Here is a 55741-nt window from a genome sequence, read left to right on the forward strand (position 1 = left end):
CGTCGATGCCCGCTTCAGCCTCGATATCCTGGCGCATCTGGCCAGTCCAGGGCTCGGCGCCGAAAATGCCGATGCGCAGCGAGCTCTGGCGCGGATCCAGGCCCTGGCGGCGCTGTTCTTCAAGGATGTTGCAGAAGTAGGAAGGCGTGACCATGATGATGTCCGGACGGAAATCATTGATCAGCTGCACCTGCTTCTCGGTCTGGCCGCCCGACATGGGGATGACGGTGCAGCCCAGGCGCTCTGCGCCGTAGTGCGCGCCCAGCCCGCCCGTGAACAGGCCGTAGCCATAGGCCACGTGGATGATGTCGCCCGGCTTGCCGCCCGCGGCGCGGATGGAGCGCGCCACCAGGTTGGCCCAGTTGTCCAGGTCGCGCGCGGTATAGCCGACCACGGTGGGCTTGCCGGTCGTGCCGCTGGAGGCATGGACGCGCGATATGCGCTCGCGCGGCACGGCGAACATGCCGAAGGGGTAGTTGTCGCGCAGGTCTTTCTTGCTCGTGAAAGGAAACTTGGCGATGTCGGAGAGCTGCTTGAGATCGTCCGGGTGCACGCCCGCCTCGTCGAAGGCCTTTTTATAGTGCGGCACATTCTGGTAGGCGTGGCTGACAGTCCATTTCAGCCTTTCGAGCTGCAAGGCCTGCAGTTCGTCGCGGCTGGCGTGTTCGATCGGATCCAGCCCCGGCTTGCTGAGGGTAGTGGGCATGGTGTCTCTCTCCTGAATATTCTGCGCGGCCCCGTCGGGCCGCCTTCGCAATTGAAAAACCTCGGGCTCAAGCCTCGGCGTCGCCGACGATCTGCCCTTTTATTCGATAGGAACGGCCGCGGAAAACGGCCACATTGCGTCCTTCCTGGTTGGTCACGGTGATGTCATAGACACCGGTGCGGCCGGCCAGCGAACGCTCCTGCGCCACGGCGGTGAGCACATCGCCCTCATAGCCCGGCGCGAGATAGTCGATGACGCAGCCCGAGGCCACGGTGCTGACGTTGCGCGAATTGCAGGCGAAGGCAAAGGTGCTGTCGGCCAGGGCGAAAATGAAGCCGCCATGGCAGGTCTTGTGGCCGTTGAGCATATCGCCGCGCACCGTCATGGTCAGGCGGGCATAGCCGGGGGCGATCTCCACCACCTTCATGCCCAGGGCCTGGGAGGCGGCATCGCCGGCATACATGGTCGCGCCGACCGCTTCGGCCAGCGCCTGGGGATCGGTGGGCACCGCTGTCTGGAGTGCGCTCATCATTGCCCCTTGAACTGCGGTTCGCGCTTGTCGAGGAAGGCCGCGACCCCCTCGGCATAGTCGGCGCTGCGGCCCAGTTCGCGCATCATGTCGCGCTCCAGGTCGAGCTGGGCGGCCAGGTCATTGGACAGACTGGCCTGCAGGGCGCGCTTGGTGAAGGCCAGCCCCTTGGTCGGCGCGCGCGCGAAGTGGCGCGCCATGCCGTCCAGCGTGTCGTCAAATGCCTCGTCGGCCACGCATTGCCAGATCAGGCCCCATTCCTGCGCCTGGCGCGCCGGAATCTTGTCGCCCAGCATGGCCAGCCCGAAGGCGCGGGCACGGCCCACCAGGCGCGGCAGCGCGAAGGTGCCGCCGGTGTCCGGGATCAGCCCCAGGCGGCAGAACGACTGGATGAAGCTGGCCGATTCCTTGGCGATGACGATGTCGCCGGCCAGCGCCAGATTGGCGCCCGCGCCGGCGGCCACGCCGTTGACGCCCACCAGCACCGGCATGGGCAGCGCCGCCAGGCGGCGCACCAGCGGCGCGTAATACTTCTCGACGGTCTCGCCCAGATCGGGCGGCGCGCCGTCCGGACCTGGACGGCGTTCGGAGAGATCCTGGCCGGCGCAGAAGCCGCGGCCCGCGCCGGTCAGCACCAGCACGCGGGCGCCCTGGGTCTCGACCTGGGTCAGCGCATCGGCCACCTCGCCATGCATGCGGGCGGTGAAGCTGTTGAGTTTGTCGGGGCGGTTCAAGGTCAGCCGGGCGATGCCGTCGGCCAGCGAAAACTGGATGTCCTGGTAGCTCATGGCAGGCTCCTCAAACGTGACGGCGGGTTTGCACCACGCGGAAGCGGTTGGCCACGAAGGCGCTATCCGACAGGGCCGCATTGGCGGCCGGGTTGGCGCCGGTGCCATGGAAATCGCTGAAAGCGGCGGTCTGATTGACGAAGACCGCGCCGGTCAGGTTGAGCGACAACGCCACGCCGGCGACCTCGGCCGCATCCTGGATGCGGGCGGCCACGCCCTCGTCGGTGGTGTAGGCCGACAGGCTGAGCGCGCCATGCTCGCGCACGGTGTCGCGCGCCAGCGCCACGCTGTGCTCGGTCGAATCGGTCGCCACCACGAAGGAGATGGGGCCGAACCATTCCTGGAAAATACGGCTGTCGCCGGCCTCGGCGCGCAGCACCAGGGGCGTGCGCACGCGCGCCTGCTCGAATTGCGGGTGCTGCAGGCTGCGCGAGTCGGCCAGCACCGGCAGGCCCAGGGCGCGGGCGCGCTCGATGCGCTCGGCCGTCGCCTCGCTCTGGATGGCGCCGGTCAGCTCGACCGCGCGGGCCGCGTCGCCGGCCAGCTTTTCGACCGCCGTGGCGATGGCCTGGGCCACCTCGTCGAAACTCAGGCGGCCTTCGGCCGTCTGGATGCCGTCACGCGGCACATAGATATTCTGGGGCGCCGTGCACATCTGGCCGGAATACAGCGCCAGCGAAAACGCCAGGTTGCGCGCCACGCCCTTGATGTCTTCGGCCGAATCGATGATGACCTGGTTGACGCCGGCCTTTTCGGTGTAGACCAGGGCCTGGCGGGCGTTCTGCTCCAGCCAGTCGCCATTGGCCGTGCTGCCGGTGAAGTCGATGATCTTGACGGCGGGATCCAGCGCCAGGCGCTGCGCGGTGTCGTCGCCCGCCTCGTGGACGGCCAGTTGCACCACGTCGGGGTCGAAGCCGGCCTCGGCCAGCACTTCGCGCGCCACCTGAACGGTCAGGGCCAGGGGCAGGATGGCCGCCGGATGCGGCTTGACGATGACGGTATTGCCGGTCGCCAGGCTGGCGAACAGGCCCGGATAGCCGTTCCAGGTGGGGAAGGTCGAGCAGCCGATCACCAGGGCCACGCCGCGCGGCACCACGGTAAAGCGCTTTTCCATCTTGATGGGATCATTCTTGCCTTGGGGCTTTTCCCAGAGCGCGACCTCGGGGATGCGCGACATTTCCTGCCAGGCATAGGCCACGGCCTCCAGGCCGCGGTCCTGGGCATGGGGGCCGCCAGCCTGGAAGGCCATCATGAAACCCTGGCCAGTCGTATGCTGCACGGCATGCGCCATCTCGAAGCTGCGGCGGTTCAGGCGCGCCAGGATCTCCAGCGACACGCCCACCCAGGCGCGGGGGCCGGCGCGGCGCCAGGCCTGGCCGGCCATGCCGGCATTGGCCAGCAGCGTGGCCGGCGCGATGCGCGGATAGGCGATGTTCAGGGCAAAGCCAAAGGGCGAGACTTCGCCGCCCGCCTTGCCTTGGGCGCCAGTCGCCGCCAGCGGGAAATCCTTGCCCAACAGGGCCTCGAAGGCGGCCTGGCCATCCTGGGCCGCCGTCTCGCCATAGTTGCGCGGGCTGGGCGACTCGGCAAACGGGCTCCAGTAGCCGCGTTCGCGGGCGGCCGCCAGGGCCTTTTCCAGCACGGGCTGGTGACGTTCAAAGAAATCTTGGGACACTGCCTACTCTCCGATTATTTTTGTGAATCCGCAATGAGGACCGCGCTCAGGTTTCCTGGTCGAAGTCCAGCACCAGCCGGTCGCTGACCGGGTAGCTCTGGCAGCTCAGGACAAAACCGCGCGCCACTTCGTAATCTTCCAGGGCGAAGTTGGCATCCATGTCCACCTCGCCCTCGACAACCTTGCAACGGCAGGTCGAACAGACGCCGCCCTTGCAGGAATATGGCAATTCAACACCCTGGGCCAGGGCCGCGTCCAGTACGCTGTCCTGGTTCTTGGCGATGGAAAAACTGCGGCTGTGGCCGTCCTGGATGACGGTCACTTCGCACTGGCCCTTGCCCGGCGCCACTGCCGCCTCGCGGCCGGTGCGCAGGCTGCGTGGCCCCTTGGGTGCGCCGAACAGCTCGAACTTGATGCGCGACTTGTCCATGCCGCGCTCGCCCAGGCGCTGCACCACGCTTTCGATCATGGTCTGCGGGCCGCAGACAAAAGCGTAATCCACATCGTCGCCGGCCATCCAGGTGTTCATGAGCTGCTCGACCTTATCGCCGTCCAGGCGGCCGTTGAACAGCTCGATATCCTGCGATTCGCGGCTCATGATGTAGACCAGCGAGAAGCGCTCCATATAGCGGTTCTTCAGGTCTTCGATCTCTTCGCGAAACAGCACCGACGAGGACGCGCGGTTGCCGAAAAACAGCGTGAAGCGGCTGCCGGGTTCGGTCGACAGCGCCGTCTTGACCAGGGAGAACACCGGGGTGATGCCGCTGCCCACCGCGAAAGCGACATAGTGGCGCTGCTGCTCCGGCGAGAAATCGATCGTGAAATTGCCGGCCGGCGCCATCACCTCCAGGTCCTGCCCGGGCTGCAGCTGGCGGTTGGCCCAGCTGGAGAACACGCCTTCGTCGACCTGCTTGATGGCCACCCGCAGGATGCCGTCCTGGGGCGCCGAGCAGATCGAATAGGAGCGGCGCACTTCTTCGCCATTGAGTTCGGTGCGCAGGGTCAGGTATTGGCCGGGGCGGAAGGCAAACGTCTCGCGCAAGGCTGCGGGCAGATCAAAGGTGACCACCACGGCATCGCGCGTGTTGCGCGCCACCGAGGCCACCTTGAGCGTATGGAATTGGGGCTGGCTCATGGAATAAGCGCTCAATGCGTCTTGAAGTAATCAAAGGGCTCGCGGCAATCCGCGCAACGGTACAGGGCCTTGCAGGAGGTAGAGCCGAAATGGCTGACCAGGCGCGTATTGGCCGAGCCGCAGCGCGGACAGGGGATGGCCGGCATGGCCTGCCGGCGGCTGATGCCGGAGATGTCCACGGAGCGCTCGGCGGGGGCGGCAATGCCATAACCCTTGAGCGCGGCGCGGCCGCGCGCCGTCATCCAATCCGTCGTCCACGCCGGCGACAAACGGGTCTGCACGCGGACCTGCGGCAGGCCATGGCTGGCGAGCACGCGGACGATGTCCTCGGTGATCTCGCGCATGGCCGGGCAGCCCGAGTACGTGGGCGTGATGGTGACCACGCAGGTCTCGCCCTCCCAGTCCACGTCGCGCACCACGCCGAGGTCGACCACGGACAGGACCGGGATCTCGGGGTCGGGAACGCCCCCGAGCCAGTCCATCACCTGATCGCGGCCGATGCGGCTGTTCACCAGCGGGCTCCGGGATAGGCGCGCTGCAGATACTGCATCTCGGCCAGCACATAGCCCAGGGCCTCGGTATGGCGGCCCTGCCAGCCGCCCTGGCGCAGGAGGTGGAAGGCCTCGCGCTCGTCGGGCACGGCGAGCGTGGCCTCTTCGAGCACCTCGCGCACATGGGCCAGCCAGGGTTCGCGCAGCGTGGCGCGCTCGACGGCGATGCCGCGCGCGGCCAGGTCACGGTCGACCTCGTCGTCGGCAAAGAGCTCGCCGGCGAAGGTCCAGGCCGCGTCGATGGCGGCCTGCATGCGGCGATGGCTTTCTTCGGTGCCATCGCCCAGGCGCACCACCAGGTCGGAGGAGCGGCGCACATGGTAGGTGACTTCCTTGAGGGCCTTGGCGGCGATGGCCGCCACCCGCTCATCCTTGGACTGCGTCAGCTGCTGGAGCAGGAAATAGTGCCAGACATCGAACAAAAACTGGCGCGCCATGGTGTCGCCATAGTTGCCATTGGGCTGCTCGACCAGCAGGCAGTTGCGGAACTGGTGGGCGTCGCGCAGATAGGCGAGCTGGTCCTCGTCGCGGCCGCCGCCTTCGACCTCGCCGGCCAGGGTCAGCCACATGCGGGCCTGGCCCAGCAGGTCGAGCGCGGTATTGGTCAGCGCGAGATCTTCTTCGAGCACGGGCCCGTGGCCGCACCACTCCCCCAAGCGCTGCGACAGGATGAGGCTGGTGTCGCCCAGGCGCAGCAGGTATTCAAACAGTTGCTTGTCCATGCCGCCGCCTTACATGTGCTTGATTTCTTCGGGCATCGGGAAAAAGGTCGGATGGCGATAGACCTTGTTATTGGCCGGCTCGAACAGCGGCTCCTTGTCGCCGGGGCTGCTGGCCGTGATGTCGCTGGCGCGCACCACCCAGATGCTCAGGCCCTCGTTGCGGCGCGTGTAGACATCGCGCGCATGGTTGATGGCCATTTCGGCGTCGGGCGCGTGCAGGCTGCCCACATGCTTGTGCGCCAGACCGTGCTGGCTGCGGATGAAGACTTCCCAGAGGGGCCATTCTTTGCTCATGATGCGTATCCCCGGCGCGCGCGGCGCGCCTTGTTCGTGCAGAAGTGGAAAAGGTCGGTCCGGCGCGCTCAGGCGGCCTTGCGGCGGGCCTGTTTTTCGGCGTAGGCCGCCAGGCCGTCGCGCACCCAGGCGCCGTCCTCGTGCGCCTTGACGCGGGCCGCCAGCCGTTCGCGGTTGCAGGGACCATTGCCCTTGATGACGGCGTAGAACTCATCCCACTTGATCTCGCCGAAATCGTAGTGGCCGCGCTCGGCGTTCCACTTGAGGTCGGGATCGGGGACGGTCAGGCCCAGGTATTCGGCCTGGGGCACGGTCTGGTCGACCATTTTCTGGCGCAGCTCATCGTTGGAGAACAGCTTGATCTTCCATTGCATGGACTGCGCGCTGTTGGGAGAGTCGGCATCCGAGGGGCCGAACATCATCAGGGCGGGCCACCACCAGCGGTTCAAGGCATCCTGGCACATGGCCTTCTGCTCGGGCGTGCCGTGCAGGCACATCTGGATGAGCAGGTCATAGCCCTGGCGCTGATGGAAGGACTCTTCCTTACAGACACGCACCATGGCGCGCGCATAGGGACCATAGGAACAGCGGCAAAGCGGGATCTGGTTGATGATGGCCGAGCCATCGACCAGCCAGCCGATCATGCCGATGTCGGCCCAGCTCAGCGTGGGGTAATTGAAGATGCTGGAGTACTTGGCCTTGCCCGAATGCAAGTCATCGATCAGCTCGTCGCGCGACACGCCCAGGGTCTCGGCCGCGCTGTAGAGATAGAGGCCGTGGCCGGCTTCGTCCTGCACCTTGGCCAGCAGGATGGCCTTGCGCTTGAGCGTGGGCGCGCGGCTGATCCAGTTGCCCTCCGGGAGCATGCCGACGATCTCGGAATGCGCGTGCTGGGAAATCTGGCGCACCAGGGTTTTGCGATAGGCATCGGGCATCCAATCCTTGGCCTCGATGCGCACGCCCTCGTCCACGCGGCGCTGGAACTCGCGCTCGGGGCCGGACAGTTCGTCCGCCCGGCGCAGCTGCTTGACACCGGTATCGACCAGTTGCGCGTACATAGTTGTCTCCTTCGGCGAAGGGCGGGCGCCAAGCCCCGCCTGATCTGTTTCTTGATGGCTTGATTATTTAATACAAAAATTCCATTGTCAAACTTATTTCTGTATCACGTCAGGTTTATGTATCATGTCGGGCAGACCGATAACATCGCGGCTGACAACCGTCCCTTTTATGGCTAGTTCCGCAACGCCGCCCCTGGACCGCTTTCTGGCCCGCCTGCTCGAACAGGATCCGCCGCGCGCCAAATCGCTGTGCGTCAGCCTGCTGGGCGATGCCTTGGGGCCGCATGGCGGCGCCATCTGGCTGGGCGACCTGATCGAGCTGCTGGCCCCCGTGGGCATCAATGAGCGCCTGCTGCGCACCAGCGTCTTCCGCCTGGTCGCCCAGGATTGGCTGCGGTCCGAGCGCCATGGCCGCCGCAGCCTCTATCTGATGTCCGACACCGGGCGGCGCCTGACGGCGCTGGCCTCGCAACGCATCTATGAGGGGCCGCCGCAGCAGTGGCACGGCGAATGGACGCTGGTGGCGCTGCCGCGCACCGGCGGCAACGGCCTGGCCGAGCGCGCCGAACTGCGCCGCGCGCTGGAATGGGAAGGTTTCGCCCTGGTGGCCCCGGGCCTGTTCGCCCATCCCGCCACCGAGGCGCGCGCCGCGCACGACATCCTCGAACAGCTGGGCATCCCCGACAAGGCGCTGGTGCTGGCCGCGCGCGACCTGGCCGGCGCCGGCGGCCTGCCCATCGCCAGCCTGGTGCCGCAATGCTGGAACCTGGATGCGGTGGCCGAACAATACCGGCTCTTTACCCGCAGCTTCGCGCCCCTGGCGCCGCTGGTGGCCGACGGGCCGCCCCCGCCGCCGCAGGCTTTCGCGCTGCGCGTGCTGCTCTTGCACCACTGGCGCCGCATCGTGCTGCACGACCCGCAGCTGCCCGTGCCCATGCTGCCGGCCGACTGGCCCGGCGGTCCGGCCCGCGAGCTCTGCGGCCAGCTGTATTGGCGGCTTTTCGACGCTTCGGAGCGGCACCTGGACGCCGTGGCCGGCCGCGAGAACGACCGCTACCGCCCCCTGACGGCGGATGTCCTGAGCCGCTTCGGCGGCCGGCCTCAGGCCGCCAGCACGGCCGAGAGCCACTGAGGCTCCAGGCCCAGGCCATCCTCGAAGCATGCCCCCATGGCGGGCGCCCCGCCGGCCAGCCCCGCGGGCGTGCCAATGAAGGACAGGGTCCAGGTCGCCTGGACCGGACGGCCCAGGGGCTGTCCCGTGCGCGCCGACAGGCCGCTGGGCACATCCAGCGCCAATACCGGCACCCGCCAGCGGTTGATGGCGTCGACCAGGCCTTGCCAGGGCTCGCCCAAGGGGCGCGCCAGGCCGATGCCGAACAGGCCATCGATGACCACATCGGGCGCGGACGTGGGCAGGGCGGGATCCTCGACGCCGCCGGCGGCGCGCCAGCGCGCATAGGCCTGGACCGCATCGGCCGGCAGGCGCGCGGGATCGCCCGGCATCACGACCTGCACCGCATAGCCCTGGCGCAGCAGATGCGTGGCCGCGACCAGGGCGTCGCCGCCATTGTTGCCGGGGCCGGCCAGCGCCAGGACATGGCTGGCCGGCTCGTGGCGTTCGGAGATGAATTCGGCCGCCGCGCGGCCGGCACGCGCCATCAGATCCATGCCCGCGCTGCGGGCGTTTGCCTCGATGCGACGCAACTGCTCCAGTGTGTAGACCGCCATGTCAGCGCCTCCCTACTAGCCGGAACCAGTATCGCATAGCCCGGAGATGGGCAAACCGCCCTGACGCCGTCCAGGCTGTCCGGCGCGGCGGGGCCGGCGCCGCCCATGATGAGGGGCTGCCCCCGTAGATCGTCCTATTTTCAGAACGATGCAGGACCTGATTGTGGGCTAGCGGCCTGGCGGACCCCGGCCTAAGATGGGTTCCATGGTCTTCACCCGCGGCAGACGCCGCCAAACCCAGGAGTGCATGATGAGCAAACCCTACGCCAAACTCGACAAGAGCAATGCCGCCGTCCTGATGGTGGACCACCAGGCCGGTCTGCTGTCGCTGGTGCGCGATTTCCAGCCGGATCAATTCAAGAACAATGTGCTCGCGCTGGCCGCCCTGGCCAAGTATTTCAAGCTGCCGACCATTCTGACGACCAGTTTCGAGCTGGGCCCCAACGGCCCGCTGGTGCAGGAGCTCAAGGATAGTTTTCCCGATGCGCCCTATATCGCGCGCCCCGGCCAGATCAACGCCTGGGACAACGAGGATTTCGTCAAGGCGGTCAAGGCCACGGGCAAGAAGCAGCTCATCATCGCCGGCGTGGTCACCGAGGTGTGTGTCGCCTTCCCGGCGCTGTCGGCCCTGGCGGAAGGCTATGAAGTATTTGTCGTGACCGACGCTTCGGGCACTTTCAATCAAATCACCCGCGACGCCGCCTGGGAGCGCATGTCGGCCGCCGGCGCCCAGATGATGAGCTGGTTCGGTGTGGCCTGTGAGCTGCACCGCGACTGGCGCAACGATATCGAAGGCCTGGGCGCGCTGTTCGCCAACTACATCCCCGACTACCGCAACCTCATGGCCAGTTTCAGCGCCGTGCAGGCCGCGGGCAAGAAGTAAGCATGACGGCGGGCGGCCAGGCCGCCCGCCCCGCCGCTAGACCTTCAGGAAGTGCTCGCGGTAGTACTTGAGTTCGTCGATGGACTCGTAGATGTCGGCCAGCGCCTCGTGGCGGCTCTTCTTCTCGAAGCCCTTGTAGACGGCGGGCGCCCAGCGCCGCGCCAATTCCTTCAGGGTGCTGACATCCAGGTTGCGGTAATGGAAAAAACGCTCCAGGTTCGGCATATAGGCGAACATGAAGCGGCGGTCCTGGCTGATGGTATTGCCGCACAGCGGCGACTTGCCGGCCGGCACATGCTGGGCCAGGAAATCGATGAGCTGCTGCTCGGCCTGGGCTTCGGTCAGCGTCGAGGCGCGCACCTTGTCGATCAGGCCGCTTTTGCCATGGGTGGATTTGTTCCAGTTGTCCATGGCGTCCAGCACGCTGTCATCCTGGTGCACGACCAGGACGGGCCCTTCGGCCACGACCGTCAGATCCGGCTCGGTCACCACGACGGCGACTTCGATGATGCGTTCTTTCTCAGGATCCAGCCCCGTCATTTCCATGTCGAGCCAGACCAGGCGATTTTCGTTGGCAGCCATATAATTTGCCTTTAAAACACGCGATTTTCGCACACCCCTGCCCGAGGCGCCCGCCAGTCCATGTTCACCTTGCTGTTCGTTGCCCTGCTGATTGCCGATACCGGCGTGCGCCTGTGGCTGGCCAGCCGCCAGATCCGCCACGTCGCCCAACACCGCGACATGGTGCCCGGCGAGTTTTCCGCCCGCATCGGCCTGACCAGCCACCAGCGCGCCGCGGACTATACCGTCGCCCGCGTGCGCCTGGGCATGTTCGAACGCCTCTACGACGCCATGATACTGGTCGGCCTGACCTTGTTTGGCGGTTTGCAATGGCTGGATACCACCCTGGCCCAGCTGACCCAGGCGGATTTTCTCAGGCAGTTGCTGCTGCTGGTCTGCGTCGCCCTCCTGCTGGGGCTGGCCGGCCTGCCTTTCACGCTATGGCGCCAATTCAAGCTGGAGAGCCGTTTCGGCTTCAACCGCATGACGCCGGGGCTTTTCGTTTCGGACACGCTCAAGGGCCTGGCGCTGGCCTTCTGTCTCGGCCTGCCCCTGGCCTCGGCCATCCTGTGGCTCATGGCGAGCGCCGGTTCGCTGTGGTGGCTGTGGGCCTGGGGCCTGTGGACGGCTTTCAACCTGCTGCTCATTTTCATCGCGCCGACCTATATCGCGCCGCTGTTCAATAAGTTCACGCCCCTGGACGACCCCGAACTCACCGCCCGCATCCGCGGCCTGGCCCAGCGCTGCGGCTTCACGCTCAAGGGCTTGTTCGTGATGGACGGCTCCAAGCGCTCGGCCCACGGCAACGCCTATTTCACGGGCTTTGGCAAAAGCCGGCGCATCGTCTTTTTCGACACCCTGCTGTCGCGCCTGAACGCCGACGAAATCGAAGCCGTGCTGGCCCATGAACTGGGACATTTCAAGCGCCACCACATCCTCAAGCGCATCGGCCTGAGCCTGTTCATGGCCCTGGTCTTCTTCGCCGCGCTGGGATGGCTGGCGCAACAGCCCTGGTTCTACGTGGGCCTGGGCGTGCTGCCGCAGCTGGGCGGGCGCAATGACGCCATGGCGCTCATCCTCTTTTTCCTGGTCATCCCGGTGTTCACCTTCATGTTCACGCCACTGGCCAGTTGGTATTCGCGCCGCGACGAATTCGAGGCCGACCGCTACGCGGCCGCGCAAAGCTCCTCGGGCAACCTGGTCTCCGCGCTGGTCAAGCTCTACGACGACAACGCCGCCACGCTGACGCCGGACCCCGTGCACTCGGCCTTCTACGACAGCCATCCGCCGGCTGCCGTGCGCATCCGTCACCTCCTGACGGGCGCCGCCGCATGAGCGCCGATAACGAAGGCCGCATCATCGCCGCCCATGGGCGCCACTACAGTGTGGAGCTGGCCGACGGCAGCCTGCGCAAATGCTTTCCCCGCGGCAAGAAAACCGGGCCGGCCGTCGGCGACTGGGTACGCATCACGCCGCAAGGCGCCGATGAAGGCGCCATCGACGCCGTGCTGCCGCGGCGCAACCTGCTGTTCCGCTCCGACGAAATGCGGTCCAAGCAATTCGCCGCCAACGTGGACCAGCTGCTCATCGTGGTGGCCGTCGAACCCACCTTTTCCGAAGACCTGCTCGGACGCGCCCTGACCGGCGCCTGGAGCGCGGGCATCGAACCGCTCATCATCCTGAACAAGATCGACATCGCCGCCGGCCTGCCCGCGGCGCGCGAACGCCTCGCCCCGGTCCGCGCGCTGGGCGTGCCGGTCATCGAACTGAGCGCCCCGGACGCCCAGGCCGTGCATCGCGAACTGGCGCCGCGGCTGGCCGGCCGCGTCAACCTGCTGCTGGGGCAAAGCGGCATGGGCAAGTCCACCCTGCTCAACACCCTGGTGCCGGACGCCCAGGCGGCCACGCGCGAGCACTCCACCGCGCTGGACATGGGGCGCCACACCACCACCAGCACCCGCCTCTACCACCTGCCGGCGCCGGGCGGCGATCTGATCGACTCCCCGGGCTTCCAGGCCTTCGGCCTGCAGCACCTGAGCGGCGAAGACATCCTGCGCGGCTTTCCCGAATTCAAACCCTATATCGAGCACTGCCGCTTCTACAACTGCACCCACCGGCATGAGCCGGGTTGCGGCGTGGTGGCCGCGCTGAAACAGGGATTGATCGATCCCGGCCGCTATGCGCTGTACGAACGCATCCTGGCCGAAACCGAGGCCGCGCGCCAGCGCTACTAGGGCCTGCCCGCGGTGACGCGGGCACCGGGCGGCCGGCCTCGGACAGACCCTGGCGCGTAGCGGGCCCTCGCCCCTCACAGCGGCCCGCGAGCACGATACACTGCGGCTTTCAGGGACATGGGAAGCAGACATGCCGCGTTTCGCCGCGAATCTTTCAACGCTCTATCAAGACATTGAAATGCTGGACCGTTGCGCCGCCGCCGCGCGCGATGGGTTCAGGGGGGTCGAAATGCAATTCCCCTACAGCCACCCTACCGCGCAATGGCGCGAGCGGCTGCAACGCCACGATCTCGAACTGATACTGATCAACGCCCCGGCCGGCGATGCCCGCCAGGGCGAGCGCGGCCTGGCCTGCCTGCCCGGCCGCCAGGAGGATTTCCGCGCCGGGCTGGAGCAGGCCCTGGAATACGCCGTCTCGCTGATGTGCCCGCGCGTGCACGTCATGGCGGGCTGCCCGGCCAGCGGCAGCGAGCCGCAGGCCCTGCGCGAGACGTATATCGACAACCTGGCCTATGCCGCCCGCCTGGCCGCCGCCGTCGACGTCGAAATCCTCATCGAACCCATCAATCCGCGCGACATGCCGGGCTATTACCTCAATCACCAGGCCGAGGCCCATGCGGTGGCCCAGGCCACGGGCGCGGCCAATGTCAAAGTGCAGATGGATCTCTATCACTGCCAGATCGTCGAGGGCGACGTCAGCATGCGCCTGCGCCACTACATCCCGCAGGGCCGCGTGGGCCACGTCCAGATCGCCGGCGTGCCCCTGCGCCAGGAACCCGATCAGGGCGAACTCAACTACCCCTATCTGTTCCAGCTGCTCGATGAGCTGGGCTACGCCGGCTGGGTAGGCTGCGAGTACCGTCCGGCGGGCGACACCCGCGCCGGCCTGGGCTGGCTGCACGCCGCGCGGCGCGCCTCCACCCACTGAGCAAGCCGCGTGTTCAGCGCGGCGCGAGGCTCTTGTAGAGGTTGCGCAGCATCCCGGCGGTCGCGCCCCAGATAAAACGCTCCCCCCAGGGGATGGCGTAATAGCGGCGCACCCGGCCGTCGGGCAATCGCGCCTCGTACAGCCGGTGGTTGGATGGGTCCATCAGGAAGTCCAGCGGCACCTCGAAAATATCCGCCACCTCGAAGACATCGGGCGCCGGCGCAAAATCCGGACGCACCAGCGAGACCACCGGCGTGATGGAAAAACCCGTCGACGTCAGGTACTCGGGCATGCTGTTGAGCACTTCCACCCGGTCTTGCGGCAGGCCGGTTTCTTCCTGGGCCTCGCGCAGGGCGGTATCCACCGGCGTCGGGTCGACCAACTCGACCCGCCCTCCCGGGAAGCTGATCTGGCCGGCATGGTCGTGCAAATGGGCGGCGCGCTGCGTCAGCATCACACGGACCCCTTCGGGGCGCATCACCATGGGAATCAGCACGGCGGCCAGCACCGGCGGGCCTTCACGGCCCGGATAGCGGTCTTTTTCCATGCCCAGGGGATCCAGCGTCCACTCGCGGGCGGGCCGCAGCGCGCCGCGCAGGGCATCGGGCGTCAGCAGCTCCGGATTGACCCGCAGCAGCCCGCCATCGGCGACCTGCCAGGGCTGATCCTTGGGATCGAAATTGGGCCGGATGATGGACCGGCGGCGTGCGGGCGTTGAGTCAGACATGAGCCAGGAAACAAGAAAAGTCCCCCCGGCCGCGCACGTCATGCGTGCTTGCTGCTCCCGAAGGAGCGCTGCCTGCCTTGGGGCGGTCCGGCGGCGCAAAGGCCGCGCTGCGCGCGCTACTGCGAAAAACCAAAAAAAAGCACCCTTGCAGGTGCCTTTTTAACTCGGAATGCCGTCCAGGCAACGCCGGCAAGGATGCCGGCGCGGGCTGGACGGTCCGGACAGCTTTCAAGCCGGGGATCAACCCTGGGCGGCTTGCTTGCTGACCAGCTTTTCCTTGATGCGAGCCGACTTGCCCGAGCGGTTGCGCAGGTAGTACAGCTTGGCACGGCGCACGTCGCCGCGGCGCTTGACTTCGATGCTGGCGATCTGCGGCGAGTACAGCTGGAACGTGCGTTCCACGGCTTCACCCGAGGAGATCTTGCGGACGATGAAGGAGGAATTCAGGCCACGGTTGCGCTTGGCAATGACCACGCCCTCGAAGGCCTGGACACGCTTGCGGGTGCCTTCGACCACGTTCACGCTCACGATCACGGTGTCGCCAGGGGCGAACTCCGTCACGGGCTTGTCGCCGGTCAGGCGCTTGATTTCTTCCTGTTCAAGGATAGCGATAAGGTTCATAAGAACTCCAGAGTCATCTTGTCTTTGCAGGCGTTTTTTGCCGGGATAAATTTCAATGCGCCTGGCCTGGCCTGGTTGGCGTGCATCGGGGGTCAGTCATAGACCTGAAGTAAACCCTTCAGGCCATGAACCTTCGGCCATGGACCTCACCCGCCCGCACCCAGCCCGCCTTGCCCCGCGCATATTTGGTATGCCGCAAGCAGAGGATGAGTTGGCAAACCAGCAATTCTACCTCAGTGCCCTTTTTTTAACCAGTCTGGCGCTATGGGCTCCGCCCCCGATTCAGGTACGCTTGCGCCTTTCCCAGGCGCTGCGACTCCATGACTTATACGTCCCTTATTCTTGTCATCCTGGCCGCCATGGCCCATGCGACATGGAACCTGCTGGCCAAGCGCGCCGCCATGGTGGGGCCGGTCTTTGTGTTTGCCTATGGGCTGGCGGCCAGCCTGCTCTACGCCCCCTGGGTGATCTGGGTGCTGGCGCATGAGGGCATGACATGGAGCTGGCCGGTGGTGCTGTGCATCCTGGCCTCGTCGCTGTTGCACCTGGGCTACAGCCTGTGCCTGCAACGCGGCTACCAGGTCGCCGACCTGTCCGTGGTGTATCCGATCGCCCGGGGCACCGGGCCGCTGCTATCGACCGTGGGCGCCTTCACGCTCCTGAACGAACCCGCGACGACAAGCGGCATCCTGGGCATGCTGTGCGTGGTGGGCGGGGTGTTGCTGATCGCCACCCAGGGCCGGCTGGCCATGTTCCGCTCGCCGCAGGCCTGGATAGGCGTGCGCTGGGGGGTGCTGATTGGCCTGTTTATCGCGGCCTATACCGTGGTGGACGCCTATGGCGTGAAGAGCCTGCTCATCATGCCCGTGCTGTTTGACTGGTTTACCTGTGTCACGCGCACCGTCATGATGACGCCCCATGTGATACAGCGACGCGCGCAGTATTTTCCGGCCATGCGCGGATATTGGCACCTGGCCATCGCGGTCGGCCTGCTCTCGCCGCTGGGCTATATCCTGGTGCTTTACGCCCTGCGCATGGGCGCTCCGCTCAGCCTGGTGGCGCCCGCAAGAGAAATGTCCATGATGCTGGGCACGCTGGCAGGCATGTTTTTGCTGCGCGAAAAAGTCGGCCCCGGGCGTCTGGCCGGCTGCGGCGCCATCCTGCTGGGCGTGGTGTTGTTGGGTTCAAGCTGAACCCTCCCCGCCCCTGCTCAGAAACCCGCCGCCGCGCCCAGCCACATCAGCCCGGGGATAAGCGCCCCCCAGGACAGCACCATGACGACGTCCCAGATCATGCGGCGGCGCATTTCCCTGGCCTGGACATCGTCGGCGCTGGGCTCGGCATGCACGGGGACGGGCGCGGCCGGCGCCTGGAAAGGCCAGGCCGGCTTGCGGCTTGCACGCGGCGGCGTGCGCGGACGCTGCGACACCGGGGCCTGGGCAAGCAATACGTCAGCAGGAAGCGAAACCGTCGTCATGATGACTCTCCTTGTAGCGCCTGCCGGGCCAGGCCCGGCAAGACTGTCCACTGGCGGACATTCTGGGAAACCGTGGTGATTCAATCTTCAAACAGGGCCATCTGGCCGGCCTGGCGCGCGGCCTCGCTGGCGCTTGCCCGCGCACGGCGGGCAGCAGGCGCCGGAGGCACGAAGCGATCGATCGCCAACGCCGGCCGCCATCCGGTCAGCCCCAGGTTGCGGGCGGCCACCTGAAAACGCTGCCTCAACAGATCGGCCCAGATGCCCGTGCCGCGCATGCGGGTGTCAAAGCTGCTGTCGTTGCGCTTGCCGCCTCGCATATCCTCGATACGATGCAGCACGCGCTGCGCCCGGTCAGGGAAATGCGTCTGCAGCCAGGTTTCAAAGACGTCTTTGACTTCCCAGGGCAGACGCACGACCGTGTAGCTGGCCGAACAGGCGCCCGCGGCGGCGGCGGCCTCGAGGATCTGCTCCATGGATTCGTCATTGATGAAGGGGATGACGGGCGCCACCAGCACGCCCACGGGCACGCCGGCCTGGGCCAGCTTGCGCACCGTCTCGACCCGGCGCCACGGCGCCGAGGCCCGCGGCTCCAGGGTGCGCGCCATGTCGGCGTCCAGCGTGGTGATGCTGATGAAGACCGTGACCAGGCGCTCTCGCGCCAGCGTGGTCAGCAGGTCCAGGTCGCGCTCGACCAGGGAATTCTTGGTGACCAGGGTCAGGGGATGGCCGGTCTCGACCATGAGCTCAAGCAGGCCGCGCGTCAGCCGCCAGGTACGCTCGATGGGCTGGTAGACATCGGTGGCCGACCCGATATTGATGGGCGACACCTTGTAGCCCGGCCGCGACAGCTCGGCCCGCAGCGCCTGGACGGCATTGGCCTTGGCGACCAGCCGCGTTTCGAAATCCAGGCCGGGTGAATAGCCCAGGTAGGCATGGGTGGGCCGGGCATAGCAATAGACGCAGCCGTGCTCGCAGCCCCGATAGGGATTGACGGCGACATCGAAGGGGATGTCGGGAGAATCGTTGCGCGACAGCAGCTTGCGCGCCTGCTCGGGCTTGACCGTCGTGCGGGGAGCGGCCACCACCGGGATGTAGCGCTGGGTGGCCGCCGCGGGCAGGCCCACCGCCTCGGGCAAGGCGCCGGGCAAGGAAGCGGAATCGGCCGGCGGGACAGCCTCCGCGCCCGCCGGATCTTCCGAGGCGGGCAGGCGCCGGGGCACGTCCTGGATGTCATCAAGGGACAGATCGAACGGGGAAGGCGCGTCGTGGTCGCCGCCAAACCAGCCGTCGTCGAAAGCCTCACGCTCGGTTTGCTCGAAGCGGTGGCGAACATTAGTAACCGCACCCCGACCGCGCGAGGCGGCGGGGGCGGCAGCCGGGGACCCAAAACCGGCGGAAAGCGAATGTTCGGTGCTCATCATGGAAGCACTGTACAAAAACACAGTACTTTTGACAAGCCCCTATGCCCTCGAAAGGACCACGATCCGACTGTACCGCAACTCCCGCCAGGCGTGCGGGGAATTCATTCCACGACTTGGAAAACGCCTGGAAACCCGCGCCAGACAAGGGTTTGGACGAAAAACAACAAGGTTTCCAGGGCTCGGATCAGCGCAGGATGAGCATGCCGGCCGCGGCGGTTTGATGGGTGGCGGCATCGATCAGGATGAAGGCGCCCGTGGCCGGCACATCGCGATAATCGTCGACCGCCAGCGACTCGCGCGTGATGAAGGACACGCGCCCGATGTCGTTCATCTCCAGCCTGTCGCGCGCCTCGCTCACCTCCTGCAGTTCGTGGATATCGCGCCGCGTATGCACGCCGCGTATCTTGGCCGAGGTCAGCCGCGTGCCCTGCTTGAGCAGATACTTGCGCGCCGGATTCAGCGGCTGGTTGTCCAGCCAGCAGACTTCGGCCTCGAACTCGCGCGCCACGGCGGCCGGCGCGGCCGCGTGCGTGATGATGTCGCCGCGCGAGACATCGACATCGCGGTCCAGGACCACGGTGACGGACTCGCCGCTGGCCGCGCGAGGCACGCTGCGGTCGAACACCCGCAGCCCGGCCACGCGCGCCGTCACGCCCGACGGCTGCACCAGGACCTCGTCGCCCACCGACAAGGCGCCGCTGGCCACGCGGCCGGCGTAGCCGCGGAAATCCTCGGCGCGGTCGCCGTCATGGCGCATCACCCACTGCACCGGGAAGCGCAAGGGCAGCGCCGAACCGTCATCGCCCTGCTCCAGGTCTTCCAGCAGCCCAAGCAGCGGCTGGCCCGCATACCAGGGCGTGCGCGGCGAAGCGTGCACGACGTTGTCGCCATTGAGCGCCGACAGCGGCAGGATGTGAAAGTCCGGCAGGCCCAGCTTGCCGGCCAGTTCGCGATACGAGGCGGCGATGCGCTCGAACACGGCGCGATCCCAGTCCACCAGGTCCATTTTGTTGACGGCCACCACGATGTGGCGGATGCCCAGCAGCCGGGCGATGGTGCTGTGCCGCTTGGTCTGCGGCAGCAGCTGGCCGTCGGCCGCCCGCGTGGCGTCGATCAGGATGATGGCCGCGTCGGCCGTGGATGCGCCCGTCACCATGTTGCGGGTGTACTGCTCATGGCCAGGCGCATCGGCCACGATGAACTTGCGCGAGGGGGTGGCGAAGTAGCGGTAGGCCACATCGATCGTGATGCCCTGCTCGCGCTCGGCCTCCAGCCCGTCGGTCAGGAGGGAAAGATCGATGCCGTCGCCGGCCACGCGCTTGTGCTTGGCGCGCGCGATGGCGTCGAGCTGGTCGGCGAACACGCCCTTGCTGTCATACAGCAGGCGGCCGATGAGGGTGGACTTGCCGTCGTCCACCGAACCGGCGGTGATCAGGCGCAGCACGCCGCGGTCGGCGCCGGACAGGAAAGAATCGTTCAGTGCATTCATGATGTCATCCGGTTCAGAAATAGCCTTCGCGCTTGCGCCGCTCCATCGACGCCTCCGAGGTCTGGTCATCCATGCGGGTGGCGCCGCGCTCGGTGATGTCGGTCACCGCGGTCTCGGCGATGATGGCCAGCGGGTCCGCGGCTTCGGAGGCGACCGGGCAGGTGCAGGAGATGTCGCCCACGGTGCGGAAACGCACGGCCAGTGTCTCGACCGTCTCGTCCTCGGCCGGCGGCGTCAGGCGCGTGACCGGCACCAGCAGGCCGCGGCGGCGCACGACCTCGCGCGGGTGGCTGTAATAGATCGACGGCAGGGCCAGGTTCTCGCGGTGGATGTATTGCCAGACGTCCAGCTCGGTCCAGTTCGAGATCGGAAAGACCCGGATGTTCTCGCCCGGATGCACGCGCGTATTGAACAGGTTCCAGAGTTCGGGCCGCTGGGCCTTGGGATCCCATTGGCCGAATTCGTCCCGGAACGAAAAAATGCGCTCCTTGGCGCGCGCCTTTTCCTCATCGCGGCGCGCGCCGCCGATGCAGGCGTCGAAGCCGAACTCTTCGATGGCCTCCAGCAAGGTGACGGCCTGGGCCGCATTGCGCGAATCCGTGGCGCGGCGCAGCACCACGCTGCCGCGCGCGATGGAGTCCTCCACGCCGCGCACGATCAACTGCTCTCCCAGCTGGGCGGCGCGGGCATCGCGAAAGGCAATGACTTCATCGAAGTTATGCCCGGTGTCGATATGCATCAGGGGAAAGGGAAAACGCCCCGGCCGGAAGGCCTTCTCCGCCAGCCGCAGCAGCACCACCGAATCCTTGCCGCCGGAAAACAGCAGCACCGGCCTGGCGCACTCGGCGGCCACCTCGCGCAGAATGAAAATCGCCTCGGATTCCAGCCAATCCAGATGGCTGCGTTGGGCAACTAAAGACATGGTCGTTCCTTTCTCAATTCACGGCTATCGGGATAGGGCGGCGGTTGCCTTCATGCAGACCGCATTCCTTGGAGTCCGAGCTTTCCCACCACCAGCGGCCGGCGCGCAGGTCTTCGCCGGGCCGGATGGCGCGCGTGCAGGGGTCGCAGCCGATGGAGGGATAGCCCTGGTCGTGCAAGGGGTTGTAGGGAATGGCCAAGGCCCGGATCGCATTCCAGACCTCGGCCTCGCTCCAGGCGGCCAAGGGGTTGAACTTGTACAGGCCAAAAACCGCATCGTGCTCCTCGGCCGGCAGCTCGCCGCGCGTGACGGCCTGGGCCCGGCGCTGGCCGGTGATCCAGGCGCTGCGCCCGGCCAGGGCGCGCGACAGCGGTTCGACCTTGCGGATCTGGCAACAGGCTTTGCGCAGCGCCACGCTCTCATAGAAGGCAAACGCGCCGTGCGCGGCCACATGCTCGCGCACGGCCTGTTCCTGCGGCCGCATGACGGTGATCTCGCGCCCATAGCGCTCGCGCACCGTGTCCAGCATGCCCAGCGTCTGCGCATGCAGGCGCCCCGTATCAAGCGTGAAGATCTCCAGCGGCAGTCCGCCGTCATAGATGGCGTGGGTCAGCAGCATGTCCTCGGCGGCCAGCGACGAGGCCAGGGCGGCGTCGGGGTGCCGCCGGGCAATGTCGGCCAGCGTGGCCCGCAGCGCCCGCCAGCGCCCGGCCGTCTCGGGAGTCAGGATGGTATCGCTCATGGTTGCGCGGCAAAGACCCTGGCGCGGCGCGGACGCGCCAGCAGGGCATCGCCCTCCTTCAGATTGAGTTCGCGGAACACATGTTCGGGCACTTCGGCCTCGATCACGCTGGCGGCGTCCTCGCGCCTGAGTTCGAGATAGGCGCTGGGGCCGGCCAGATAGGCATGCGCCAGGCGCACCGGAATGCCCGGCTGCCGCGGCGCATAGGGCAGGACTTCGATCTCGTGCGGCCGCACATAGGCCGTGGCGGCCAGCGCGCCCGGCTGGGCCAGGTCGGGCGCGGGCAGCGCCAGGTCGGCGTGGCGCCAGACCCCGCCGGCCGCCTGCCCGGCCAGCTGGTTCACATCGCCCAGGAAGCCGTAGACAAACGGCGTGGCGGGCGCTTCCCAGACTTCACGCGGGCTGCCGACCTGCTCGATGCGCCCGGCGTTCATCAGCACCACCCGGTCGGAGACCTCCAGCGCCTCTTCCTGGTCATGGGTGACGAACACGCTGGCCACGTGCAGCTCGTCATGCAGGCGGCGCAGCCAGCGGCGCAATTCCTTGCGCACCTTGGCGTCCAGCGCGCCGAAAGGTTCGTCCAGCAGCAGCACGCGCGGCTCGACCGCCAGGGCCCGGGCCAGCGCGATGCGCTGGCGCTGGCCGCCGGAGAGCTGGGCCGGGTAGCGGTCGGCCAGCCAGTCCAGCTGCACCAGCTGCAGAAGCTCGTGGACCTTGGCGCGTATCCGCGCCTCGGCGGGACGTTGCGAACGATGCTTGACCCGCAGACCGAAGGCGACGTTCTCGAACACCGTCATATGCTTGAACAGGGCATAGTGCTGGAACACGAAACCCACCTGCCGCTGCCGCACGTCCACGCCGGTGGCGTCCTCGCCGGAGAACAGCACGCTGCCGCTGTCGGCGCTCTCCAGGCCGGCGATGATGCGCAGCAGCGTCGTCTTGCCGCAGCCCGAGGGCCCCAGCAAGGCGACCAGCTCACCGGTCTCGATATGCAGCGACACATTGTCCAGCGCGCGGAAATCATTGAATCGCTTGGACAGGTTCTTGACTTCGATACTCATGCGTTTCCCCCGGTCAGGCCGCCTGCGGCTGGCGCGCGGACAGCGGCGGCGCCTCCAGCGGCTGCTCGCTTTGCGCCAACAGCCGGTGATTGCGCCACTCGATGAAGTTCTTGGCCACCAGCGTCACCAGGGCCAGCAATGCCAGCAGCGAAGCCACCGCGAAGGAGGCCGCGAACTGGTACTCGTTATAGAGAATCTCCACGTGCAAGGTCATGGTGTTGGTCAGTCCGCGCACCTGCCCGGACACCACCGACACCGCGCCGAACTCGCCCATTGCGCGCGCATTGGCCAGGATGGCGCCATACAGCAGACCCCATTTGATATTGGGCAGGGTGATGCGCCAGAAGATCTGCCAGCCGCTGGCGCCCAGCGTCAGCGCGGCCTGCTCCTCCTCGCTGCCCTGGGCCTGCATGAGCGGTATCAGCTCGCGCGCCACGAAGGGAAAGGTGACGAACAGCGTGGCCAGGATGACGCCCGGCACGGCGTAGACGATCTTCAGGTCATGCGCCTGCAGCCAAGGCCCGAACCAGCCCTGGGAGCCGAACAGCAGGACGAAGATCAACCCCGCCACCACGGGCGAGACCGAGAACGGCAAATCGATCAACGTGATCAGGAACTGCTTGCCGCGGAACTGGAACTTGGTGATCGCCCAGGCGGCCGCCACGCCGAACACCAGGTTGACCGGCAGGGACACCGCCGCCACCAGCAGCGTCAGCCGGATGGCCGACAGGGCATCCGGCTCGGTGATCGCCGCCAGATAGGTCTCCCAGCCCTTGCGCAAGGCTTCGGTGAATACCGCGGCCAGGGGCACGAACAGGAACAAGGTCAGGAAGGCCAGCCCCAGGAACAGCAACAGACCGCGCACCCAGCGGGGTTCGGTGAGATGGTCGGGTCTCATGCCAGTTTGCCTCCGCGGCGCGCCTGCCAGCCCTGCAGGAGGTTGATGATGAACAGGAGCACGAAGGACACGGCCAGCAGGACGGTGGCGATGGCCGCGGCCCCGGCGTAGTCGAACTGCTCCAGCTTGACGATGATGAGCAGCGGCGTGATCTCCGACACCATGGGCATATTGCCCGCGATGAAGACCACCGAGCCGTACTCGCCCACCGCCCGCGCAAACGCCAGCGCAAAGCCGGTCAGCAGCGCCGGCGTCAAGGCCGGCAGCAGCACCCGCCGCAGGGTCTGCCAGCGGCCGGCGCCCAGGCTGGCCGCCGCTTCCTCGATTTCGCGCTCGATGTCCTCCAGCACGGGCTGCACGGTCCGCACCACGAAGGGCACGCCGATGAAGATCAACGCCACCACGATGCCCAGCGGCGTGAACGCCACCTTCAGGCCCAGCCATTGTTCCAGCGGCGCGCCGAGCCAGCCGTTCTTGGAATAAAGCGCGGTCAAGGCGATGCCCGCCACCGCGGTCGGCAGCGCGAAAGGCAGGTCCACCAGGGCATCGACGATTTTCTTGCCCGGAAAGCGATAGCGCACCAGCACCCAGGCCACGATGCTCCCGAACACCAGATTGACCAGGGCCGCCAGCAGCGCCGCGCCAAAGGTCAGTTGGTAGGAAGCCAGCACGCGCGGCGCGGTCACCGCCTCCCAGAAACCGGTCCAGCCCAGTTGCGCGCTCTTGATCGGCAGCGCCGCCAGCGGAATCAGCACCAGCACGCTCAGGTAGAACACGGCATAACCCATGGAAATGCCGAAACCCGGCAGCACGCCGGGCCTTTTGCGGGCGGGGCGGGCCGCCGGGCCCGCCGCCGGATGAAGAATGGCGCTCATCGCGTGCCCGCCTCCTTATTTGGGTTGATAGACCTGATCAAAGGTCCCGCCGTCGCTGAAGTGGTCTTTCTGGGCCTTGCGCCAGCCCCCGAAGATGGGGTCGTCGATGGTCACCAGATTGAGCTTGGGAAAGCGGCTCGCGTACTTGGCGGCCACGGCCTTGTCGATCGGGCGGTAGTAGTTCTTGGCGATGATCTCCTGCGCTTGGGGCGTATAGAGAAACTCCAGATAGGCCTGGGCGGCCGGGCGCGTGCCCTTCTTGTCCACCACTTTGTCCACGATGGCCACCGGCGGTTCGGCCAGGATGGACAGCGAAGGCACGACGATGTCGAACTTGTCCGGACCGAGTTCTTCGAGCGCCAGAAAGGCTTCGTTTTCCCAGGCCAGCAGCACATCGCCCACGCCGCGCTCGACGAAAGTGGTGGTCGAGCCGCGCGCGCCCGTATCCAGGACCGGCACATGCTTGAGCAGGTCGCCCACGAATTGGCGCGCGGAGGCTTCGCTGCCGCCCGGCTGCTTCAGGGCATAGGCCCAGGCGGCCAGGTAGTTCCAGCGCGCGCCGCCCGACGTCTTGGGATTGGGCGTGATCACTTGCAGGCCCGGCTTGATCAGGTCGTCCCAATCCTTGATCTGCTTGGGATTGCCCTTGCGCACCAGAAAGACGATGGTGGAGGTGTAGGGCGAGCTATTCTGCGGCAGGCGCTTTTGCCATTCCTGCGGCAGCAGGCCGCGGTCCGCGATGGCGTCGATGTCGTAGGCCAGGGCCAGCGTCACCACATCGGCATCCAGGCCGTCGATGACGGAGCGGGCCTGGCGGCCGGAACCGCCGTGCGACTGGCGGATCGTCAGTTCGACGCCCGCCTTGTCCTTGTAATGCTTGACGAAGGCATCGTCGACGGCGCGATAGAGTTCGCGCGTCGGGTCATAGGAGACGTTGAGCAGCGTCTGCTTGGTCTGCGCCTGGGCTAGCGGCAGACCGAGAATGAAAGTGGCTGCCAGGGCGATGGCGGCGGTCCAGGATCCTGCGGCACGGGAGGGCATACTCGCTTCCTTTCTTGTTGGAGTGGCAATGGCTGCCAGTGTGCAAGCCCGCCAAACTGAAAGGAACGAATCATTTTTTGATTACTCATCGCCTGAAGACATATAGCCTGCCCCGGCCCCATAAAACAGACGGGCCGCCCGAAGGCGGCCCGCGGCGCGCATGCTGCCCGCTTTACTTGTTGGGCTGGGGCGTGATGCGCAGATAGGGACGCACGGCCTTGTAGCCCTTGGGGAATTTTTCCTTGATGACGGCCTCGTCTTTCAGGGACGGGACGATGATCACGTCGTCGCCATCCTGCCAATTGACCGGCGTGGCCACGCTGTAATTGTCGGTCAGCTGCAGCGAATCGATCACGCGCAAGATTTCATTGAAATTGCGCCCCGTGCTGGCCGGGTAGGTGATGATCAGGCGGATTTTCTTGGCCGGGTCGATGATGAACACCGAACGCACGGTCAGCGTGGCGTTGGCGTTCGGGTGGATCATGTCATAGAGCTCGGAGACCTTGCGGTCCTCGTCGGCCAGGATGGGAAAATTGACGCGGGTCGACTGGGTATCGTTGATGTCGCCGATCCACTTGTTGTGCGATTCTTCGCCATCGACCGACAGGGCCAGCACTTTCACGTTGCGCTTGGCGAACTCGTCGGCCAGCTTGGCGGTGTAGCCCAGTTCGGTCGTGCAGACCGGCGTGAAGTCGGCGGGATGCGAAAACAGCACGCCCCATTTGTCGCCAAGGTAGTCATACAGACGCAGCGTACCGATGGACGATTTCTGTTCAAAGTCGGGCGCGGTGTCGCCGAGACGGAGGTGAGCCATGAATATCTCCTGCTTTAGGTTGGCGGCCATATGATTCTTGCATCAAACCCATATCGGGGGAAATAAGCAAGCCATATAACCTTATGTTGTATTGCAAGGATGGCGCTCAGGCCACCCCGGCCCAATCGGCGGCGGTGTCCGCCACCTGCCCCGCCCTCACCGCCGCCGACAGCGACAGGGCGCGCGGCAGGATGTGGGCGCCGTAAAACAGGGCCGTGCCCAGCTTGTTGCGATAAAAGCTGTCATCGCTGCCTTCGGCCAGCCGGCGGCGGCTGACCAGCGCCGCGCGCACCATCTGCCAGCCGCCATGCGTCACGCCGGCCAGCATCAGATAGGGCACGCTGCCCGCGAACACCGCCCGCACATGGTCGGCGGCATGCTGGAGAATGAAGTCGACCGCATCCTGATAGGCCTGGATGGCCTGGTCGAAGTGGTCGCGCAGCAGGCATAACCCTTCGCGGCTTTCGGCGTCGGCGCGGCTGGCCTCGACCTGAAGCGCCTTGAGGGTGTCGCGCATGGCGGCAATCGAGGCATAGGCGGCGGCGCCGCCGTCACGCAAGGTCTTGCGGCCGACCAGGTCATTGGCCTGGATGGCCGTGGTGCCCTCATAGATGGGCAGGATGCGGGCGTCGCGGTAGTACTGCGCCGCCCCGGTCTCCTCGATAAAGCCCATGCCGCCATGCACCTGCACGCCCAGCGAGGCGACCTCCACGGCCAACTCGGTCGAGAAGCCCTTGACGATGGGCACCAGGTACTCATAGAAGGCGCGGTTGCGGCTGCGCACCTCGGCATCCGGATGGTGGTCGGCCTTGTCATGGGCGGCGGCCGCCACATAGGACACGGCCCGGGACGCCTCGGTCAAGGCGCGCATGGTCAGCAACATGCGCTGCACATCCGGGTGATGCGAAATCGTGACCGGGCCGGCCGAACCCTCGATGGCGCGGCCCTGGACGCGCTCGCGCGCATAGGCCTGGGCATGCTGGTAGGCGCGCTCGGCCAGCGCGATGCCCTGCTGGCCGACCGAATAGCGCGCCGCGTTCATCATGATGAACATATACTCCAGGCCGCGATTGGCCTCGCCCACCAGATAGCCGATGGCGCCCTCGCCCACCTCGCCCTTGCCCGCGCCGTAGAGCAGCACCGCCGTGGGGCTGCCGTGTATGCCCAGCTTGTGCTCCAGCGAGGCGCACCAGACATCATTGCGCTTGCCCAGCGAGCCGTCTTCATTGACCAGGATCTTGGGCACGATGAACAGCGAAATCCCCTTCACGCCCGCGGGCGCGTCCGGCAGGCGGGCCAGCACCAGGTGGATGATGTTCTCGGCCAGGTCATGCTCGCCATAGGTGATGAAAATCTTCTGGCCCGAAAGCCGATAACTGCCATCCGGCTGGGGCACGGCCCGGGTCTTGACCAGGGCCAGATCAGACCCGGCCTGCGGTTCGGTCAGATTCATCGTGCCTGTCCAGCGCCCGCCGATCAGGTTGGGCACATAGGCGCGCCGCTGCGCTTCGGAACCGACCGACAACAACGCCTCGATCACGCCATCGGTCAGCATGGGACAGAGCGAAAACGCCAGACTGGCGGCTTGGATGTTCTCGGCCGCCGGCGCCGCCACCAATTGCGGCAAGCCCTGGCCGCCCCATTGCGCCGGATGCTGCAGGCCCTGCCAGCCGCCGGCCGAGTAATCGGCGAACGCCTGGGCGAAACCGGGCGTCGCCGTGACCACGCCGTCTTTCCAGACCGGGGGCTGGCGATCGCCGGTCACGTTCAAGGGAGCCACCACCTCCTGCACAAAGCGCGCATTCTCATCAAGAATGGCATCGACCAGATCCGGCTCGGCCTCCTCGAAACCGGGCAGCTTGAGGATTTCATCAAGGCCGGCCAGCTCCTTCATGGCAAAGCGGATGTCGCGCAACGGCGTGGTGTAGCTCATGGTGTCTCCGTTCTATAAACAAGCGGGCGGCTTGCGCCGCCCGGTTTTCCCGCTTGGGGCGTCTCAGCCCAGGCGATAGGCCAGCGCCACGATGAGCGGGCCCAGCACGGGCAACAGCACGTTGGCGATGGCATAGGTGACGGTATAGCCCAGGATGGGCACTGAACTTCCTGCCTGGGCGATCACGGCGCTGACCGTGGGCGTGCTCACGTGCTGACCCGCGATCGCGCCCAGCAGCAGCGGCCCCTCGATCTTGAGAAACTTATGCCCGACCCAGAGCGATGCGCAGGCCGGCCCCAGCGATACCGCCAGGCCGATCACGGGTATGACGAGTCCGTGCTCTTTCAAAAGGGTAATCGCCTCCGGGCCCGCCGACAAGCCGACGCAGGCAATAAATATCGCCAGCCCCAGCTCCTTGAGCAGATTCAAGGCCGGGGCCGGTATATGGCCCAGCGACGGGCGCTTGGCGGAAATCCAGCCGCAGACCAGGCCGCTCACCAGCGCCCCGCCGCCGCTGCCCAGCGACAGCGGCAAGCGCGCCACGGTGACGATGAGGCTGCCGATCAACAGGCCCACCAGGATGCCGGCGCACATGAACACCAGATCGGTCGTGCCGTCGCGGCGCAATTCGCTGCCCAGATGGCCGGCCGCCTTGCTCAGATTGGGATCGGTTCCGACCAGCTTGACCACATCGCCATACTGCAGCACGGTCGCGGGCGTCATGGGGATGGTGTGCCCGCTGCGCTCGATGCCTTGCAGGAACACGCCCCGCGCCGCGCGCGCATTCGGCGTCTGGGCCAGTTCGGCCAGGGTGCGGCCATTGACGCCCTTGCGATTGATGACGACCTGCATTTCCTGCAGATTGAGCGCGTCGGCATGCGCGGGCGGCACCTGGATTTCCGGGCCGATCACATCGTCGCCGCGCAAGGCATAAAAGCGCAGGCCCACGATCACGAGGATGTCGCCGGCCTGCAGGACCTCGTCCGGCGTGGGCGCGAGCGACTCGCCGTCGCGCAGCAGGCTGGTCACCACGGTGCGGCCCGCGAGCTTCTGCTCGACCTCCAGCACGCTCATGCCCTGGGCCTCGCGCACGATATGGGCGCGGCCCACCAGGCGCGGCAGCGCGGGCAGGCTGCTGTCGCCCTCCTCGGGGATGCCGCCCAGCTTGGCCTCCAGGTCCTTGGAGGCCTGGCGCAGATTGATGCCCAGCAGCAAGGGCGCCACCTGGCTGGTGAACAGCACGATGCTGAGCGTGCCCACCAGATAGGTCAGCGTATAGGCCGTGGCGATATTGGCCTCCTGGACCCTCACCTCTTCGGCCGACAGGCCCAGGTGGCGCAAGGCTTCGGAAGCCGTGCCCACCACGGCCGACTCGGTGGCCGAGCCCGCGGCCAGGCCGGCCGTGGTCCCCGCGTCAAAGCCGAAAAAGCTGGCGGCCACCAGGGCGATGGTCAGCACCAGCACCACCTCGATGAGAGGCAGCAGCATGAAGCGCAGGCTGGAGCGGTTGAGATTGGCGAAAAAGCCCGGGCCGCCGGAATAACCCATGGCGAAGATGAAGAGCACGAAGGCGATTTCGCGCAGCGGGCCTTCGACCTTGCAACCCGTCTGACCCAACAGCATGGCCACGATCAGGGTGCCGCACACGCCGCCCAAGGCGACGGGCCCGAGGCGGAACTTGCCTATGAAATGGCCCAGGCCCACCGCGATAAAGACGATGGCGATAGGCACCGACTGAAAAAATCCGACAGAGCAAGTCATACCTGCCCCCTCGTTGGTTCAACCGCCCATTTTCTTGCCGAGCCTGCACTTCCCATCAGGAATCTCCGTCGCGGTGTATCGGGCCTACCGTGCGCCAAAGACATTATCAGAATTGGCAGGAAAAACCAAAGCCCGTCACGGCCGCCCCCCCGGCCCGGGCCGGGCAAAAAAAAGCCGCGGCAGTGACGCCGCGGCTTTTTCCGAGACCCTGGGTCAGCGCATCAGAGCGCGCCGGCCAGCTCGGGCACCACCTGGAACAGGTCGCCGACCAGGCCGTAATCGGCCACGCCGAAGATGGGCGCCTCGGGATCCTTGTTGATGGCCACGATGACCTTGGAGTCCTTCATGCCCGCCAGATGCTGGATGGCGCCGGAGATGCCCACGGCCACATAGAGCTGCGGCGCAACAATCTTGCCGGTCTGACCGACCTGCCAATCGTTGGGGGCATAGCCCGCGTCCACCGCCGCGCGCGAGGCGCCCAGCGCCGCGCCCAGCTTGTCGGCCAGCGGATCCAGGATCTTGAAGTTCTCGGCGCTGCCCAGGCCCCGGCCGCCCGAGACCACCACGCGCGCGCCCGCCAGTTCCGGGCGGTCGCTCTTGGCCACTTCGCGGCCCACGAAGCTCGACAGACCCGAATCGGCCACCGCGTCCACCGCCTCGATGGCCGCCGAACCGCCCGTGGCCGCCACGGCGTCAAAGCCCGTGGTGCGCACCGTGATCACCTTGACCGCATCGCCCGACTGCACCGTGGCAATGGCATTGCCCGCGTAGATGGGACGCTGGAAGGTATCGGCCGACTCCACGCCGATAATGTCCGAGATCTGCGCCACGTCCAGCTTGGCGGCCACGCGCGGGGCCACGTTCTTGCCCGAGGCCGTGGCCGGGAACAGAATGTGGCTGTAGGCCGAGGCCACCGCCAGCACCTGCGCGGCCAGGTTCTCGGCCAGCCCTTCGGCCAGCTGCGGCGCATCGGCCAGCAGCACCTTGGCCACGCCGGCCGCGGCGGCGGCCTGCTCGGCCACGGCGCGGGCATTGCTGCCCGCCACCAGCACATGCACCTCGCCGCCCAGCTTGGCGGCCGCGGCGATCGTGTTCAGGGTCGCGCCCTTGAGCTGGGCGTTGTCGTGTTCGGCAATAACAAGCGTCGTCATTGTTAGATCACCTTCGCTTCATTCTTCAGTTTGTCCACCAGCGCGGCCACGTCGGCCACCTTGATGCCAGCCTTGCGCGCGGGGGGTTCGGTGACCTTCAGGGTCTTCAGGCGCGGCGCCGGGTCCACGCCCAGGTCTTGCGGCGTGACGGTTTCCAGCGGCTTTTTCTTGGCCTTCATGATGTTGGGCAGCGTCACATAGCGCGGCTCGTTCAGGCGCAGGTCCGTCGTCACGATCGCCGGCAGCTTCAGCTTCAGCGTCTCCAGGCCGCCGTCGACCTCGCGCGTGACCGTCACCTGACCCTCGCCCAGCTCCACCTTGCTGGCAAACGTGGCCTGCGGCCAGCCCAGCAGCGCGGCCAGCATCTGGCCCGTCTGGTTGGCGTCATCGTCGATCGCCTGCTTGCCCAGGATCACCAGCTGCGGCTGCTCCTTGTCCACCAGCGCCTTGAGCATCTTGGCCACCGCCAGCGGCTGCAGCTCCGCATCGGTCTGCACCAGCACGCCACGGTCCGCGCCGATGGCCATGGCCGTGCGCAGCGTCTCCTGGCATTGCGCCACCCCGCAGGACACGGCGATGACCTCGGCCACGCTGCCCTTCTCCTTCAGGCGCGTTGCCTCCTCGACGGCGATTTCGTCAAAAGGGTTCATCGACATCTTCACGTTGGCGATGTCCACCCCGGTTTGATCAGATTTCACGCGCACCTTGACGTTGTAGTCAACGACGCGCTTGACGGGTACCAATACCTTCATCCAGCAGCCTCCAAACAATAATTTCCCGGCGGAGTGCCGGGAGTTGCATTGCACAATTTTTTCTTGATTCTACAACTTCGACAGCGATCTGATGTGAGCGACCACGCTGCGGCCCAATGCCGACAGGTTGTAACCGCCCTCCAGCGTGCTGACGATGCGCCCCTGCGCATGGCGGTCGGCCACCTCCACGAGCTGGTCGGTGATCCAGGCGTAATCCGCCTCCACCAGGCCCATCTGGGCCATGTCATCCTCTCTGTGCGCATCGAAACCGGCCGAGATCAGCAATAGCTGCGGCGCGTGCGCCTGCAGGCGCGGCAGCCATTGCTGGCGCACGATGTCACGCACCGCCGCGCCGGTCGAATAGGCCGCCACCGGGACGTTCAGCATATTGTCCGCGGGGTGGTCGAAACCGCTGTTGGGAAAAAAGGGATGCTGGAAAAAACTGCACATCAGCACTCTTTCGTCGCCCGCGAAGGCCTCTTCGGTGCCATTGCCGTGATGCACGTCGAAATCGACGATGGCGATGCGCGTCAGGCCATGCTTGTGCAGGGCATATTGCGCCGCAATAGCCACATTGTTGAAAAAGCAGAAACCCATGGCGCGGCTGTGCTCGGCATGATGGCCGGGCGGGCGCACCGCGCAGAAGGCCGTGGTGGCTTCGCCCGCCATCACCGCGTCGACCGCCGCGATGCCCGCGCCGGCCGCATGATAGGCCGCCTCCAGAGTGTGGGGATTCATCAGGGTGTCGGGATCGATCTCCGCATAGCCGTGCTCGGGCGACAGGCCGCGCAGACGGTCCAGATGATAGGCGCTGTGCACGCGCAGGATGTCTTCGCGCGTGGCGGCCGGCGCCTGTCTTTCGCCCAGGAAGGGCATGAGGCCGTTGGCCAGCAGCTGATCGGAAATGGCGTCCAGCCTCTGCGGGCTTTCGGGATGCCAACTGCCCATTTCATGCAGCTTGCACGACGGGTGGGTAAGATACATGGTCTCCATAGGGAAGATTATGTTCATCACCCGGCGTTTCCTGCAAATCGGCCTTGCCGCGTCCCTGCTGGGAGGCTGTGCCTCCCCCGCCCCCAAACCCGAAGCTTCCGCCGCCCCGCCCGCCACGACCGAGGGTAAACCCCAGGTCATCCGCATCGGTTCCGACACGCCCGCGGCCGAACCCTCCGCCACGCTGACGCCTGGCGGCAAGATGCGGCCCGAAGTGCGCAGCTTCGCCGAAGCCCTGGCCAGCGAGCGGGCCCTGCCCCTGGAATCCGTGCTCGGCATGCTGACAGACTCCCGCTACAGCAGCACCGTGGCGCGCCTGATCGCCCCCTCCGTGCCCGGCCGCAAGGTCTGGCGCAGCTGGCTCACCTATCGCTCGCGTTTCGTGGAACCCAAGCGCATCGCCTGGGGAGTGAGCTTCTGGAACGAGCACCGCGCCGTCATCGAGCGCGCCGCCCAGCAATACGGCGTCCCCGCTTCCATCATCGTGTCCATCATCGGGGTCGAAACCCTGTATGGCCGCAACATGGGCAATTTCCGCGTGATCGATGCGCTGGCCACCCTGGCTTTCGATTACCCCGAACCGGTCAAGCCCGAACGGGTGGAGATGTTCCGCACGCAGCTGGCCGACTTCATCACGCTGACGCTGCAAGGCAAGCTCGAACCCGGCGCCCTGGGCTCCTTCGCGGGCGCCGTCGGCATGCCGCAGTTCATGCCCACCAGCATCGCCCATTACGCCGTGGACGGCGATGACGACGGGCATATCGATCTGGCCAACAGCGTGCCCGATGCCGTGATGTCGGTCGGCAACTTTCTGCAAAAACACGGCTGGCAGCGCGGCCTGCCGGTATTCGCGCCAGTCACCCTGCCAGCCGATCCCTCGGCCCTGGTCGATGGCGGCCTGACGCCGCGCCTGGATTGGGCCCGCCTGCAACAGGCCGGCGCCCGGCTGCCTGCCGAGGGCGGCGCGGGCAGCTGGCAGTCCAGCCCGCTGGGCATCGTGGACCTGGCCGAAGAAGCGCGCGGCACGGTCCAGTACCGCACCGGCACCGCCAACTTCTTCGTCATCACCCAATACAACCGCAGCTATTTCTACGCGACCGCGGTGGCCGACCTGGCCGCCGAACTGCAGGCCCGCGTGGGACGTCCCTGACCCTCCAAAAAGAAAAAGCCCGCCGGCCGGCGGGCTTGCAGGGGCGGCGCGCTCAGTTGAACACGCCCGTGGACAGGTAGCGATCGCCCCGGTCGCAGACAATGAAGACGATGGTGGCGTTTTCGACCCTGGCCGCCACCCGCAGGGCGGCCACCAGCGCGCCGGCCGACGAAATACCGCCGAAGATGCCTTCTTCGGCGGCCAGGCGGCGAGCCATGGTCTCGGCCTCGGCCTGGCCGATGGACTCATAGGCGTCGACCAGGGAGCGGTCGAAAATCTTGGGCAGATAGGCCTCGGGCCATTTGCGGATGCCGGGGATCTGCGAGCCCTCGGCCGGCTGCGCCCCCACCACCTGGACGGCCGGATTGCGCGACTTGAGATAGGTGGACACGCCCATGATGGTGCCGGTCGTGCCCATGGCGCTGACAAAATGCGTCACCTGGCCCTGGGTCTGGGTCCAGATTTCCGGGCCCGTGCCCTCGACGTGGGCGCGCGGATTGTCCGGATTGGCGAACTGGTCCAGCACCTTGCCCTTGCCCTCGGCCTGCATGGCCATGGCCAGGTCGCGGGCGTATTCCATGCCGCCCTTGTCGGCCGGCGTCAGGATGAGTTCGGCCCCATAGGCCGTCATGGCCGCGCGCCGCTCCACCGAGAGGTTGTCCGGCATGATGAGGATCATGCGGTAACCGCGCATGGCGGCCGTCATCGCCAGGGCGATGCCGGTATTGCCGCTGGTGGCCTCGATCAGCGTGTCGCCGGGCGCAATCTCGCCGCGCTGCTCGGCGCGCAGAATCATGGAAAGCGCGGGGCGGTCCTTCACGGAGCCGGCCGGGTTATTGCCCTCCAGCTTGGCCAGAATGACATTGCCGCGGGCCTGGCCGAGCTCGCCAGGAATACGTTGCAGGCGCACCAGCGGCGTATTGCCGACGGTTTGCTCGACGGTGGGGTAGGTAATGGCGTTCATGCCGGGATAATAACCGCCCTGCCTGCCCGCGGCGGCCCAAACCCGCGCTCGGGGCAGGGACTCAGGGACGGCGGACGGCCGCGGGCCGCTTGGCGGGCGCCGGGGCTGGCCTGGCGGCGGCGGGCTCGCCCGCCGCCGGTTTGCCCACCGTCAGGCCGGCCTCGGCCAGGCGGGCCGCCTTGCGCGCGCCAATGCCGCGCACGCGATCGCTCAGGTCCTCCAGCGAACGATAGGGGCCGCCTCTTTCGCGCTCATGCACGATGAGCTCGGCGCTGCGGGGCCCCAGCCCTTTCAGTTCGCGCAGCTGCGCCGCCGTGGCGCTATTGAGGTCCAGGGCCGCGGCCGGCGCCGCGGGGCTGAGCAGCAGGGCCGCGGCCAGCAGCCGGCCCGGCAAGCAAACGGGGAAAAAACGCATATGACACTCCGGAAGAAAAGACGGCCAGCGCCGCCAGGGCCTCCAGAATGCGCCGACGGACCCGCGAAGGGCCCGTCAGTGCAGCGTGATGACACAGCGTACAAGCCCGCGGGCTTTATTTGCGCGCGCGCCAATAGCTCACGTATTCGCTCACGCCGGTCTGCACATCGCGCATGGGCGCGGTAAAGCCGGCTGCGCGCAGATTGTCCACATTGGCCTGGGTGAAGCTCTGGTAGCGTCCCTTCAGGTCATCGGGGAAGGGAATGTAGCGGATCAGGCCTTCGCTCACGAGCTTGTCCAGCGGCAGCGCGGCCTCGCCCCGCTCGGCGCGCAGGCTGTTCACCACGGCGGCGGCCACATCATTGAAGGGCTGCGCGCGTCCGGTGCCGCAATTGAAGATGCCCGAGATCTGCGGGTGATCCAGAAAATGCAGATTGACGTCCACCACGTCCTGGACCGAAATGAAATCCCGGCTCTGGCCGCCATCGGGATAGCCGTCCCAGCCCGCGAACAGGCGCACATGCCCTTCGGCCAGGAACTGGTTCATGTTGTGAAAGGCCACCGAGGCCATGCGGCCCTTGTGCTGCTCGTGCGGGCCATAGACGTTGAAATACCGCAGCCCGACGACCTGGGCCGTGAGCTTGTCCAGGCGCGTGCGCAGGACCTGGTCGAACAAGAGCTTGGAATAGCCGTAGACATTGAGCGGACCCTCGTTGGCCGGGTCTTCGACATAGACCGTCGAGGCGCCGTAGACGGCGGCCGAGGAGGCGTACAAAAAAGGCACGCGCTGCGCCTGGCAATACTCGAACCACTCCAGCGTGACGCGGTAGTTGTTGTCCATCATGTAGCGGCCATTGCGCTCGGTGGTGTCCGAACAGGCGCCTTGATGCAGCACGGCCCGCAGGCGCGGCAGCTTGCCGGCGCGCAGCAATTCGCGCACATCCTCGTGATGCATGTAGTCGGCGATCTTGCAGTCGACGAGATTGAGGAATTTATCGCCCTGGGTCAGGTCGTCGACGGCGATGATGTCGTAGATGCCGCGGCGATTGAGCCCGCGCACCAGGTTGCTGCCGATGAAACCGGCCGCGCCAGTGACAATGATCATATTGCTTCTCCTGCGAGTTCAGCGCCAGTCACCACGGAAGTGCCCAGCTTGCCGACGACGATGCCGCCGGCGCGGTTGGCCCAGCGCATGGCATCCATCCAGGACAGGCCGGCGGCGCGCATGACGGCCAGGGTCGCCAGCACGGTATCGCCGGCGCCCGACACATCAAACACCTCGTGGGCCTGGGCATCGACATGTTCGCGGCCCGCCTGGGTGAACAGCGTCATGCCCTGTTCCGAACGGGTCACGAGCAAGGCCTCCAGGTCCAAGTCCTGGCGCAAGGCCTGGGCCCGGTCGGTGAGCTGCGATTCATTGGACCACCGGCCCACGGCCTGCTGCATCTCGGAACGGTTGGGCGTGACCAGGGTCGCGCCCCGATAGCGGGTGTAGTCGTCCCCCTTGGGGTCGACCAGCACCGGAATGTTGCGCGCGCGCGCCTGGGCGATCAGGTCCTGCACGCGGGCCAGCGCCCCCTTGGCGTAATCGGACAGCACCAGCACATCGCAGGCCGCCAGTTCACGCGCCAGGGCCATATCCACGCTGTCCAGCATGGCCGGGCCGGGTTCTTCCTCGAAGTCCACGCGCAGCAGCTGCTGCTGGCGGCCCAGCACGCGCATCTTCAGCGTGGTGTGGCGCTCGGGGTCGGCCACCAGATCGGTGCGCACCCCGGCTTCGGCGGCCAGCGCGGCGATGCGCTCGCCCGCCTCGTCGGCGCCCACCACGCCGATCAGCGTCGCCTGAGCGCCCAGCGCGGCGATATTGCGCGCGACGTTGGCCGCGCCGCCCAGGCGGTCCTCGCGGCGGGCCACACGGACCACGGGCACCGGGGCCTCGGGCGAAATACGCTCGACCTCACCGAACCAATAACGGTCCAGCATGACATCGCCAACCACGAGCACGCGGGCGCGCGCGACGGCTTGGGCGGGAAAAGACATCATTCAAGTTCTTCCAGACGACGCGGGGTATAGGTTTCCCAGGCATTACAGCCCGGGCACTGCCAGTAGAACCGGCGCGCCTGGAATCCGCAACTGCGGCAGGCGTAGCGGTCCAGGCGCTGCGTATGCTTGTGTATCAGGCTGCGCAACAGCGTCATGTCGGCGCCCGGCACGGGGCTGTTCTGCGCCTCCCCGGCCGGCTGCGCGGCCAGTTCGGCCTCCAGCAGGCGGTCCAGGCCCAGCAGCGAGGGATGATGGCGCAGCGCCGCGCGCGCGAAGGCCCAGGCCGGCTCGCTGCCTTGCTGGGCGCGCAATTCGCGGAACACCACATTGAACAGGTCCAGCGAGGCGTGGCGCTCATACTGCGCGCGCAGGCGCTCCAGGCCCTGCACGACCTCGCCGGCCTGGCGATAGTTGGCCAGCAGCTGCTCGGCCACCAGGCCCGCGTATTCGGGGGCATCGGCCAGGATGCCTTCCAGGTACATGCGCTCGCGCTTGCTGTCATTTTCGAGCGCGGCCAGGCGGGCGCGCAGCAAGGACGTCCGCACCTTGGAACCGTGGCTCATGCCTTCGCCGCGACCGGCGCCCTCGACGGCATGATCGGCCGCATCCAGGGCCGCCAGCGCGGCCTCGATATCGGGCGGCTTGGCCGACAGCGCGCTCTGGGCCTGTTCGCAGTAGTAATGGACCAATTGCGGCGCGGGTTCGTCGACCAGCCCGTGCAGGGTCTTGACCGCCTCGATGGCGCGCGGCCAATCGTGCTCGGATTCGTAAATGCGGATCAGCGAGCGCAGCGCGGGCAGCGCATAGCGCGTGTCGGTGTCCTTGAGTTGTTCGAAAGCGGCTTCGGCGCGATCGAGCATGCCGGCCTTCAGGAAGTCCTGGGCCAACTCGTGCTGGGCATGTTCGCGCTCGGCCTGCGGCAGATCGGAGCGGTTCAGCAGGCTCTGGTGCACGCGGATGGCGCGCTCCATTTCGCCGCGGCGCCGAAACAGGCTGCCCAGGGCGAAGTGCAGCTCCGTGGTTTCCGGATCCAGTTTGGCGACCTCGACAAAAGCGTCGATCGCCCGGTCGGGCTGCTCGTTCAGCAGAAAATTCAAGCCACGGAAATAGGAGTCCGGCAGGGTGCGCGTCTCGCGCAGCATTTGCCGGAAATCAAAACGCGCCGCCAACCAGCCCAGTGCAAACAGCACGGGGACAAAAATCAGCCACCAAGGTTCAAAGTCCACGGTCCAGACTCTTGCAGTGCAATCAAAAAAGCCGCGTTACAGCGGCGACATCGGCGCGACCGCTTCGGGCGCGACAGGCGGTTGGGTGCCGTTGGCGGCGGCTTGCAGGCGTTCGACCTCGCGGCGCAGGCGCTGCGCCTCGCGGCGGCGGCGCATCGACGCCGGCACGGTCAGCAGCAGGCCGAACACCGCGCCCAGCACAAAGGTCGCCAGCATGACCACGATCAGCGGCACATCCTGCACCACGTAATCAGCATAGAACTTGACGGCCACCGGGTCGGTATTCTTCAGCGCGAACATCAACACGGCGATAAAGACGAGCAATCGCAGGGCCCAGACAAGGTAGCGCATGGCGCATGCTCCAGAGGGATAAGACATTTAATTGTAAGCGCAAGCCGGACCGAAGCAGTACGGGACGGCAGGCTTTTGTCGTGATCGCGCACGAGGGCGCGGGCAGGCAAAAAAACAAAGCCCCTTGAAACCTCAAGGGGCTTTGCGTCGCGACGACCGCGCGGTGACGTCAGTGCATGGCATGCATGTCCATCACGGACTGCAGGGGGTCGGACGATTCATGGGAGGAATCGCCACCCGGTTCGTTGCCAGCCAGATCCACGCGCTCTCGCAACTCCTTGCCCGCCTTGAAGTGCGGCACCTGTTTGCCAGGCACCAGCACTTGTTCGCCGGACTTGGGGTTGCGCCCCACGCGCGGAGACCGCTGCGACAAGGAAAAGCTGCCAAAACCACGGATTTCGATGCGCTGACCCGAGGACAGGGCCTGGGTCATGGCGTCAAGCATGGTCTTGACCGCGTAATCGGTGTCGCGGGCGGCCAGCTGGGGATAGCGGGCCGCCAGAGCGGCGATCAGCTCCGACTTGGTCACGTCAACCGTCGTTGCGCTGTTGGTCCAGCTTGGCCTTGAGCAGCGCGCCCAGGTTGGTCGTACCCGACGAGGCGCTGGCTTCGGACATGCGCTGGATGGTTTCAGCGGTCTCGGCGTTATCGCGAGCCTTGATCGACAGCTGGATCGAACGCGCCTTGCGGTCGATGTTGATGATCATGGCTTCGATGTTGTCGCCGGCGTTCAGCACGGTGGTGGCGTCTTCGACACGGCCCGAGGAGATCTCGGAAGCGCGCAGATAGCCTTCGACGTCGACCGACAGGGTCACGACGGCGCCCTTGGGCTCGACCGACTTGATCGTGCCGGGGACGACGGCGCCCTTGTCATGCGTGGCGACGAAGTTGTTGAACGGATCGCCTTCGAGCTGCTTGATGCCCAGCGAGATGCGTTCCTTCTCGGTGTCGATGCCCAGGACCACGGCTTCGATCTCGTCGCCCTTCTTGAAGTTGCGCACGGCTTCTTCGCCGGTTTCCGTCCACGACAGGTCGGACAGGTGAACCAGGCCATCGATACCGCCGGGCAGGCCAACGAACACGCCGAAGTCGGTGATCGACTTGATGGCGCCGCGCACCTTGTCGCCGCGCTTGAAGTTCGTGGCGAACTCTTCCCAGGGATTCTGGCGGCACTGCTTCATGCCCAGCGAGATACGGCGGCGGTCTTCGTCGATTTCCAGGACCATGACTTCGACTTCTTCGCCCAGGGTCACGACCTTGCGCGGATCGACGTTCTTGTTGGTCCAGTCCATTTCGGAGACGTGCACCAGGCCTTCGATGCCGGCTTCGACTTCCACGAAGGCGCCGTAGTCGGTCAGGTTGGTGACCTTGCCGAACAGACGGGTGCCTTGCGGGTAGCGGCGAGCCAGGCCCACCCACGGGTCTTCGCCCAGCTGCTTGACGCCCAGCGACACGCGGCTCTTTTCCTGGTCGAACTTGAGGACCTTGGCTTCGACTTCCTGACCCACTTGCAGGACTTCGGAGGGGTGACGCACACGGCGCCAGGCCATGTCGGTGATGTGCAGCAGGCCGTCGATGCCGCCCAGGTCCACGAACGCGCCGTAATCGGTGATGTTCTTGACCACGCCCTTGACCACGGCACCTTCGTGCAGCGTCTCGAGCAGCTTCTGGCGCTCTTCGCCCATGCTGGCTTCCAGCACCTGGCGGCGCGACAGCACGACGTTGTTGCGCTTGCGGTCGAGCTTGATGACCTTGAATTCGAGGGTCTTGCCCTCGTAGGGGGTGGTGTCCTTGACCGGACGCAGGTCGACCAGCGAACCCGGCAGGAAGGCGCGGATGCCGTTGGTCATGACGGTCAGGCCGCCCTTGACCTTGCCCGTGATGGTGCCGGTGACCAGCTCGCCATTTTCCAGGGCCTTTTCGAGTTGCAGCCAGGCCGACAGGCGCTTGGCGCGGTCACGCGACAGGATGGTGTCGCCGTAGCCGTTTTCCAGCGAATCGATCGCCACGGAGACGAAATCGCCGGGTTGTACTTCGAGCTCGCCCTGGTCGTTCAGGAACTCTTCCAGGGGGATCAGCGCCTCGGACTTCAGGCCGGCGTTCACGACCACGAAGTTGTGATCGACACGAACGACTTCAGCGCTGATGACCTCGCCGGACTTCATGTCCTGGCTCTTGAGGCTCTCGGCAAACAGGTCGGCAAAGCTTTCGCCGCCGATGGCGGGAGTGGAAACGGAAGACATTAGGTTAATAATCCATTAGGCCAAAATCGGCCGTTGATACACACCGCAACGGCTTGCCCGCCGCAGTGGAGTCAAAAAACCTGCCGGTTGCGCCGCTCTTGCGGGGTGCCCCGTGGGAACGTACACATGGCCGTCAGGGCCAAAAAACGGCGTCCCGAAAGACACCGCGAACTGCATTCATCTCATGAGGCCGGGCCTTGCCTGTCGCGCCAGCGCTCAAGCACGGCCTGCACCGTCTGCTCTATCGTCAGTTTGGACGAGTCCAGCACCTGCGCGTCGGGCGCCGGCGCCAAAGGCGCCACGGCCCGCTGCGTATCGCGCGCATCGCGCTCGCGCATATCACGCAATAGGTCGGCTAGATTAGCAGAAATTCCCTTATCGATCAACTGCTTATAGCGTCTCTGCGCCCGGGCTTGGACATCGGCGATCAGGAAAATTTTAAGGGACGCATCTGGGAAGACCACCGTGCCCATATCGCGACCGTCCGCCACCAGCCCCGGCGGCTGACGGAAGGCCCGCTGCCGCTCAAGCAGGGCCTGGCGCACGGCCGGGTAGGCCGCCACGCGCGAAGCATAATTGCCGACATGCTCCTGGCGGATTTCGTGGCCCACGTCCACGCCCTTGAGATACATATGGGGGCCGTCGAAGCGAACATCAAGCGCCTGGGCCACGCCGGCCACGGCGGCCTCGTCCTCGGGCCGCACGCCGCCGTCCAGCGCCGCCAGGGCGGTGAGGCGATACAGCGCGCCGCTGTCGAGGACGGAGAACCCCAGGGCCTTGCCCACCCGGTGGGCGATGGTGCCCTTGCCCGAGGCGGTCGGGCCGTCGATGGTGATGACCGGCACCGGGCCGGCAGAATCGGAACACATGGGATGATCCCTTGGACGTCAGGCGCCGACCAGGCTGGCGTAGACGTCGAAATAATTGGGGAAGGTCTTGCTCACGCAGCCCGGATCCAGGATGCGCACCGCGGCCGGCCCGAACGCCGCCAGCGAAAAACACATGGCCATGCGGTGGTCGTCCCAGGTGCCGATATGGGCGTCACGCCACTGGCCTGCCGCCGGCGGCGTGACCGCCAGCCAATCGGGGCCGCTTTCGACCGTGGCTCCGAGTTTAGCCAGTTCGGTCTGCATCGCGTGGATACGATCGGTTTCCTTGACGCGCCAGCTGCCGATATTGCGCAGGCGGCAAGGCCCGTCGGCAAACAGCGCCATGGCCGCGGCAGTCATGGCCGCGTCGGGAATCAGGTTGAAATCGGCGTCGAACGCCTTGATCCGCCCGCCCTCGGCCACCGCCGGGCCGCGGGCTTCGATCCAATCGGCGCCCCGGGTGATCGTGGCCCCCATGTCGGCCAGGGTGTCGGCGAAGGCGACGTCGCCCTGGATGCTGTTCTCGCCCACGCCCGTGACCCGGACCGGCCCGCCGCCCAGCACGCCCAGGGCCAGGAAATACGACGCCGTCGAGGCATCGCCCTCGACCGCGATGCGGCCCGGGCTGCGGTAGCGCGCGCCGCCCTCGATGGTGAACGCCCGCCAGCCGTCGCGCCGCACCGTCACGCCGTAGCGCGCCATCAGATTGAGCGTGATCTCGATATAGGGCTTGGAAATGAGCTCGCCGATCACCTCAATGGTGACCGGCCGGCCGCTGGCGCCCGCCTCGATAGGCGCGGCCATCAGCAGCGCCGTCAGGAACTGGCTGGACACCGCCCCCTGGACCCGCACCGTGTCGGCCTGGACGCGGCCTCGCCCCAGCCGCAGCGGCGGATAGCCTTCCTGGCCGAGGTAATCGATCCGCGCGCCCCAGCCCCGCAGGGCGTCGACCAGGTCGCCGATGGGCCGCTCGTGCATGCGCGGCACGCCCGAGAGCTGGTAGTCGCCGCCCATCAGGGCCAGCGCCGCGGTCAGCGGCCGGAAGGCGGTGCCCGCATTGCCGAGGAACAGATCGGCCTGCCCGACCGGAAAGCGGCCGGCGCCGTCCACGGCCACCCTGCCCTCGCCCAGATCCGTCACCGGGACGCCCAGCTGGCGCAAGGCCGCCAGCATGACGCGCGTATCGTCGGAATCGAGCAGGCCGGAGATCTCGGTGCGGCCCTCGGCCAGCGCGGCGATCAGCAGCACGCGGTTGGAAATACTCTTGGAGCCGGGCAAGGCCACCACGCCGCGGGCGTGGCGTGCCCGGGGCAGGTCCAGATAGGCCTGGGCATTCATCAGGAAGACTCCTTGCGCCAGGCGCGCCGGGCCAGCGCGGCCTCCTGCAGCCATTGCTGCAGGCTCGCGCCGTCACCGGCCGCCAGGGCGGCTTCGGTTCGGTCCAGCACGGCGCGCAGCGCCGCCAGCTCGGCCAGCATGGCCGAGCGGTTGGACAGGAAGATGTCGCGCCACATTTCGGGCGAGCCGGCGGCGATGCGGGTGAAATCGCGGAAGCCCGAACCGGCCAGCGCCAGCCGCGTCTGGGCGTCCCCGGCCTCGCAGACCTGGGCCATATAGGCGGCCGCCAGGAAATGAGGCATATGGCTGACCGAGGCCAGCACGCTGTCATGCGCTTCGGGCGTCATGTCCAGCACCTGCGCGCCGCAGGCCTGCCAGGCGGCGCGCACGCGCGCCACGGCCTGGGGCGGATTCTCCGCCAGCGGCGTCAGGATGACCTTGCGCCCCTCGTACAGCGCGGCGTCGGCGGCCTGCGGCCCCGTGCGCTCGGCGCCGGCGATGGGATGGCCCGGCACGAAGGCGGCGATGCGTTCGCCCAGCGCCTGGCGCGCGGCCTGGACGACCTCGGCCTTGGTGCTGCCGGCATCGGTGATCAGGGCGTCCGGGCGCAGATGGTCGCGCATGCGCGCCAGCATGGGGCCCAGGCCGCCAACCGGCGTGGCCAGCAGGATGAGATCAGCCTGCGCCGCGGCGGACTCGGGGCTCACGGCCTCGTCGATAAGGCCCAGCGCCTGGGCCTGGGCCAGCGACGCCGGATTGCGCCCCACGCCCAGCACGCGCCCGACCTGCCCGGCCTGGCGCAGCGCCGCGGCAAAGGAACCGCCTATCAAGCCCACGCCGACCACCGCGAGCACCGGAATCATGACCGGGCTTGCATCCGGGGCTTGCCGCCTGCTCATGCCGCCAGAATCTCGGTGAGCGCCGCGATGAAGCGTTCGTTCTCGGAGGGCAGCCCGATCGAGACGCGCAGCCATTCGGGCAGGCCGTCGCCGGCCACCGGGCGCACGATGACGCCGCGCTTGAGCAGTTCGAGATTGATGCGGGGCGCATCGCCCACATGCACCAGCACGAAATTGCCGTAGCTGGGCACATAGCGCAGCTTCAAGGCCTCGAAGGCCTGCACGAGCTGCGCCTTGCCGGCCTTGTTGGCTTCGTAGGCGCGCTCGAGGTAGGCCGTGTCGGCCAGGGCCGCGACGGCGGCCGCCTGGGCCAGCGTGTTGACGTTAAAGGGCTGGCGGACGCGGTTCAGCAGGTCGGTGAGCGCCGGCTGGGCCACGGCGAAGCCCACGCGCAGGCCGGCCAGGCCATAGGCCTTGGAGAAGGTGCGCGAGACGATGAGATTGGGAAAGCGGCGCACCAGCGCGACGCTGTCGAAACGGTGTTCGGGGTCGAGATACTCGTTGTAGGCCTCGTCCAGCACCACGGTCACGCGCTCGCCGTGCGCCTCGGTAAGCCGGACCAGGAAGCGCTCGATCGCCTCGCCCGGCACGAACGTGCCCGTCGGGTTGTTCGGATTGGCGATGAAGACCACGCGCGTATCGCCGTCGATGGCCGCCAGCATGGCGTCCAGGTCATGGCCGTAATCCTTGGCGGGCACCACGATATGACGGGCGCCCCGGGCCTGGGTGGCCAGGCGGTAGACGGCGAAGGAATGCTGGGCATAGACGGCCGAGACGCCCGGCTCCAGCAGGGCCAGGGCGACGATCTCGAGGATGTCGTTCGAACCATTGCCCAGGGTGATCCAGTTGGCGGGCACGCCATAGCGCGCGGCCAGGGCCGCCTTCAGGTCAAAGCCATTGGGATCGGGATAGCGGGCCAGCGCATTGGCCGCGGCCAGCATGGCCTGGCGCGCCGATTCCGGCATGCCCAGCGGGTTTTCGTTGGAGGCCAGCTTGATGATGCCGGCCGGATCCAGCCCGAACTCGCGGGCCAGCTCTTCGATGGGCTTGCCCGCCTGGTATGGGGCGATGGCGCCCACGTGGGCGGGGGCGACGAGGGTCTTGTTTGCTTGGGTCATGATGACGACGGAGACCGGGCCTTATTGCGCCGGATAGGAGCCGAGAATCTTGAAAAAGGCGGCCTGCTGCGCCAGCGCGGCGAAAGCCGTGGCCACATTGGTGTCTTTCTGGTGCCCCAGGCAATCGATGTAGAAGTAGTACTCCCACTGCCCGGTGCGCGCCGGGCGCGACTCGAAACGGGTCATCGACACGCCATTGACGGCCAGAGGCGCCAGCATGTCGTAGACCGCGCCGGCGCGATTGGGCACGGCCAGGATGAGGCTGGTCTTGTCCTGGCCGCTGGGCAGCGGCTCGATGCGGCCGATGGCCACGAAGCGCGTGCGGTTCTGCGCGTCGTCCTGGATGCCCGTGGCCACGAGGGAGAGGTTCCAGGCCGGCGCCGCCACTTCGCCGGCGATGGCGGCCACCGTGGCGTCGCCCGCCGCCACGCGCGCGGCCTCCGAGTTGCTGGCCGCGGCCACCCGTTTCAGGTCGGGGTAGTGGCGGTTCAGCCAGCCCTGGCATTGGGCCAGGGCCTGGGGATGCGCGGAAATCGTGGTCACGCCGTCCATCGTGCCGGATTGCGTCATCAGGCAATGGCGGATCACGAGCGAACGCTCGCCCATGATCTTCAGGGGCGTGTTCAGCAGCAGGTCCAGATTGCGGTTGACCGCGCCTTCGGTGGAGTTCTCGACCGGCACGATGCCCACGTCGGCCTGGCCGCTCTCGACGGCGCGGAACACCTCGTCAAAAGAGGCGCAGGGCATCTGGGTCACGGAATGGCCGAACTGCTCCAGCGCGGCCTGCTCCGAAAACGAACCTTGCGGGCCCAGATAGGCGACCGTCATGCCGCGCTCCAGCCCCCGGCAGGCCGACATGATTTCGGTCCAGACGCTGGCCACGGCCTCATTGGGAAACGGGCCGGCGTTGCGCTGCTGCAAACCGCGGATGACTTCGGCTTCGCGCTCCGGGCGCAATACCGGGCCGTCGGCGTGGGCCGCATGCTTGACCTCGCCCACTTCCTGGGCCGTGCGGGCGCGCTGGCCCAGGAGCTCGAGGATCTGGCGGTCGATGGCGTCGATGCGGTCGCGCAGCGGCCGCAGCTTGGCCTGCAAGGAATCATCCATAGCGGCGCTCGAATTCCTTGAGGTAATCGACCAGGGCCTGCACGCCGGCCAGCGGCATGGCGTTGTAGATGGAGGCGCGCATGCCGCCCACGCTCTTGTGCCCCTTGAGCGCCAGCAGGCCGGCGGCCTCGGCGCCTTGCAGGAAGGCATCATTGAGCGATTCGTCGCGCAGCACGAAGGGCACGTTCATGCGCGAACGCACCGAGGGCTCGACCGGATTGCGGTAAAAGCCGCTGGCGTCCAGATAGCCGTAGAGCAGGTCGGCCTTGGCCTTGTTGGCCGCCTCCAGGGCCTGCACGCCGCCCTGGGCCTTGACCCATTTGTAGACCAGGCCGGCGACGTAGATCGCGAAGGTCGGCGGGGTGTTGTAGCGCGAATGCTCGGCGGCCACGTTGGCGTAGTCAAAGGCCGACGGACAGATGGACAGCGCCTTGCCCAGCAGGTCGCGGCGCGCGATGACCACGGTCACGCCGGCCGGGCCGGCGTTCTTCTGCGCGCCGGCGAACAGCAGGCCGGTGCGGGTGGCGTCCAGCGGACGCGACAGGAAATGCGAAGACGCATCCACCACCAGGGGCACGTCGGGCGCGCCCAGCGCGGCCAGATCGGGCCAGTCGGTGAATTCCACGCCCCCTATGGTTTCGTTGCTGCACAGATGCAGATAGGCCGCCTCGGGACGGACCTGCCAGCTCGCCGCCGGCGGCACCCAGGTAAAGGGGCGCTGCTCGCGGCCGCCGATCTCGGCGGCCTGCGCGCTGGAGGCGGCGATGCGGGCGTCGCCATAGCGGCCGGCTTCTTTGTGCGAGCGCGTGGACCAATGCCCGGTCACCACGAAATCAGCCGCCGGCACGCCGCGCCGGCCGATCAGGTTCATGGGAACGATGGCGTTCTCGCCCAGCCCGCCGCCCTGCATGAACATGACGGCATAGTCGGCCGGCAGGTTCATGAGTTCGCGCAGGTCGGCTTCGGCCTCGTCGCAGATCTGCACGAACTGGCGGCCGCGGTGACTCATTTCCATCACCGACATGCCGCTGCCTTGCCAATCCAGCATCTCGGCCGCGGCCTGCTGCAACACCACCTCGGGCAGGACCGAAGGTCCGGCCGAGAAATTCCAGGGGCGCGCCATCTCTTGCTTACTCCGTAGGTTCTTCAGTCGATTCGATCGGGCCTTCGTCGCCGCCCTCTTCCGACTCGTCATCGTCGGCGTCGCTCTCGACCACCCGGCGCACGCCCGACAGCGAGCTGCCGTCATCGACGCTGATCAGCGTCACGCCCTGCGTGGCGCGGCCCATTTCACGGATCTCGCTCACGCGGGTACGCACCAGCACGCCGCCCGTGGTGATCAGCATGATTTCATCGCTCGGGTTGACCAGGACCGCGCCGACGACCTTGCCGTTGCGCGAGCTGGTCTGGATGGCGATCATGCCCTTGGTGCCGCGACCGTGGCGGGTGTACTCGGTGATGGAGGTCCGCTTGCCGTAGCCGTTTTCAGTGGCGGTCAGCACGCTCTGGCTTTCGTCGCCGGCCACCAGCAGCGCGATCACGGTCTGGCTGTCCTCGAGCATCATGCCGCGCACGCCGCGCGCCGCGCGGCCCATCGGGCGCACGTCGTTTTCGTCGAAGCGCACGGCCTTGCCGGCATCCGAGAACAGCATGACATCGTGCTTGCCGTCGGTCAGGTCGGCGCCGATCAGGTAGTCGCCGTCATCGAGGTCGACCGCGATGATGCCGGCCTTGCGCGGGTTGGAGAAGTCGGACAGCGCCGTCTTCTTGACCGTGCCGCGCGAGGTCGCCATGAACACGTAGTGGTCGTCGCTGAATTCCTTGACCGGCAGCACCACGGTGATCTTCTCGCCGTCGGCCAGCGGGAACATGTTGACGATGGGCTTGCCGCGCGAGTTGCGCGTGCCTTGCGGCACTTCCCAGACCTTGAGCCAATAGACGCGGCCGCGGTTGGAGAAGCACAGCAGATAGTCGTGCGTATTGGCGATGAAGAGCTGGTCGACCCAGTCGTTTTCCTTCATCTGGGTGGCCTGCTTGCCGCGCCCGCCGCGTTTCTGCGAGCGGTATTCGGACAGCGGCTGGCTCTTGATATAGCCGCCGTGCGACATGGTCACCACCATGTCCATGGGCGTGATCAGGTCCTCGGTGTCCAGCTCGGTGGCGTTGACCTCGATCTCCGAGCGGCGGGTGTCCTTGGCCGAGGTCGAGAACTCGGCCTTGATGGCCTGCAGCTCGTCGCCGATGATGGTGGTGATGCGCTCGGGGCGGGCCAGGATGTCGAGCAGGTCGGCGATGGTGTCCATCACCTCCTTGTACTCGCCGATGATCTTGTCCTGCTCCAGGCCGGTCAGGCGCTGCAGGCGCATGTTCAGGATTTCCTGAGCCTGCGTCTCCGACAAACGGTACTGTCCATCGCCCTGCAGGCCGAAGCCCTCGGGCAGGTCTTCCGGGCGGAAGGCCTGGCGGCCGCCGACGACGTCGCCGCCATCGGCGCGGGCCAGCATCTCGCGCACCAGCGAGGAATCCCAGCTGCGCGCCATCAATTCCTGGCGGGCCACCGGCGGGGTGGGCGCGGCCTTGATGATGGCGATGAAATCGTCGATGTTGGCCAGGGCCACGGCCAGGCCTTCCAGCACGTGGCCGCGCTCGCGGGCCTTGCGCAGCTGGAACACCGTGCGGCGGGTGACGACTTCGCGGCGGTGCTGCAGGAAGTAATCGATCAGCTGCTTGAGATTGAGCAGGCGCGGCTGGCCATCGACCAGCGCCACCAGGTTCATCCCGAAGGTGTCCTGCAGCTGGGTGTTCTTGTACAGATTGTTGAGCACCACCTCGGGCACTTCGCCGCGCTTGAGCTCGATGACCAGGCGCATGCCGTCCTTGTCCGACTCGTCGCGGATATCGGAAATGCCCTCGATCTTCTTGTCGTTGACCAGCTCGGCGATGCGCTCCTGCAGCGTCTTCTTGTTGACCTGGTAGGGGATGGCGTCGACCACGATGGCCTGACGATTGCCCTTTTCCATGTCCTCGAAGTGCGTCTTGGCGCGCATGATGACGCGGCCCCGGCCGGTGCGATAGCCTTCGCGCACGCCGGCCATGCCGTAGATGATGCCGCCCGTCGGGAAATCCGGGGCCGGAATGATTTCCAGCAGCTCATCGACCGAGCATCCGGGGTTGCGCAGGCAGTACAGGCAGCCCTCGACCACTTCGCCAAGGTTGTGCGGCGGGATGTTGGTCGCCATGCCCACGGCGATGCCCGAGCTGCCGTTGACCAGCAGATTGGGCAGGCGCGAGGGCAGCAGCAGCGGCTCTTGCTCGCTGCCGTCGTAGTTGGGCCCGAAATCGACGGTTTCCTGGTCGATGTCGGCCAGCAGCTCGTGCGCGATCTTGGCCAGGCGGATTTCGGTGTAACGCATGGCCGCGGCGTTATCGCCGTCGATGGAACCGAAGTTGCCCTGGCCGTCGACCAGCATGTAGCGCATGGAGAAATCCTGCGCCATGCGGACGATGGTGTCGTAGACGGACTGGTCGCCGTGCGGGTGGTATTTACCGATGACGTCGCCCACGATACGGGCCGACTTTTTGTAGGCGCGATTCCAGTCGTTGTTCAACTCGTGCATCGCGTAAAGCACGCGCCGGTGCACGGGCTTCAAGCCGTCCCGCACATCCGGCAGCGCCCGACCGACGATCACGCTCATCGCGTAATCGAGGTAGCTGCGGCGCATCTCTTCTTCCAGCGATACCGGAAGCGTCTCCTTGGCAAAGGAATCCATATATATAGCGACAGAATCGTGTGTAAGGAGGAACCCGGGCCGGGTAAACGGGAAATTCTATCATTCGATTGCAGCCGCCTCCCCCCAGGCCCGGCGGGGCGCGTTCGCCGACAAGTGTGCTACCGGCCCCGGCCGCCGCCCAAGCCCTGTTGCCAAAAACCAACATGAATTCTGCATCGGGTGCCCAAATGGTCATATCCTGAGTCAATGGACTGGCTTAAAGGGAGCCAAAGGTCCCCAAATGCCTTAAGATTGTTTCCAGCACGCAGGAGACCCAGTGGCGGCCCTTTGAACCTGTTCGGAGCGTTGCTATACTGGCCCCGTTTTCCTGATATGCGGCGGGGGTTCGCTGCGAGTCACTTATCCAGCTTCAAGCTCAACGAGGAGAAACATGAACAAACCCTCCAAATTCGCTCTGGCGCTTGCCTTCGCCGCTGTCACGGCCTCTGGTGTAGCCTCGGCTCAGACGGTGGACAACTGGCGCAATCCGTTCGGCGACGTGTGGAAGAACGGCACCAACGAATTGTGCTGGCGCGATGCGTTCTGGACCCCGGCGACCGGCATCCCCGGCTGCGACGGCGTTCCGGTTGCCCAGAAGGAAAAGCCCGCCCCGATGGCCGCCAAGGTCGTGTTCAACGCTGACACGTTCTTCGACTTCGACAAGTCCGTGCTGAAGCCGGAAGGCCGCCAACTGCTGGATCAAGTTGCCCAGCAAGCTGGCACCATCGATCTGGAAACCATCATCGCCGTCGGCCACACCGACTCGATCGGTACCGAAGCCTACAACCAGAAGCTGTCCGAGCGCCGTGCCGCTTCGGTCAAGGCCTACCTGGTCAGCAAGGGCATCGACCCGAACCGTATCTACACGGAAGGCAAGGGCGAACTGCAGCCCGTCGCGACCAACAAGACCGCCGAAGGCCGCGCCCGCAACCGCCGCGTGGAAGTCGAAATCGTCGGCAGCCGTCGCAAGTAAGCATTGCAGCGCTAGCCGCTACAATGAGGGCCTCGCTATGCGAGGCCCTTTTTTTCGCCATCTACCCTTGCCCATGACCACAGCCGCCACGTCTTCCCGCCCCAACGTCAATGTCGACCAGGCCGAATTGGATAAATTCAGCGCCCTGGCCGCGCGCTGGTGGGACCCGGAAAGCGAGTTCAAGCCCCTGCACGCCATCAACCCGCTGCGGCTGGAATGGATACAGGAGACGGCGGGCAGCCTGGGCGGACGCCGGGTGCTGGACGTGGGCTGCGGCGGCGGCATCCTGTCGGAAGCCATGGCCCAGGCCGGCGCCGAGGTCACGGGCATCGACCTGGCGGAAAAATCGCTCAAGATCGCGCGCCTGCACGGCCTGGAATCGGGCGTGAAGGTCGACTACCGCGCCGTGCCCGTCGAAGACCTGGCCGCCGAGCAGCCGGGCCACTACGATGTGGTCACCTGCATGGAAATGCTTGAGCACGTCCCCGATCCGGCCTCGATCGTGCGCGCCTGCGCCACCCTGGTCAAGCCGGGCGGCTGGGTGTTCTTCTCCACCCTGAACCGCAACCCCAAGTCCTTTCTGTTCGCCATCGTGGGCGCCGAATATGTGCTGCGGCTGCTGCCGCGCGGCACCCATAGCTACGAACACTTCATCAAGCCCAGCGAACTGGCCGCCTCCGCGCGCCAGGCCGGCCTGACCCCCTCGGGCATGCGCGGCATGGAATACAACCCCATTACCCAGATCTACTCCCTGTCGGCCAACACCTCGGTCAATTACCTGATGGCAACCCGCAAATGAGCGCGCTGATCCTGTTCGACTTCGACGGCACCCTGGCCGATACCGCTCCCGACCTGGCCGCCGCGGCCAATCGCCAGCGCACCCGCCGCGGCATGCCGCCCCTGCCCTACGAACAGCTGCGTCCGGTGGCCTCCCAGGGCGCGCGCGGCCTGCTGCGCGTGGCGCTGGGCCTGGCGCCCGGCGATGAAGCCTATGAGCCCACCCGCCTGCAGTTCATCGCCGACTACGCGGAGGGCTCCACGCGCGAAAGCCGGCTGTTCCCGGGTATTGCCGACCTGCTGGCGCACATCCGTTCGCAAGGCCTGGCCTGGGGCATCGTCACCAACAAAGTCACCCATCTCACGCTGCCCATCGTCGAGCACCTGGGGCTGGTGCGCGACAGCGCGGTCTTGGTTTGCGGCGACACCACCGCCCATGCCAAACCGCATCCGCTGCCGCTGCTGCACGCCGCCGAACAGGCCGGTTACGCAACCAGCCGCTGCATTTACGTGGGCGATGACTTGCGCGACATCCAGGCGGCCCATGCGGCCGGCATGCCCGCCATCGCCGCCGCGTACGGCTATGTCACTGAAAACGAAGACATCGCCCTGTGGCAAGCGGAAGCCCGGGTAGACTCGCCCCAGGCTCTCTGGGATGCGATCCGGCCCTTGCTGCCGCGCAGCCCGGCCTGAACACCTCCCGCGGGAAGAAACATGGAAATGGGGCCACCCCCTTTCAAATCTGTCCCGTATATGAGACCTTAAGCCATCTCTTAAACTCGTTCGAGCTCACGATTACATCTTGCAAGGCTAGGCGTTAAATCCCTATCACCCTATTCCGGGAGGTCTCCCGATGAAGGTGCTTGCGATATTCGGCACGCGGCCGGAAGCCATCAAGAGGACGCCTCCGCTGCGGGCATGGAAAGCTCAATCCGGCCTGGAATGCATCGCCGCGCTCATCGGCCAGCATTGGCAGATGCTAGACCAGGTGCTGCATCTGCTCGGCATCCAGGCCGACCATGATCTGGATGTCATGGTCCCCAAGCAGACCCTCGACGGTCTGTATGCGCGCGTGCTCACCCGTGTGGACGCCCTGCTCGAAGGCGAGGCGCCCGACTGTGTCCTGGTGCGCGGCGACACCACCACCGCCCATGGGGCGGCCCTGATGGGCCGCACGGTGCAGGAATTCAATCCCATTCGATCGTGAGTCCAACATGCCTGTCTCTTGCACTCGCCTGCCGAACCTGACACGACTCGTCCTGCTGACCGCGTTGGCCCTGCCCGCGGCCGCGCCCGCCTCGCCCGCCGGCGACGCGCTGCGCGAGCTGGCGCGCGACACCTGGGTCCAGCGCAGTCTTTCGCTGGAAGACCTGGGCCTCAATGATCCGGCGGTGCTGCGCATGAGCGAGAACCAGCAGGACTACTACTTGCCGGTTCCCAAAGGCCTGCGTCTGGCCGATGCCACGCTCACGGTCGACGGACGGTATATCCGAGGCGAGGAAAGCCCCCCGACGCTGGGCCTGAGCATAGACGGCCGTCCGGTCATGGCCCAGCGCATGCAGGAGCGCGAGGGCTCAATCACCCGCCCTTATGCGCTTGACGCGCATGCGCGCGACTCCGGCTTTGTGCATCTGCGGGTCGATTGGGGCTCGCCCATCGGCCGCCGCATCTGCGATCCGGACCGGCCCACGGCCAATGTGCTGACGCTGGCGCCCACCACCCGCCTGGCCTACCGCTTTGCCTCGAGCGATCTCACCACGCTGGACGATGCCTGGAGCACCCTGCCCGGCAAGCCGGTGTTGCTGATCGCCAGCGGCAAACTGGAGCAGACCAGCTACGACGCGGCCTGGCGCGCCGGCGTGGCGCTTGGCCGGGCCGGCAAGCGCGCGCGGGTCTCCAGCCTGCCCGCCGTGGGCGATACGGTTGCGTTGGACGGGCTTGCCATTCCAGCGGGCTTGGCGGACGTCAAGGGCTTCGCGGCCTTGCGTGGCAAGGACGAACACCGTCTGGCCGACGCGGCCGAGCTCGGCGCCTGGATAGTCGCCGGCGGCGTGCAGGCCGATCTGGTCATTGCCGATGCCGCGTTCTCGGCGCAGCTCAAGGCCGCGCTGGACGCCCTGCAGGCGCAATTGCAGAACGACAGCGACGCCGTCGCCGGCTTGAAAGCCTGGCGCGACCAGCATGCCGGCCTGGCCGACGCCCCGCCGGCCAGCCAGCAGGTCAAGCTCGGCCTGCTAGGCAAACAGACCGTGATCGCCATCGCCCCGGACGCCGGGGCCCAGGCCGCTGGCCTCTTCGACAGCCAGTGGCGCCGCGTGCTGGCCGGTCCGCAAGCCAGCTTGCACAGCGCGGGCCAGAATCCCATGAGCGGCGCCGTGCGCCTGTCCGACCTGGGAGGCTCCACCCAGGCTTTCGATGTCATCACGCGCGGCGACTGGACCATCAACTTTCCGCTGAGTTCGGTCTCGGCCGACGGCCGCATCCCGGGAGAACTGGTGCTCGATGTGGCGGCCGCCCCCGGCGCCGCGGCATCGCCGCCGGTGGTCTCGGTCCTCTGGAACGGGGTGCTGCTGGACGCGCGCCGGCTGACCGATGCCGGCCAGCCCGCTCGGCTGACCTCTCGCGTCCCGGGCTATGCGCTGGGCGTGAACAATGTGCTGCGCGTGAGTTTCCAGCGCCAATCTGCCTCGCCGGACTGCGCCGAGACGCCGCAGGCCTATCCCGTCAATGTGCTGGCCAGCAGCCATCTGCGGCCGACGCCGGCCGAGCCCGACGGGACATTCGTGGGCCTGCTGCCCCTGCTGGCGGGCAGCCCGCAACTCATCCTGCCACCGGCATGGCTGGACAAACCGGCCGAGTCGCTGCCCCACGTCATCCCCATGGCCACGGCCAGCGCCCTGTCGCCGGCCCGCGCCGAGCTCGTGCTGGCGGACAAGGAGGCGCAGCCGACCAAGCCCTTCCTGGCCATGGGCGTGACCGTGGCCGGGGCCGCGCCGCTCATCGAGGTCGTCGAAGGCAAACGGCTGCGCGTGGGCGGCCGCGAGCGGCCCTGGCTGGATCTTGAAGGCCCCGAGCCGCTGAGCGCGGCCTCGGTCGTCAAGGCCGGCAAGCAATCCGGCATCGCCTGGTATGCGCTGGGCAAGACGCCGGTCACGCCGTCCGCCGCCTTTGTGCTCTCGCGCGGCGACGGCGTGGTCCTGGGCGCCAAGGGGCCGCTGGCCTGGGTCGATACGACCGATCCGGGCCTGAGCCGCCCGCCAGGCGCCGCGGGCGGGACATTTTATGAATGGCGCAACTACCTGTCCTGGGGACTGCCGGCGCTAGGCATCGTGCTGGTGCTCGGGCTGCTGCTTGCCCTGGCCGTGCGCCGCGCCCGCAAGCGCCGCGAGAACAGCCATTGAGAAGAGGCTTCGACTTCCCCTGACCCCAGGCTAGGCGCATGTCTTCCCTCTTCTCTTCGCTCTATTGGCCCTATCTGGTCGCCGACTACTATCGCGGACTCGAACTCGTGACCGCGATAGTCGCGGTGCTGATCATGCTCTCCAGCATCGATGACTTGTTCATCGACCTCTGGTACTGGACCCGCGAGCTATACCGCAAGCTTTTTATCAAACCCCTCTTCTCACCGCTGACCGAAGCGCAGTTGCTGGAGAAACCGGAGCAGCCGCTGGCCATCATGGTGCCGGCCTGGCTGGAGTACGACGTGATCGCCTCGATGCTGGAGACCATGGTCTCCACGCTGAACTACAAGAACTACATGATCTTCGCCGGCACCTACCAGAACGACGCCCGCACCATCGAAGAAGTCGAGCGCATGCGGCGACGCTACCGGCAACTCATCCGCGTGGAGGTGCCGCACGACGGGCCAACCTGCAAGGCCGATTGCCTGAACTGGATCGTGCAAGCCATCTTCGCGCAAAACGCCAAGCAGCCCGAACCCTTCGCCGGCGTTATCCTGCACGACAGCGAGGACGTGCTGCACCCGCTGGAGATGAAGTACTTCAACTATCTGCTGCCGCGCATCG

At 66.6% G+C, this 55741-nt stretch carries 56 protein-coding genes (2 of these 56 only partly in view); 13 read left to right on the forward strand and 43 right to left on the reverse strand.

The features are described 5' to 3' along the window. From paaK to paaA, 9 genes are all read right to left on the reverse strand, one after another. A protein-coding gene (gene paaK, locus L540_RS02465) for a phenylacetate--CoA ligase PaaK (RefSeq protein ID WP_043212944.1) crosses the window boundary here: on the reverse strand, positions 1-706 show its 5' portion. Its footprint begins 611 nt before the window's first position; the window shows 706 of its 1317 coding nt (coding positions 1-706); its start codon is at positions 704-706; its stop codon lies beyond the left edge, outside the window. A gap of 67 nt (positions 707-773) precedes the next feature. Next, a complete protein-coding gene (gene paaI, locus L540_RS02470) occupies positions 774-1238 on the reverse strand; it encodes a hydroxyphenylacetyl-CoA thioesterase PaaI (RefSeq protein ID WP_372432930.1) in 465 nt (154 codons plus the stop codon). After that, positions 1235-2023 carry a 2-(1,2-epoxy-1,2-dihydrophenyl)acetyl-CoA isomerase PaaG gene (paaG, locus tag L540_RS02475; protein WP_043212938.1) on the reverse strand — a complete coding sequence of 263 codons (789 nt, stop codon included), beginning with the start codon at positions 2021-2023 and terminating at the stop codon, positions 1235-1237. The genes paaI and paaG overlap by 4 nt, the downstream gene beginning before the upstream one ends. A gap of 10 nt (positions 2024-2033) precedes the next feature. Beyond that, a complete protein-coding gene (gene paaN / locus L540_RS02480; RefSeq protein ID WP_043212937.1) occupies positions 2034-3698 on the reverse strand; it encodes a phenylacetic acid degradation protein PaaN in 1665 nt (554 codons plus the stop codon). A gap of 46 nt (positions 3699-3744) precedes the next feature. Further along, the gene (gene paaE, locus L540_RS02485) at positions 3745-4833 is read right to left on the reverse strand and encodes a 1,2-phenylacetyl-CoA epoxidase subunit PaaE (protein ID WP_043212934.1); all 1089 of its coding nucleotides are present in this window, start codon (positions 4831-4833) and stop codon (positions 3745-3747) included. 11 nt (positions 4834-4844) lie between these two features. Then, positions 4845-5315: a 1,2-phenylacetyl-CoA epoxidase subunit PaaD gene (paaD, locus tag L540_RS02490; protein WP_048025857.1), complete on the reverse strand. Its 471-nt coding sequence runs from the start codon at positions 5313-5315 to the stop codon at positions 4845-4847. 26 nt (positions 5316-5341) lie between these two features. After that, complete coding sequence (paaC, locus tag L540_RS02495) at positions 5342-6106, reverse strand: 1,2-phenylacetyl-CoA epoxidase subunit PaaC (protein ID WP_043212929.1); 765 nt, start codon at positions 6104-6106, stop codon at positions 5342-5344. 9 nt (positions 6107-6115) lie between these two features. Next, positions 6116-6400 carry a 1,2-phenylacetyl-CoA epoxidase subunit PaaB gene (gene paaB, locus L540_RS02500; RefSeq protein WP_029577288.1) on the reverse strand — a complete coding sequence of 95 codons (285 nt, stop codon included), beginning with the start codon at positions 6398-6400 and terminating at the stop codon, positions 6116-6118. A 68-nt stretch (positions 6401-6468) separates the two neighbouring features. Further along, positions 6469-7458: a 1,2-phenylacetyl-CoA epoxidase subunit PaaA gene (paaA, locus tag L540_RS02505; RefSeq protein ID WP_043212927.1), complete on the reverse strand. Its 990-nt coding sequence runs from the start codon at positions 7456-7458 to the stop codon at positions 6469-6471. 169 nt (positions 7459-7627) lie between these two features. Between paaA and paaX the strand changes: the two genes are divergently transcribed. Next, positions 7628-8590, forward strand: a complete 963-nt coding sequence (paaX, locus tag L540_RS02510) for a phenylacetic acid degradation operon negative regulatory protein PaaX (protein ID WP_043212925.1) — start codon at positions 7628-7630, stop codon at positions 8588-8590. Here paaX and L540_RS02515 read toward each other — a convergent pair. Further along, complete coding sequence (locus L540_RS02515) at positions 8560-9186, reverse strand: NAD(P)H-hydrate epimerase (RefSeq protein WP_043212922.1); 627 nt, start codon at positions 9184-9186, stop codon at positions 8560-8562. The two genes, paaX and L540_RS02515, sit on opposite strands and share 31 nt — an antisense overlap. A gap of 250 nt (positions 9187-9436) precedes the next feature. Here L540_RS02515 and ycaC point away from each other — a divergent pair, with 250 nt between their 5' ends. After that, positions 9437-10069 (forward strand): isochorismate family cysteine hydrolase YcaC, encoded by a 633-nt coding sequence (gene ycaC, locus L540_RS02520; RefSeq protein ID WP_043213094.1) that lies wholly within the window; start codon positions 9437-9439, stop codon positions 10067-10069. 36 nt (positions 10070-10105) lie between these two features. Here the strand turns inward: ycaC and orn are convergent, their stop codons facing one another. Beyond that, positions 10106-10651 carry an oligoribonuclease gene (gene orn, locus L540_RS02525; protein WP_043212920.1) on the reverse strand — a complete coding sequence of 182 codons (546 nt, stop codon included), beginning with the start codon at positions 10649-10651 and terminating at the stop codon, positions 10106-10108. A 60-nt stretch (positions 10652-10711) separates the two neighbouring features. On the opposite strand from orn, the gene L540_RS02530 reads away from it, so the two are divergent. The 3 genes from L540_RS02530 (at position 10712) to otnI (ending at position 13792) form a co-directional block, all read left to right on the forward strand. Further along, a complete protein-coding gene (locus tag L540_RS02530) occupies positions 10712-11965 on the forward strand; it encodes a M48 family metallopeptidase (RefSeq protein WP_043212918.1) in 1254 nt (417 codons plus the stop codon). Then, positions 11962-12864 (forward strand): ribosome small subunit-dependent GTPase A, encoded by a 903-nt coding sequence (gene rsgA / locus L540_RS02535; protein ID WP_043212917.1) that lies wholly within the window; start codon positions 11962-11964, stop codon positions 12862-12864. Before L540_RS02530 ends, rsgA begins: the two co-directional genes overlap by 4 nt. Before the next feature lie 130 nt (positions 12865-12994). Then, positions 12995-13792 (forward strand): 2-oxo-tetronate isomerase, encoded by a 798-nt coding sequence (gene otnI, locus L540_RS02540; RefSeq protein ID WP_043212915.1) that lies wholly within the window; start codon positions 12995-12997, stop codon positions 13790-13792. 13 nt (positions 13793-13805) lie between these two features. Here otnI and L540_RS02545 read toward each other — a convergent pair whose 3' ends face one another. Both L540_RS02545 and rplS read right to left on the reverse strand, forming a co-directional pair. Next, positions 13806-14519, reverse strand: coding sequence for a CoA pyrophosphatase (locus L540_RS02545; RefSeq protein ID WP_197085628.1), 714 nt, complete (start codon positions 14517-14519; stop codon positions 13806-13808). Between the two features lie 240 nt (positions 14520-14759). After that, positions 14760-15140 carry a 50S ribosomal protein L19 gene (rplS, locus tag L540_RS02550; RefSeq protein WP_043212913.1) on the reverse strand — a complete coding sequence of 127 codons (381 nt, stop codon included), beginning with the start codon at positions 15138-15140 and terminating at the stop codon, positions 14760-14762. 320 nt (positions 15141-15460) lie between these two features. Between rplS and L540_RS02555 the strand changes: the two genes are divergently transcribed. Continuing rightward, positions 15461-16333 carry a DMT family transporter gene (locus L540_RS02555; protein ID WP_043212910.1) on the forward strand — a complete coding sequence of 291 codons (873 nt, stop codon included), beginning with the start codon at positions 15461-15463 and terminating at the stop codon, positions 16331-16333. A 17-nt stretch (positions 16334-16350) separates the two neighbouring features. On the opposite strand, the gene L540_RS02560 is transcribed toward L540_RS02555, so the two are convergent. From L540_RS02560 to L540_RS02630, 15 genes are all read right to left on the reverse strand, one after another. Beyond that, positions 16351-16617: a hypothetical protein gene (locus L540_RS02560; RefSeq protein WP_043214219.1), complete on the reverse strand. Its 267-nt coding sequence runs from the start codon at positions 16615-16617 to the stop codon at positions 16351-16353. Between the two features lie 80 nt (positions 16618-16697). Then, the gene (locus L540_RS02565) at positions 16698-18041 is read right to left on the reverse strand and encodes a PA0069 family radical SAM protein (protein ID WP_197085629.1); all 1344 of its coding nucleotides are present in this window, start codon (positions 18039-18041) and stop codon (positions 16698-16700) included. Positions 18042-18225: 184 nt separating this feature from the next. Beyond that, a complete protein-coding gene (locus L540_RS02570) occupies positions 18226-19530 on the reverse strand; it encodes a sulfate adenylyltransferase subunit 1 (protein ID WP_043212906.1) in 1305 nt (434 codons plus the stop codon). 13 nt (positions 19531-19543) lie between these two features. Beyond that, positions 19544-20452, reverse strand: a complete 909-nt coding sequence (cysD, locus tag L540_RS02575) for a sulfate adenylyltransferase subunit CysD (RefSeq protein ID WP_043212904.1) — start codon at positions 20450-20452, stop codon at positions 19544-19546. A 13-nt stretch (positions 20453-20465) separates the two neighbouring features. Beyond that, entirely contained in the window at positions 20466-21194 is a 729-nt protein-coding gene (locus L540_RS02580) for a phosphoadenylyl-sulfate reductase (protein WP_043212902.1), read from the reverse strand. Further along, positions 21191-22255: a sulfate/molybdate ABC transporter ATP-binding protein gene (locus L540_RS02585; protein ID WP_043212900.1), complete on the reverse strand. Its 1065-nt coding sequence runs from the start codon at positions 22253-22255 to the stop codon at positions 21191-21193. The genes L540_RS02580 and L540_RS02585 overlap by 4 nt, the downstream gene beginning before the upstream one ends. A gap of 13 nt (positions 22256-22268) precedes the next feature. Beyond that, entirely contained in the window at positions 22269-23153 is an 885-nt protein-coding gene (gene cysW / locus L540_RS02590; RefSeq protein ID WP_043212898.1) for a sulfate ABC transporter permease subunit CysW, read from the reverse strand. Then, the gene (gene cysT, locus L540_RS02595) at positions 23150-24028 is read right to left on the reverse strand and encodes a sulfate ABC transporter permease subunit CysT (protein ID WP_043212896.1); all 879 of its coding nucleotides are present in this window, start codon (positions 24026-24028) and stop codon (positions 23150-23152) included. Before cysT ends, cysW begins: the two co-directional genes overlap by 4 nt. Positions 24029-24043: 15 nt before the next feature. Then, a complete protein-coding gene (locus tag L540_RS02600) occupies positions 24044-25069 on the reverse strand; it encodes a sulfate ABC transporter substrate-binding protein (RefSeq protein WP_043212895.1) in 1026 nt (341 codons plus the stop codon). A 172-nt stretch (positions 25070-25241) separates the two neighbouring features. Next, entirely contained in the window at positions 25242-25883 is a 642-nt protein-coding gene (locus L540_RS02605) for a peroxiredoxin (protein WP_043213086.1), read from the reverse strand. 106 nt (positions 25884-25989) lie between these two features. Next, on the reverse strand, positions 25990-27816 hold the full coding sequence (locus L540_RS02610) for an acyl-CoA dehydrogenase (protein ID WP_043212892.1): 1827 nt from the start codon (positions 27814-27816) through the stop codon (positions 25990-25992). 63 nt (positions 27817-27879) lie between these two features. Further along, the gene (gene aspT / locus L540_RS02615; protein WP_043212890.1) at positions 27880-29577 is read right to left on the reverse strand and encodes an aspartate-alanine antiporter; all 1698 of its coding nucleotides are present in this window, start codon (positions 29575-29577) and stop codon (positions 27880-27882) included. 221 nt (positions 29578-29798) lie between these two features. After that, the gene (locus L540_RS02620; protein WP_043212888.1) at positions 29799-30728 is read right to left on the reverse strand and encodes an electron transfer flavoprotein subunit alpha/FixB family protein; all 930 of its coding nucleotides are present in this window, start codon (positions 30726-30728) and stop codon (positions 29799-29801) included. Positions 30729-30730: 2 nt separating this feature from the next. Continuing rightward, on the reverse strand, positions 30731-31480 hold the full coding sequence (locus L540_RS02625; RefSeq protein WP_043212886.1) for an electron transfer flavoprotein subunit beta/FixA family protein: 750 nt from the start codon (positions 31478-31480) through the stop codon (positions 30731-30733). 69 nt (positions 31481-31549) lie between these two features. Further along, a complete protein-coding gene (locus tag L540_RS02630) occupies positions 31550-32464 on the reverse strand; it encodes a histone deacetylase family protein (protein ID WP_043213085.1) in 915 nt (304 codons plus the stop codon). 19 nt (positions 32465-32483) lie between these two features. Between L540_RS02630 and mltB the strand changes: the two genes are divergently transcribed. Next, entirely contained in the window at positions 32484-33623 is a 1140-nt protein-coding gene (gene mltB, locus L540_RS02635; protein ID WP_043212885.1) for a lytic murein transglycosylase B, read from the forward strand. 52 nt (positions 33624-33675) lie between these two features. Here the strand turns inward: mltB and cysM are convergent, their stop codons facing one another. From cysM to gyrA, 15 genes are all read right to left on the reverse strand, one after another. Continuing rightward, positions 33676-34587: a cysteine synthase CysM gene (gene cysM, locus L540_RS02640; RefSeq protein WP_043212883.1), complete on the reverse strand. Its 912-nt coding sequence runs from the start codon at positions 34585-34587 to the stop codon at positions 33676-33678. 61 nt (positions 34588-34648) lie between these two features. Continuing rightward, on the reverse strand, positions 34649-35002 hold the full coding sequence (locus L540_RS02645; RefSeq protein ID WP_043212882.1) for a ComEA family DNA-binding protein: 354 nt from the start codon (positions 35000-35002) through the stop codon (positions 34649-34651). A 115-nt stretch (positions 35003-35117) separates the two neighbouring features. After that, the gene (rfaD, locus tag L540_RS02650; RefSeq protein ID WP_043212880.1) at positions 35118-36107 is read right to left on the reverse strand and encodes an ADP-glyceromanno-heptose 6-epimerase; all 990 of its coding nucleotides are present in this window, start codon (positions 36105-36107) and stop codon (positions 35118-35120) included. Beyond that, on the reverse strand, positions 36104-37045 hold the full coding sequence (rfaE1, locus tag L540_RS02655) for a D-glycero-beta-D-manno-heptose-7-phosphate kinase (protein ID WP_053073155.1): 942 nt from the start codon (positions 37043-37045) through the stop codon (positions 36104-36106). Before rfaE1 ends, rfaD begins: the two co-directional genes overlap by 4 nt. Continuing rightward, positions 37042-38271 carry a lipopolysaccharide assembly protein LapB gene (lapB, locus tag L540_RS02660; protein ID WP_043212878.1) on the reverse strand — a complete coding sequence of 410 codons (1230 nt, stop codon included), beginning with the start codon at positions 38269-38271 and terminating at the stop codon, positions 37042-37044. The genes rfaE1 and lapB overlap by 4 nt, the downstream gene beginning before the upstream one ends. A gap of 36 nt (positions 38272-38307) precedes the next feature. Beyond that, the gene (locus L540_RS02665; RefSeq protein WP_043212876.1) at positions 38308-38622 is read right to left on the reverse strand and encodes a LapA family protein; all 315 of its coding nucleotides are present in this window, start codon (positions 38620-38622) and stop codon (positions 38308-38310) included. A gap of 169 nt (positions 38623-38791) precedes the next feature. Further along, entirely contained in the window at positions 38792-39151 is a 360-nt protein-coding gene (locus tag L540_RS02670) for an integration host factor subunit beta (RefSeq protein ID WP_043212875.1), read from the reverse strand. A gap of 1 nt (position 39152) precedes the next feature. Then, on the reverse strand, positions 39153-40865 hold the full coding sequence (rpsA, locus tag L540_RS02675) for a 30S ribosomal protein S1 (RefSeq protein ID WP_043212872.1): 1713 nt from the start codon (positions 40863-40865) through the stop codon (positions 39153-39155). A gap of 182 nt (positions 40866-41047) precedes the next feature. Next, positions 41048-41734, reverse strand: a complete 687-nt coding sequence (cmk, locus tag L540_RS02680) for a (d)CMP kinase (RefSeq protein WP_043212870.1) — start codon at positions 41732-41734, stop codon at positions 41048-41050. An 18-nt stretch (positions 41735-41752) separates the two neighbouring features. Then, entirely contained in the window at positions 41753-43072 is a 1320-nt protein-coding gene (aroA, locus tag L540_RS02685) for a 3-phosphoshikimate 1-carboxyvinyltransferase (RefSeq protein WP_043212868.1), read from the reverse strand. Beyond that, a complete protein-coding gene (locus L540_RS02690; RefSeq protein ID WP_043212866.1) occupies positions 43072-43971 on the reverse strand; it encodes a prephenate dehydrogenase in 900 nt (299 codons plus the stop codon). Before L540_RS02690 ends, aroA begins: the two co-directional genes overlap by 1 nt. Then, positions 43968-45089, reverse strand: coding sequence for a histidinol-phosphate transaminase (hisC, locus tag L540_RS02695; protein WP_043212864.1), 1122 nt, complete (start codon positions 45087-45089; stop codon positions 43968-43970). The genes L540_RS02690 and hisC overlap by 4 nt, the downstream gene beginning before the upstream one ends. 21 nt (positions 45090-45110) lie before the next feature. After that, the gene (gene pheA, locus L540_RS02700; protein WP_043212861.1) at positions 45111-46196 is read right to left on the reverse strand and encodes a prephenate dehydratase; all 1086 of its coding nucleotides are present in this window, start codon (positions 46194-46196) and stop codon (positions 45111-45113) included. Next, positions 46189-47319 carry a 3-phosphoserine/phosphohydroxythreonine transaminase gene (gene serC / locus L540_RS02705; protein WP_043212860.1) on the reverse strand — a complete coding sequence of 377 codons (1131 nt, stop codon included), beginning with the start codon at positions 47317-47319 and terminating at the stop codon, positions 46189-46191. The genes pheA and serC overlap by 8 nt, the downstream gene beginning before the upstream one ends. A gap of 7 nt (positions 47320-47326) precedes the next feature. Then, positions 47327-49966 carry a DNA gyrase subunit A gene (gyrA, locus tag L540_RS02710; RefSeq protein WP_043212859.1) on the reverse strand — a complete coding sequence of 880 codons (2640 nt, stop codon included), beginning with the start codon at positions 49964-49966 and terminating at the stop codon, positions 47327-47329. Between the two features lie 391 nt (positions 49967-50357). Between gyrA and ompA the strand changes: the two genes are divergently transcribed. The 6 genes from ompA to L540_RS02740 form a co-directional block, all read left to right on the forward strand. Then, positions 50358-50939, forward strand: coding sequence for an outer membrane protein OmpA (ompA, locus tag L540_RS02715; RefSeq protein WP_043212858.1), 582 nt, complete (start codon positions 50358-50360; stop codon positions 50937-50939). A gap of 73 nt (positions 50940-51012) precedes the next feature. Then, positions 51013-51738 carry a bifunctional 2-polyprenyl-6-hydroxyphenol methylase/3-demethylubiquinol 3-O-methyltransferase UbiG gene (gene ubiG / locus L540_RS02720; protein WP_043212854.1) on the forward strand — a complete coding sequence of 242 codons (726 nt, stop codon included), beginning with the start codon at positions 51013-51015 and terminating at the stop codon, positions 51736-51738. Next, positions 51735-52409: a phosphoglycolate phosphatase gene (gph, locus tag L540_RS02725; RefSeq protein WP_043212853.1), complete on the forward strand. Its 675-nt coding sequence runs from the start codon at positions 51735-51737 to the stop codon at positions 52407-52409. Before ubiG ends, gph begins: the two co-directional genes overlap by 4 nt. Positions 52410-52569: 160 nt before the next feature. Then, positions 52570-52923 (forward strand): UDP-N-acetylglucosamine 2-epimerase, encoded by a 354-nt coding sequence (locus L540_RS02730; RefSeq protein ID WP_043212849.1) that lies wholly within the window; start codon positions 52570-52572, stop codon positions 52921-52923. Between the two features lie 7 nt (positions 52924-52930). After that, a complete protein-coding gene (locus L540_RS02735; RefSeq protein WP_043212848.1) occupies positions 52931-55117 on the forward strand; it encodes a hypothetical protein in 2187 nt (728 codons plus the stop codon). A 38-nt stretch (positions 55118-55155) separates the two neighbouring features. Further along, a protein-coding gene (locus L540_RS02740; RefSeq protein ID WP_043212846.1) for a glycosyl transferase family protein crosses the window boundary here: on the forward strand, positions 55156-55741 show its 5' portion. It continues 1100 nt past the right edge of the window; 586 of the gene's 1686 nt are visible here — the first part of the coding sequence; the start codon lies at positions 55156-55158; its stop codon lies beyond the right edge, outside the window.

Source organism: Bordetella pseudohinzii, assembly GCF_000657795.2.
In the GTDB taxonomy this organism is placed as follows: Bacteria; Pseudomonadota; Gammaproteobacteria; order Burkholderiales; family Burkholderiaceae_B; genus Bordetella; species Bordetella pseudohinzii.

Excerpts from the sequence above, each read along its gene's own strand:
- L540_RS02580 (WP_043212902.1), bottom strand. The coding sequence starts at position 21,194 with ATGAGCGATACCATCCTGACTCCCGAGACGGCCGGGCGCTGGCGGGCG.
- cmk (WP_043212870.1), bottom strand. The coding sequence starts at position 41,734 with ATGTGTTCCGATTCTGCCGGCCCGGTGCCGGTCATCACCATCGACGGC.
- L540_RS02605 (WP_043213086.1), bottom strand. The coding sequence starts at position 25,883 with ATGGCTCACCTCCGTCTCGGCGACACCGCGCCCGACTTTGAACAGAAA.
- cysW (WP_043212898.1), bottom strand. The coding sequence starts at position 23,153 with ATGAGACCCGACCATCTCACCGAACCCCGCTGGGTGCGCGGTCTGTTG.
- paaG (WP_043212938.1), bottom strand. The coding sequence starts at position 2,023 with ATGAGCTACCAGGACATCCAGTTTTCGCTGGCCGACGGCATCGCCCGG.
- gph (WP_043212853.1), top strand. The coding sequence starts at position 51,735 with ATGAGCGCGCTGATCCTGTTCGACTTCGACGGCACCCTGGCCGATACC.
- L540_RS02625 (WP_043212886.1), bottom strand. The coding sequence starts at position 31,480 with ATGAAGGTATTGGTACCCGTCAAGCGCGTCGTTGACTACAACGTCAAG.
- cysM (WP_043212883.1), bottom strand. The coding sequence starts at position 34,587 with ATGAACGCCATTACCTACCCCACCGTCGAGCAAACCGTCGGCAATACG.
- L540_RS02630 (WP_043213085.1), bottom strand. The coding sequence starts at position 32,464 with ATGTATCTTACCCACCCGTCGTGCAAGCTGCATGAAATGGGCAGTTGG.
- L540_RS02730 (WP_043212849.1), top strand. The coding sequence starts at position 52,570 with ATGAAGGTGCTTGCGATATTCGGCACGCGGCCGGAAGCCATCAAGAGG.
- L540_RS02555 (WP_043212910.1), top strand. The coding sequence starts at position 15,461 with ATGACTTATACGTCCCTTATTCTTGTCATCCTGGCCGCCATGGCCCAT.
- ycaC (WP_043213094.1), top strand. The coding sequence starts at position 9,437 with ATGAGCAAACCCTACGCCAAACTCGACAAGAGCAATGCCGCCGTCCTG.
- rfaD (WP_043212880.1), bottom strand. The coding sequence starts at position 36,107 with ATGATCATTGTCACTGGCGCGGCCGGTTTCATCGGCAGCAACCTGGTG.
- rsgA (WP_043212917.1), top strand. The coding sequence starts at position 11,962 with ATGAGCGCCGATAACGAAGGCCGCATCATCGCCGCCCATGGGCGCCAC.
- L540_RS02515 (WP_043212922.1), bottom strand. The coding sequence starts at position 9,186 with ATGGCGGTCTACACACTGGAGCAGTTGCGTCGCATCGAGGCAAACGCC.
- serC (WP_043212860.1), bottom strand. The coding sequence starts at position 47,319 with ATGGCGCGCCCCTGGAATTTCTCGGCCGGACCTTCGGTCCTGCCCGAG.
- L540_RS02665 (WP_043212876.1), bottom strand. The coding sequence starts at position 38,622 with ATGCGCTACCTTGTCTGGGCCCTGCGATTGCTCGTCTTTATCGCCGTG.
- rplS (WP_043212913.1), bottom strand. The coding sequence starts at position 15,140 with ATGAACCTTATCGCTATCCTTGAACAGGAAGAAATCAAGCGCCTGACC.
- aroA (WP_043212868.1), bottom strand. The coding sequence starts at position 43,072 with ATGAATGCCCAGGCCTATCTGGACCTGCCCCGGGCACGCCACGCCCGC.
- L540_RS02735 (WP_043212848.1), top strand. The coding sequence starts at position 52,931 with ATGCCTGTCTCTTGCACTCGCCTGCCGAACCTGACACGACTCGTCCTG.
- ompA (WP_043212858.1), top strand. The coding sequence starts at position 50,358 with ATGAACAAACCCTCCAAATTCGCTCTGGCGCTTGCCTTCGCCGCTGTC.
- L540_RS02610 (WP_043212892.1), bottom strand. The coding sequence starts at position 27,816 with ATGAGCTACACCACGCCGTTGCGCGACATCCGCTTTGCCATGAAGGAG.
- cysD (WP_043212904.1), bottom strand. The coding sequence starts at position 20,452 with ATGTCTTTAGTTGCCCAACGCAGCCATCTGGATTGGCTGGAATCCGAG.
- rfaE1 (WP_053073155.1), bottom strand. The coding sequence starts at position 37,045 with ATGATGTCTTTTCCCGCCCAAGCCGTCGCGCGCGCCCGCGTGCTCGTG.
- aspT (WP_043212890.1), bottom strand. The coding sequence starts at position 29,577 with ATGACTTGCTCTGTCGGATTTTTTCAGTCGGTGCCTATCGCCATCGTC.
- L540_RS02620 (WP_043212888.1), bottom strand. The coding sequence starts at position 30,728 with ATGACGACGCTTGTTATTGCCGAACACGACAACGCCCAGCTCAAGGGC.
- otnI (WP_043212915.1), top strand. The coding sequence starts at position 12,995 with ATGCCGCGTTTCGCCGCGAATCTTTCAACGCTCTATCAAGACATTGAA.
- rpsA (WP_043212872.1), bottom strand. The coding sequence starts at position 40,865 with ATGTCTTCCGTTTCCACTCCCGCCATCGGCGGCGAAAGCTTTGCCGAC.
- L540_RS02560 (WP_043214219.1), bottom strand. The coding sequence starts at position 16,617 with ATGACGACGGTTTCGCTTCCTGCTGACGTATTGCTTGCCCAGGCCCCG.
- paaD (WP_048025857.1), bottom strand. The coding sequence starts at position 5,315 with ATGGACTGGCTCGGGGGCGTTCCCGACCCCGAGATCCCGGTCCTGTCC.
- paaA (WP_043212927.1), bottom strand. The coding sequence starts at position 7,458 with ATGTACGCGCAACTGGTCGATACCGGTGTCAAGCAGCTGCGCCGGGCG.
- L540_RS02545 (WP_197085628.1), bottom strand. The coding sequence starts at position 14,519 with ATGTCTGACTCAACGCCCGCACGCCGCCGGTCCATCATCCGGCCCAAT.
- paaE (WP_043212934.1), bottom strand. The coding sequence starts at position 4,833 with ATGAGCCAGCCCCAATTCCATACGCTCAAGGTGGCCTCGGTGGCGCGC.
- ubiG (WP_043212854.1), top strand. The coding sequence starts at position 51,013 with ATGACCACAGCCGCCACGTCTTCCCGCCCCAACGTCAATGTCGACCAG.
- paaB (WP_029577288.1), bottom strand. The coding sequence starts at position 6,400 with ATGAGCAAAGAATGGCCCCTCTGGGAAGTCTTCATCCGCAGCCAGCAC.
- L540_RS02690 (WP_043212866.1), bottom strand. The coding sequence starts at position 43,971 with ATGAGCAGGCGGCAAGCCCCGGATGCAAGCCCGGTCATGATTCCGGTG.
- gyrA (WP_043212859.1), bottom strand. The coding sequence starts at position 49,966 with ATGGATTCCTTTGCCAAGGAGACGCTTCCGGTATCGCTGGAAGAAGAG.
- L540_RS02585 (WP_043212900.1), bottom strand. The coding sequence starts at position 22,255 with ATGAGTATCGAAGTCAAGAACCTGTCCAAGCGATTCAATGATTTCCGC.
- L540_RS02530 (WP_043212918.1), top strand. The coding sequence starts at position 10,712 with ATGTTCACCTTGCTGTTCGTTGCCCTGCTGATTGCCGATACCGGCGTG.
- mltB (WP_043212885.1), top strand. The coding sequence starts at position 32,484 with ATGTTCATCACCCGGCGTTTCCTGCAAATCGGCCTTGCCGCGTCCCTG.
- paaX (WP_043212925.1), top strand. The coding sequence starts at position 7,628 with ATGGCTAGTTCCGCAACGCCGCCCCTGGACCGCTTTCTGGCCCGCCTG.
- L540_RS02645 (WP_043212882.1), bottom strand. The coding sequence starts at position 35,002 with ATGCGTTTTTTCCCCGTTTGCTTGCCGGGCCGGCTGCTGGCCGCGGCC.
- paaI (WP_372432930.1), bottom strand. The coding sequence starts at position 1,238 with ATGATGAGCGCACTCCAGACAGCGGTGCCCACCGATCCCCAGGCGCTG.
- orn (WP_043212920.1), bottom strand. The coding sequence starts at position 10,651 with ATGGCTGCCAACGAAAATCGCCTGGTCTGGCTCGACATGGAAATGACG.
- paaC (WP_043212929.1), bottom strand. The coding sequence starts at position 6,106 with ATGGACAAGCAACTGTTTGAATACCTGCTGCGCCTGGGCGACACCAGC.
- hisC (WP_043212864.1), bottom strand. The coding sequence starts at position 45,089 with ATGACCCAAGCAAACAAGACCCTCGTCGCCCCCGCCCACGTGGGCGCC.
- cysT (WP_043212896.1), bottom strand. The coding sequence starts at position 24,028 with ATGAGCGCCATTCTTCATCCGGCGGCGGGCCCGGCGGCCCGCCCCGCC.
- L540_RS02600 (WP_043212895.1), bottom strand. The coding sequence starts at position 25,069 with ATGCCCTCCCGTGCCGCAGGATCCTGGACCGCCGCCATCGCCCTGGCA.
- L540_RS02570 (WP_043212906.1), bottom strand. The coding sequence starts at position 19,530 with ATGAATGCACTGAACGATTCTTTCCTGTCCGGCGCCGACCGCGGCGTG.
- L540_RS02565 (WP_197085629.1), bottom strand. The coding sequence starts at position 18,041 with ATGATGAGCACCGAACATTCGCTTTCCGCCGGTTTTGGGTCCCCGGCT.
- pheA (WP_043212861.1), bottom strand. The coding sequence starts at position 46,196 with ATGGATGATTCCTTGCAGGCCAAGCTGCGGCCGCTGCGCGACCGCATC.